Annotated in this window: 52 protein-coding genes and 1 pseudogene (2 of these 53 only partly in view); 36 read left to right on the plus strand and 17 right to left on the minus strand. The window is 59.7% G+C overall.

What is annotated here, in order from left to right; translation table 11 throughout:
* The 3 genes from HMPREF3158_RS08395 to ndk form a co-directional block, all read left to right on the plus strand.
* Window positions 1–356, plus strand: the 3' portion of a protein-coding gene (locus HMPREF3158_RS08395) for a DUF4233 domain-containing protein (protein ID WP_061924127.1). Its footprint begins 109 nt before the window's first position; the window shows 356 of its 465 coding nt (coding positions 110–465); the start codon falls outside the window, past its left edge; the stop codon is at window positions 354–356.
* A 131-nt stretch (window positions 357–487) separates the two neighbouring features.
* Entirely contained in the window at window positions 488–814 is a 327-nt protein-coding gene (locus tag HMPREF3158_RS08400) for a hypothetical protein (protein ID WP_070498047.1), read from the plus strand.
* Window positions 815–853: 39 nt separating this feature from the next.
* Complete coding sequence (gene ndk / locus HMPREF3158_RS08405; RefSeq protein ID WP_061924281.1) at window positions 854–1,264, plus strand: nucleoside-diphosphate kinase; 411 nt, start codon at window positions 854–856, stop codon at window positions 1,262–1,264.
* A 187-nt stretch (window positions 1,265–1,451) separates the two neighbouring features.
* On the opposite strand, the gene HMPREF3158_RS08410 is transcribed toward ndk, so the two are convergent.
* Window positions 1,452–2,249, minus strand: a complete 798-nt coding sequence (locus HMPREF3158_RS08410) for a hypothetical protein (protein ID WP_070498050.1) — start codon at window positions 2,247–2,249, stop codon at window positions 1,452–1,454.
* A 224-nt stretch (window positions 2,250–2,473) separates the two neighbouring features.
* Here HMPREF3158_RS08410 and HMPREF3158_RS08415 point away from each other — a divergent pair, with 224 nt between their 5' ends.
* From HMPREF3158_RS08415 to HMPREF3158_RS08535, 25 genes are all read left to right on the plus strand, one after another.
* A complete protein-coding gene (locus HMPREF3158_RS08415) occupies window positions 2,474–5,629 on the plus strand; it encodes a translation initiation factor IF-2 N-terminal domain-containing protein (RefSeq protein WP_070498053.1) in 3,156 nt (1,051 codons plus the stop codon).
* 225 nt (window positions 5,630–5,854) lie between these two features.
* Window positions 5,855–6,160 carry a 50S ribosomal protein L21 gene (gene rplU, locus HMPREF3158_RS08420; protein WP_061924117.1) on the plus strand — a complete coding sequence of 102 codons (306 nt, stop codon included), beginning with the start codon at window positions 5,855–5,857 and terminating at the stop codon, window positions 6,158–6,160.
* 42 nt (window positions 6,161–6,202) lie between these two features.
* The gene (rpmA, locus tag HMPREF3158_RS08425; RefSeq protein WP_005531747.1) at window positions 6,203–6,481 is read left to right on the plus strand and encodes a 50S ribosomal protein L27; all 279 of its coding nucleotides are present in this window, start codon (window positions 6,203–6,205) and stop codon (window positions 6,479–6,481) included.
* 373 nt (window positions 6,482–6,854) lie between these two features.
* Window positions 6,855–8,372, plus strand: coding sequence for a SpaH/EbpB family LPXTG-anchored major pilin (locus HMPREF3158_RS08430; protein WP_070498054.1), 1,518 nt, complete (start codon window positions 6,855–6,857; stop codon window positions 8,370–8,372).
* A gap of 9 nt (window positions 8,373–8,381) precedes the next feature.
* The gene (locus HMPREF3158_RS08435; protein WP_246816199.1) at window positions 8,382–9,218 is read left to right on the plus strand and encodes a class C sortase; all 837 of its coding nucleotides are present in this window, start codon (window positions 8,382–8,384) and stop codon (window positions 9,216–9,218) included.
* Between the two features lie 12 nt (window positions 9,219–9,230).
* Window positions 9,231–10,571 carry an isopeptide-forming domain-containing fimbrial protein gene (locus HMPREF3158_RS08440; RefSeq protein ID WP_141741028.1) on the plus strand — a complete coding sequence of 447 codons (1,341 nt, stop codon included), beginning with the start codon at window positions 9,231–9,233 and terminating at the stop codon, window positions 10,569–10,571.
* 59 nt (window positions 10,572–10,630) lie between these two features.
* Entirely contained in the window at window positions 10,631–16,579 is a 5,949-nt protein-coding gene (locus tag HMPREF3158_RS08445; RefSeq protein WP_070498060.1) for a DUF5979 domain-containing protein, read from the plus strand.
* Window positions 16,566–17,477, plus strand: coding sequence for a class C sortase (locus HMPREF3158_RS08450; RefSeq protein ID WP_062037842.1), 912 nt, complete (start codon window positions 16,566–16,568; stop codon window positions 17,475–17,477). The genes HMPREF3158_RS08445 and HMPREF3158_RS08450 overlap by 14 nt, the downstream gene beginning before the upstream one ends.
* Window positions 17,478–17,518: 41 nt before the next feature.
* On the plus strand, window positions 17,519–19,042 hold the full coding sequence (gene obgE / locus HMPREF3158_RS08455) for a GTPase ObgE (protein ID WP_061924098.1): 1,524 nt from the start codon (window positions 17,519–17,521) through the stop codon (window positions 19,040–19,042).
* Between the two features lie 14 nt (window positions 19,043–19,056).
* Window positions 19,057–20,277 (plus strand): glutamate 5-kinase, encoded by a 1,221-nt coding sequence (gene proB, locus HMPREF3158_RS08460; protein WP_062037845.1) that lies wholly within the window; start codon window positions 19,057–19,059, stop codon window positions 20,275–20,277.
* 34 nt (window positions 20,278–20,311) lie between these two features.
* The gene (locus tag HMPREF3158_RS08465; protein ID WP_062037848.1) at window positions 20,312–21,217 is read left to right on the plus strand and encodes a D-isomer specific 2-hydroxyacid dehydrogenase family protein; all 906 of its coding nucleotides are present in this window, start codon (window positions 20,312–20,314) and stop codon (window positions 21,215–21,217) included.
* A gap of 11 nt (window positions 21,218–21,228) precedes the next feature.
* Window positions 21,229–21,735 (plus strand): DUF1707 SHOCT-like domain-containing protein, encoded by a 507-nt coding sequence (locus HMPREF3158_RS08470; protein WP_062037851.1) that lies wholly within the window; start codon window positions 21,229–21,231, stop codon window positions 21,733–21,735.
* 248 nt (window positions 21,736–21,983) lie between these two features.
* Window positions 21,984–23,195, plus strand: coding sequence for an ABC transporter substrate-binding protein (locus HMPREF3158_RS08475; protein ID WP_062037854.1), 1,212 nt, complete (start codon window positions 21,984–21,986; stop codon window positions 23,193–23,195).
* 3 nt (window positions 23,196–23,198) lie between these two features.
* Window positions 23,199–24,299, plus strand: a complete 1,101-nt coding sequence (locus HMPREF3158_RS08480; protein ID WP_082787681.1) for a FecCD family ABC transporter permease — start codon at window positions 23,199–23,201, stop codon at window positions 24,297–24,299.
* Window positions 24,293–25,045, plus strand: coding sequence for an ABC transporter ATP-binding protein (locus HMPREF3158_RS08485; RefSeq protein ID WP_070433010.1), 753 nt, complete (start codon window positions 24,293–24,295; stop codon window positions 25,043–25,045). The genes HMPREF3158_RS08480 and HMPREF3158_RS08485 overlap by 7 nt, the downstream gene beginning before the upstream one ends.
* A complete protein-coding gene (locus HMPREF3158_RS08490) occupies window positions 25,023–26,303 on the plus strand; it encodes a glutamate-5-semialdehyde dehydrogenase (protein WP_070498062.1) in 1,281 nt (426 codons plus the stop codon). Before HMPREF3158_RS08485 ends, HMPREF3158_RS08490 begins: the two co-directional genes overlap by 23 nt.
* An 81-nt stretch (window positions 26,304–26,384) precedes the next feature.
* Window positions 26,385–27,002: a nicotinate-nucleotide adenylyltransferase gene (nadD, locus tag HMPREF3158_RS08495; RefSeq protein WP_061924075.1), complete on the plus strand. Its 618-nt coding sequence runs from the start codon at window positions 26,385–26,387 to the stop codon at window positions 27,000–27,002.
* A gap of 109 nt (window positions 27,003–27,111) precedes the next feature.
* Window positions 27,112–27,582 carry a ribosome silencing factor gene (gene rsfS, locus HMPREF3158_RS08500; protein ID WP_061924072.1) on the plus strand — a complete coding sequence of 157 codons (471 nt, stop codon included), beginning with the start codon at window positions 27,112–27,114 and terminating at the stop codon, window positions 27,580–27,582.
* Between the two features lie 3 nt (window positions 27,583–27,585).
* Window positions 27,586–28,260, plus strand: a complete 675-nt coding sequence (locus HMPREF3158_RS08505) for a histidine phosphatase family protein (RefSeq protein WP_061924068.1) — start codon at window positions 27,586–27,588, stop codon at window positions 28,258–28,260.
* Window positions 28,260–29,111, plus strand: coding sequence for a DegV family protein (locus HMPREF3158_RS08510; protein WP_061924065.1), 852 nt, complete (start codon window positions 28,260–28,262; stop codon window positions 29,109–29,111). The genes HMPREF3158_RS08505 and HMPREF3158_RS08510 overlap by 1 nt, the downstream gene beginning before the upstream one ends.
* Window positions 29,112–29,137: 26 nt before the next feature.
* Window positions 29,138–29,770, plus strand: coding sequence for a ComEA family DNA-binding protein (locus tag HMPREF3158_RS08515; RefSeq protein WP_070498064.1), 633 nt, complete (start codon window positions 29,138–29,140; stop codon window positions 29,768–29,770).
* Window positions 29,767–31,218 (plus strand): ComEC/Rec2 family competence protein, encoded by a 1,452-nt coding sequence (locus HMPREF3158_RS08520; protein ID WP_070498066.1) that lies wholly within the window; start codon window positions 29,767–29,769, stop codon window positions 31,216–31,218. The genes HMPREF3158_RS08515 and HMPREF3158_RS08520 overlap by 4 nt, the downstream gene beginning before the upstream one ends.
* 10 nt (window positions 31,219–31,228) lie before the next feature.
* The gene (gene holA / locus HMPREF3158_RS08525; RefSeq protein WP_179294328.1) at window positions 31,229–32,176 is read left to right on the plus strand and encodes a DNA polymerase III subunit delta; all 948 of its coding nucleotides are present in this window, start codon (window positions 31,229–31,231) and stop codon (window positions 32,174–32,176) included.
* Window positions 32,177–32,186: 10 nt separating this feature from the next.
* Window positions 32,187–32,555 carry an ankyrin repeat domain-containing protein gene (locus HMPREF3158_RS08530; RefSeq protein ID WP_061924057.1) on the plus strand — a complete coding sequence of 123 codons (369 nt, stop codon included), beginning with the start codon at window positions 32,187–32,189 and terminating at the stop codon, window positions 32,553–32,555.
* The gene (locus tag HMPREF3158_RS08535; protein WP_070498067.1) at window positions 32,552–33,190 is read left to right on the plus strand and encodes a LysE family translocator; all 639 of its coding nucleotides are present in this window, start codon (window positions 32,552–32,554) and stop codon (window positions 33,188–33,190) included. Before HMPREF3158_RS08530 ends, HMPREF3158_RS08535 begins: the two co-directional genes overlap by 4 nt.
* Here HMPREF3158_RS08535 and HMPREF3158_RS08540 read toward each other — a convergent pair.
* The 4 genes from HMPREF3158_RS08540 to HMPREF3158_RS08555 all read right to left on the minus strand — a co-directional run bounded on the left by HMPREF3158_RS08540 (window position 33,177) and on the right by HMPREF3158_RS08555 (window position 36,356).
* Complete coding sequence (locus HMPREF3158_RS08540; protein WP_070498069.1) at window positions 33,177–34,415, minus strand: type II restriction enzyme; 1,239 nt, start codon at window positions 34,413–34,415, stop codon at window positions 33,177–33,179. The genes HMPREF3158_RS08535 and HMPREF3158_RS08540 overlap by 14 nt on opposite strands.
* Window positions 34,402–35,244, minus strand: coding sequence for a DNA adenine methylase (locus HMPREF3158_RS08545; RefSeq protein WP_210386639.1), 843 nt, complete (start codon window positions 35,242–35,244; stop codon window positions 34,402–34,404). The genes HMPREF3158_RS08540 and HMPREF3158_RS08545 overlap by 14 nt, the downstream gene beginning before the upstream one ends.
* 123 nt (window positions 35,245–35,367) lie before the next feature.
* Window positions 35,368–35,631 carry a 30S ribosomal protein S20 gene (gene rpsT, locus HMPREF3158_RS08550; protein ID WP_062037875.1) on the minus strand — a complete coding sequence of 88 codons (264 nt, stop codon included), beginning with the start codon at window positions 35,629–35,631 and terminating at the stop codon, window positions 35,368–35,370.
* A gap of 185 nt (window positions 35,632–35,816) precedes the next feature.
* A complete protein-coding gene (locus HMPREF3158_RS08555) occupies window positions 35,817–36,356 on the minus strand; it encodes a type II toxin-antitoxin system PemK/MazF family toxin (RefSeq protein ID WP_062037877.1) in 540 nt (179 codons plus the stop codon).
* A gap of 18 nt (window positions 36,357–36,374) precedes the next feature.
* Here HMPREF3158_RS08555 and lepA point away from each other — a divergent pair, with 18 nt between their 5' ends.
* From lepA to HMPREF3158_RS08570, 3 genes are all read left to right on the plus strand, one after another.
* On the plus strand, window positions 36,375–38,225 hold the full coding sequence (lepA, locus tag HMPREF3158_RS08560) for a translation elongation factor 4 (protein ID WP_070433020.1): 1,851 nt from the start codon (window positions 36,375–36,377) through the stop codon (window positions 38,223–38,225).
* 161 nt (window positions 38,226–38,386) lie between these two features.
* On the plus strand, window positions 38,387–39,502 hold the full coding sequence (locus HMPREF3158_RS08565; protein ID WP_070498072.1) for an HNH endonuclease: 1,116 nt from the start codon (window positions 38,387–38,389) through the stop codon (window positions 39,500–39,502).
* A 53-nt stretch (window positions 39,503–39,555) separates the two neighbouring features.
* The gene (locus HMPREF3158_RS08570; protein WP_061924032.1) at window positions 39,556–40,902 is read left to right on the plus strand and encodes a M20 metallopeptidase family protein; all 1,347 of its coding nucleotides are present in this window, start codon (window positions 39,556–39,558) and stop codon (window positions 40,900–40,902) included.
* A 122-nt stretch (window positions 40,903–41,024) separates the two neighbouring features.
* Here HMPREF3158_RS08570 and HMPREF3158_RS13400 read toward each other — a convergent pair.
* Window positions 41,025–41,630: pseudogene (locus HMPREF3158_RS13400) on the minus strand (lysostaphin resistance A-like protein); the annotation flags it as partial.
* A gap of 65 nt (window positions 41,631–41,695) precedes the next feature.
* Between HMPREF3158_RS13400 and HMPREF3158_RS08575 the strand changes: the two are divergent.
* Both HMPREF3158_RS08575 and HMPREF3158_RS12575 read left to right on the plus strand, forming a co-directional pair.
* Window positions 41,696–42,799, plus strand: a complete 1,104-nt coding sequence (locus HMPREF3158_RS08575) for a sensor histidine kinase (RefSeq protein WP_070498075.1) — start codon at window positions 41,696–41,698, stop codon at window positions 42,797–42,799.
* Complete coding sequence (locus HMPREF3158_RS12575) at window positions 42,769–43,401, plus strand: response regulator (protein ID WP_083291062.1); 633 nt, start codon at window positions 42,769–42,771, stop codon at window positions 43,399–43,401. The genes HMPREF3158_RS08575 and HMPREF3158_RS12575 overlap by 31 nt, the downstream gene beginning before the upstream one ends.
* Here HMPREF3158_RS12575 and HMPREF3158_RS08580 read toward each other — a convergent pair.
* Both HMPREF3158_RS08580 and HMPREF3158_RS08585 read right to left on the minus strand, forming a co-directional pair.
* Window positions 43,298–44,104, minus strand: coding sequence for a PrsW family glutamic-type intramembrane protease (locus tag HMPREF3158_RS08580; protein ID WP_070498077.1), 807 nt, complete (start codon window positions 44,102–44,104; stop codon window positions 43,298–43,300). The two genes, HMPREF3158_RS12575 and HMPREF3158_RS08580, sit on opposite strands and share 104 nt — an antisense overlap.
* Entirely contained in the window at window positions 44,104–44,547 is a 444-nt protein-coding gene (locus HMPREF3158_RS08585) for a hypothetical protein (RefSeq protein ID WP_070498080.1), read from the minus strand. The genes HMPREF3158_RS08580 and HMPREF3158_RS08585 overlap by 1 nt, the downstream gene beginning before the upstream one ends.
* A 54-nt stretch (window positions 44,548–44,601) precedes the next feature.
* Between HMPREF3158_RS08585 and HMPREF3158_RS08590 the strand changes: the two genes are divergently transcribed.
* From HMPREF3158_RS08590 to HMPREF3158_RS13285, 3 genes are read left to right on the plus strand one after another with little or no spacing between them, the layout of a single operon-like run.
* Window positions 44,602–45,888 (plus strand): sensor histidine kinase, encoded by a 1,287-nt coding sequence (locus HMPREF3158_RS08590; RefSeq protein WP_246816200.1) that lies wholly within the window; start codon window positions 44,602–44,604, stop codon window positions 45,886–45,888.
* Window positions 45,885–46,511, plus strand: coding sequence for a response regulator (locus HMPREF3158_RS08595; protein ID WP_061924020.1), 627 nt, complete (start codon window positions 45,885–45,887; stop codon window positions 46,509–46,511). Before HMPREF3158_RS08590 ends, HMPREF3158_RS08595 begins: the two co-directional genes overlap by 4 nt.
* A 53-nt stretch (window positions 46,512–46,564) precedes the next feature.
* Window positions 46,565–46,699 (plus strand): hypothetical protein, encoded by a 135-nt coding sequence (locus HMPREF3158_RS13285; protein ID WP_256366449.1) that lies wholly within the window; start codon window positions 46,565–46,567, stop codon window positions 46,697–46,699.
* Here HMPREF3158_RS13285 and HMPREF3158_RS08600 read toward each other — a convergent pair.
* From HMPREF3158_RS08600 to HMPREF3158_RS08640, 9 genes are all read right to left on the minus strand, one after another.
* Window positions 46,673–48,355, minus strand: coding sequence for an FUSC family protein (locus tag HMPREF3158_RS08600; RefSeq protein WP_070498082.1), 1,683 nt, complete (start codon window positions 48,353–48,355; stop codon window positions 46,673–46,675). The genes HMPREF3158_RS13285 and HMPREF3158_RS08600 overlap by 27 nt on opposite strands.
* A gap of 13 nt (window positions 48,356–48,368) precedes the next feature.
* Window positions 48,369–49,781 (minus strand): ATP-binding cassette domain-containing protein, encoded by a 1,413-nt coding sequence (locus HMPREF3158_RS08605; protein ID WP_083291063.1) that lies wholly within the window; start codon window positions 49,779–49,781, stop codon window positions 48,369–48,371.
* A complete protein-coding gene (locus HMPREF3158_RS08610; protein WP_070498085.1) occupies window positions 49,778–50,581 on the minus strand; it encodes an ABC transporter permease in 804 nt (267 codons plus the stop codon). Before HMPREF3158_RS08610 ends, HMPREF3158_RS08605 begins: the two co-directional genes overlap by 4 nt.
* Window positions 50,578–51,507 (minus strand): ABC transporter permease, encoded by a 930-nt coding sequence (locus tag HMPREF3158_RS08615; RefSeq protein ID WP_083323804.1) that lies wholly within the window; start codon window positions 51,505–51,507, stop codon window positions 50,578–50,580. The genes HMPREF3158_RS08610 and HMPREF3158_RS08615 overlap by 4 nt, the downstream gene beginning before the upstream one ends.
* Window positions 51,504–52,988, minus strand: coding sequence for an ABC transporter substrate-binding protein (locus HMPREF3158_RS08620; RefSeq protein ID WP_070498088.1), 1,485 nt, complete (start codon window positions 52,986–52,988; stop codon window positions 51,504–51,506). Before HMPREF3158_RS08620 ends, HMPREF3158_RS08615 begins: the two co-directional genes overlap by 4 nt.
* Window positions 52,989–53,042: 54 nt before the next feature.
* Window positions 53,043–53,795, minus strand: coding sequence for a GntR family transcriptional regulator (locus HMPREF3158_RS08625; protein ID WP_070498091.1), 753 nt, complete (start codon window positions 53,793–53,795; stop codon window positions 53,043–53,045).
* A gap of 130 nt (window positions 53,796–53,925) precedes the next feature.
* On the minus strand, window positions 53,926–54,918 hold the full coding sequence (locus tag HMPREF3158_RS08630; RefSeq protein WP_070498094.1) for an LLM class flavin-dependent oxidoreductase: 993 nt from the start codon (window positions 54,916–54,918) through the stop codon (window positions 53,926–53,928).
* Between the two features lie 57 nt (window positions 54,919–54,975).
* Complete coding sequence (gene brnQ / locus HMPREF3158_RS08635; protein WP_070498097.1) at window positions 54,976–56,325, minus strand: branched-chain amino acid transport system II carrier protein; 1,350 nt, start codon at window positions 56,323–56,325, stop codon at window positions 54,976–54,978.
* An 88-nt stretch (window positions 56,326–56,413) separates the two neighbouring features.
* Window positions 56,414–56,561, minus strand: partial view of a MalY/PatB family protein gene (locus HMPREF3158_RS08640; protein ID WP_070498100.1) — the 3' end only. It continues 968 nt past the right edge of the window; only the last 148 of its 1,116 coding nucleotides appear in the window; the start codon falls outside the window, past its right edge — the gene reads right to left on this strand; it ends in the stop codon at window positions 56,414–56,416.

Raw genomic sequence — 56,561 nt, forward strand, 5'->3', positions numbered from 1 at the left:
TGGTGGTGGCCAGCTCTCTGACCATGGAGCTGCTCACCCTCGTGCTGGCGCTGCCACTTTTGTACAAGCTTTACGACGGCACGCTGTGGACCCCGTTTAACTACTCCGTAGTGATTGGCCTGGCTGTGTTGCTGCTCGTTAGCTTCGCGTTCATGAACAAGCCGTGGATTGTCAACGCCATGATTGCGCTGCACGTGCTCGCTATCATCTTGGGCTTTATGATCCACTGGTCCATCGCGGCCATCTTCATCATCTTTGGCCTGCTGTGGCTTATGGCTTCTTACATGCGCGGCATCATCGTCGAGCGCATGAAGCGCGGATACCTCACCACCCAGCACCTAAACGCCTCGAAGTAGCCCAATGAAGCTGTCGTTCCTCGACCGTTTTCTGATTTTGTGGATTCTGCTCGCAATGCAGCCAGGAACTCGGCGGTTTCGTCGGGCCGACGCCTCGCTGCCGCGCTAAAAGCCACGTAGACTTTGCAGGCATGCGCTATCTCTACTTTTTCCTCGCGGCACTGGGCTGCATTGCGGCGTTGCTGCTGCGCGCAATGACCGGGCAGCCTTGGATGCCGCTGGTTGCGCTGCTTGCTGCCGCCGCGTTCCTGGTGCTCGGCCTGTGGCAATCGGCGCGCCCCGCCACGCCCGTTAGCGAAACAGATCTTTCAGAAGATCAGCGAGCCGAACTTAACCGACTGTTGGAAAACGGCCAGTTCGGCACCGCCGTAAAACAGGCGCAGCTGTGGTTTAAGGGGACCGATTACAACCACGCGGAGAAAATCGTGCGCGGGCTGAACCAAACATCTCACCCCTAGCGCGAGACGCGGCGGAATAGCTTTAGTACTATGGCAGCCATGACTGAACGTACACTCATTCTCATCAAGCCAGACGGCGTTAAGAACGGCCACGTCGGTGAAATCATCACCCGCATTGAGCGCAAGGGCCTGAAGCTGGTTGCTATGGATCTGCGCGTTGCAGACGAGGCTACCGCTAAGAAGCACTACGCAGAGCACGAGGACAAGCCATTCTTCGGTGACCTCGTTGAGTTCATCACCTCCGCACCGCTGGTTGCTGGCGTTGTTGAGGGCGAGCGCGCTATCGAGGCATGGCGCCAGCTGGCCGGCGGCACCGACCCAGTTTCCAAGGCCACCCCGGGCACCATCCGCGGCGACTTCGCTCTGACCGTCGGCGAGAACGTTGTTCACGGCTCTGACTCCCCAGAGTCCGCTGAGCGCGAGATCTCCATCTGGTTCCCGAACCTGTAAAAGCATCTAGCTTTTAGCCCGCATTCGCTTGGCGAGTGCGGGCTTTCTTCGTGCTTGGCGCCCTTTCTCCTTCGCTGGCGTCGTATCTGCACCGCGCCTGCGCAATTTGCCAAATATGCCGCCAAAACCACCCCGTTTCAGCGCACTATTTGGCAAAATGTGCGGCCCAAGCCCCAGCAGCCCTCAGCTAACGCCTCCGCGCCTCATGCATGCTCCGCACACCCAACTCGGTCAGCGTGACATCCCAGGTGCGAGTGTTATCGGAATGGCGCACACCGCGCAGCTTCACCACGCCGGTCTTTTCCAGCTCCAGCACGCGTTTTTCGAGGCCTTCCTCCTGCCCGGTGATGTAACCCAACTGCTTGACGCTCACGATATTGCCTTCCACAGCACCGGCTGCCACCAGCGCGGAGACAATATCGGCGTAGTCGGTTACAGCCTGCAAGGTCGTCTCGGTGATTCCCTCGATCGAAGAATGCTCCAGCGTCTTACGAATGCGCCGCCGCCCAGTGCGGTATGGGCCAGTAAACGAGGCCCAACCGCCAAGCGTGAACGCCGGCACCATGTAGATAGCCTTGCAGACAGTCAGCACGATGGGCGAGATAGTGACACCTGGGACGAGGCCGAAGTCATCGGCTAGCCACAGAATTGGCGCACCCACCACCGGCAGGAAGGGGCCGATATAGGCCAAGGAGGAGTAGTCGCCCGACTTATGCTCCTCGCGCACGGCCTGAATCATCTTAGGCTTTTTGCGCAGAATGTTGATGCCCGCCAGCACACTAAGCACGATACAAATGCCCACCAACACGGACTGGCCTGAATAGTGCCCCAGGTCTGGACTGGATAAAGCAAACGCGAGGGAAAGCGGAATCGAGCCGATAAAAATATCGCGCATCGAAATCTCATTACGGGCCCGAGCCTGCGCCACCGTGCGCGGTGCGTGCTCAGGAATTGAGAGTTCTTCTTTCTCTTCATGTGCTTCCATGTCCCACAGCTTGCCACAGGTGGCCTACATCTCGTGGGGCTTTGTTTGGCTAAAGCACAGCTTGCCGACGTCCTGTGCCACAATGGGAAACAGAAAATTTAATACCGCACCATACATTCCGGCCCCTCGTGTGGCTGCAGAAAGCGTGTGTCAGCCAAATCTGCTGATTATGTTGCCTGCGCCCGGGGATAGTGCCGCTGATTTTGTCAGGAGAAGGTCACCAGATGGCGACTAAGAAGACTACGAAGACTGCAAAGAAGACGAAAACTGAAAACTCATATGCTGCTGCAGCAGCTTTCGCCTCCAAGATTGACCGCGAAGCTTTTGCAGAAAAGACCCGCCTGTATGCGGTGGCAAAGCAGCTGGGGCTTAGCTCCAAAGAGCTCGTTGCTGAATACGCCGAGCTGGGCCTGAAAAAGGCCGCGCAATCCTCCCTCACGCGGGAAGAGGTAGGCCAAGTCCTCGATGCCATCATCGCCAAGGCGGGCGATGGCGAGGCCCAAGAAAACAAGCAAGAAAACAAGAAGGCTAAAAAGAAGAAGGCTGCCGCCGAGCCTGCTGAGGTCAAAGACGAGCAGGACGATGCCAAGCTGCGCGACCGCGTGCGCAAGAACGTCGCCAACGAGATTTCCCAGATTGAGGAAAAGATCGAGGCCGAGCTCGCCGAAACCGCTGAGGCCGTGGAAGACACCGCGCAGCCTGAAGAAGCTGAGCATGCGGACACGGGCACCGTCGACGTCGAGAAGCTGCATGAGGCGCTAGTTGAAGCCGGCGATGAATTCGACGAAGACGAGTATGCGCCCGTCGTTACGCCGATGCCGCAGGACGAGCCAGAGGTCTACGACTTCGCTCCTATCTTCATGGCACCGAAGTTGGAAAAGCCGCAGCCGCGTGAGACGGAGGAGATCTCCGAGGAAGCTCGCAGCGGTGGTCGCCGACGCGGTAGCCGTGGTACGTCCCGTGGCCGTGGGGCACAGGAGCATGAGCACGCGACCGAGACGATCGAGGAGCCCAAAGCAATCAAGGGTTCCACTCGCATCGAAGCGCAGCGCCGTCGTCGTGCCGAGCTGCGTGAAAAGGGCCGAGAGCGTCAGCACATCGTCTCCCAGGCGGAGTTCCTGGCGCGTCGGGAATCCGTCGAGCGCACCATGGTCGTGCGCGACAAGGAGCGCGCCGATGGCGCTGGCATCATCACGCAGGTTGGCGTCCTCGAAGACGATCTCCTTGTAGAGCACTTCGTCACCACTGAGGCCCAGGCCTCGCTCATCGGCAATATCTACTTGGGCCGCGTGCAAAACGTCCTGCCTTCGATGGAGGCTGCCTTCATCGACATCGGACAGGGCCGCAATGGCGTGCTTTATGCCGGTGAAGTGGATTGGCGTTCTGCTGGTCTGGGCGGCCGCGGACGCAAGATTGAAAATGCGCTCAAGTCTGGTGACCAGATTTTGGTCCAGGTGGCTAAGGACCCAATCGGTCACAAGGGCGCGCGTCTGACCACCCAGATTTCCCTGGCCGGCCGTTACCTGGTCTATGTCCCAGGTGGCCGCAGCGCGGGTATTTCCCGCAAGCTGCCTGTTCCGGAGCGCAAGCGCTTGAAATCCATTTTGGAGCGCGTTGTGCCTGGCGACGGCGGCGCAATCATCCGCACCGCAGCCGAGAACGTCTCCGAAGAGGCCATTTCCACCGACGTCAACCGCCTCCATGACCTGTGGGAGGACATCACTCGCCGCGCTGAGCACGAGAAGTCCACCAAGGGTGCCAAGCCGGTGACCATGTATGAAGAGCCGGATCTTCTGGTTAAGGTCGTCCGAGACCTTTTCAACGAGGACTTCACCAAGCTCATCGTTGACGGCAAGCGTTCCTTCAACACCGTCAGCGCCTATGTCGAGTCCATGGCGCCCGATCTCGCTGACCGCGTGGAGAAGTACGACGCACGCAGCAACGGCGGGGAAGACGCCTTTGTCACCTACCGCATCGATGAGCAGCTGCATAAGGCGCTCAGCCGTAAGGTATGGCTGCCTTCTGGCGGCACCTTGGTCATTGACCGCACCGAGGCCATGACCGTGATTGACGTCAACACCGGCAAGTTCACCGGTTCCGGCGGCAACCTGGAGGAGACGGTCACCCGTAACAATCTTGAGGCTGCCGAGGAAATCGTGCGCCAGATGCGTCTGCGTGATTTGGGCGGCATGATTGTCGTGGACTTCATCGACATGGTTCTGCCGGAGAACCAGGAGCTGGTTCTGCGCCGCCTCAAGGAGGCCTTGGGTCGTGACCGCACGCGCCACCAGGTTTCTGAGGTCACGTCGTTGGGTCTGGTACAGATGACCCGTAAGCGCCTGGGCACCGGCTTGGTGGAGACTTTCTCCACCGAGTGCGAGACCTGCCATGGCCGCGGCATCATCATCCACGAGTACCCAGTGGAAGAAGAGCAGGATACTCACGGCAGTCACGAGCACAAGGGACGCCGCCAGCGTCGCGAACGCCGTCACCCCGAACATGATCCGCAGCAGCATCCGGCTGCCGTTGCCATGCACCGCCACGAGGATGAGCAGGACCAAGAGCAACAGGGGGAAAAGAAGACCTCCATCGAGGAACTCGTAGCTGGCATCGTCGTGGGCGAGGAGGAGCAGGACGAGCAGAAGGGCAATAAGAAGCGCCGTAACCGTCGTAGTCGCCGCGTCCAGCGTGAGGAAAGGAAGCCTCAGGACGCTGGTACTTCTGCAGAAGACATCGCAAGCATCGGTTACGCTGCTGCCGATAACGCCGCAGAGCTTGACGACGTCGCGGAGTTCAGCTCGTACGTTGCCGACGAAGAAGAGCAGTCACGCGATGATAAGCGCAAGAGCGGACGCGGCCGTCGTCGTAGCGTGCGTTCGAATGCTCCGAAGCAGCAGACCTACGAGGAAGCCGTTGCAGAGTTCGAAGCTTCGCCGCGTCGCAAGCGCCGCACTCGTGGCAACTCGCGTTCCGACCACCGCCCGCAGCCACAGGACTTCCTAGCGCCGGCTGAAAAGGAAGCGCCCGCCGAGAAAACGGTGGAGAGCAAGCCGAAGGCTGAGCTAAAGCGAGTGCGTGGTCGTCGCCGCGTTGTTCGCCAGAGTGCTGCCAAACCAAAGAATAACCCCGTGGTAGAGCCCGAGGCAGAAGAAGCAGCAGAGCCTGCAGCTACCAAAACCAAGGTCATTCGCCGTGGCCGCAAGCGGGCGGTTCGCAAGGCGGTGGCTCGTAAGTCCGTGCAGCCAGCAGCAGAAAACACTCAGGAAAATCCGGCTAAGCAGAGCGAAAATCGCCAGGCTGAGCGGGAAAAGGGGAGTGCTTCTGGCAAGGGCAGCAGTGGGCGCGGACGGCGTCGCGTAGCACGGCGCAGCGCAAAGTAAGCCTTCGCCACGCGGGAGAGAAAATACGCAGTTTGTATTTTCTGCCCGTGACGGGGTAGTCTTTGACAGTCGCTGTTTAGACCACGAATGCGCTGCATCGGCCGAGTCGTTGTTTTGCGCGGGCGCCACACTTAGCGCCAGGGATAAACGCAATAAGTAATTGTCCATTCAGAAGTGGCTCACCCTGCCGCTTCTGAGCCGAGTTTAGATAAGGGGTAACCCTCTATGTACGCGATCGTCAAGACCGGCGGAAAGCAGTACAAGGTTGCTGAAGGTGACCTCGTCAAGGTCGAGAAGATCGAGGGTGAGCCGGGTACGTCCGTAGCTCTCACCCCGGTTCTGCTCGTCGATGGCGCAACCGTTAAGGCTAAGGCTGCTGACCTGGAGAAGGTCTCCGTCTCTGCTGAGATCGTCGAGCAGGGCAAGGGCCCGAAGATCGACATCTTGAAATACAAGAACAAGACTGGCTACAAGAAGCGTCAGGGCCACCGTCAGCCGCTGACCGTTCTGAAGGTAACCGGTATCAAGTAAGCCTTAACCGGCTCGAGAAATCCCTGAAGGAGGGAAAACCACATGGCACACAAGAAGGGTGCTTCCAGCTCCAGCAACGGTCGCGACTCTGAGTCCAAGCGTCTCGGCGTCAAGCGCTTCGGTGGTCAGCAGGTTAAGGCCGGCGAGATCATCGTGCGTCAGCGCGGCACCAAGTTCCACCCAGGTGAGAACGTTGGTCGCGGCGGCGACGATACCCTGTTCGCGCTCGAGGCAGGCGCTGTTGAGTTCGCTATCAAGCGTAACCGCCGCATCGTGAACATCGTTCCGGCTGAGCAGGCTGCAGTTGAGGCTTCTGCCTAGTTAATAACGTAAAAAGGTCTGATTCCGATTTTCGGAGTCAGACCTTTTTCGTTTTTGTATTTACGCCCTCTTTTTCAGGAAATTGTCTGACTTTACAAAAAAAATTAACTAAATAAGAAAAGATTCGATGTATTAATTCTCCTCGTATGTTCATCATATGGGTGGGAAAGGGTGAAAACGGGGGTAAAAGAGCTGGGTTTTGCTGCGTTATGGGTGGCGATTGTGTGGTTTTGTGGCCGAATAGTGCGGGTAAAGATGATTTCATAGTTTGTGGGGCTACGAACGATTTACTAGGATTGAACTGCTAAATATTCAGCGGGCGCTAATGTTAACGCCCTCGATGCCCCAGTTTGATGGGGGAATAGGATTCCCTATGTCTAAGTTCTCTATGCGCTTGGCAGCGGTTATTGCTGCAAGCACCGTTTCCGTCGCGGGCGCTGGATTTGCCGCTCCCGCACTTGCACAGACCACCTCCGAGGCCGGCGCTGAGGCGACCCCGGGGGCTGCGGCCGATGCCGACCTCGTTGATGCAAACCACGAAATCGAGCTCGTCATCAACAAGCGTCTGGGTGACCCTGGCTCACTCGATAACACCACCGCCCTCGGCGGCATCACTTTCAAAGTGGAGAAGGTGAACAACGTAGACCTGACCACCCAGGAAGGTTGGGCAGCCGCTGCTAATCTCACCGCTGCAACTGCCACCGATGTCACTGAAGTGGGCACCATTGAGACCAACGATCAGGGCACCGCTTCAATGACCACTGCTAATACTCCGGCATTCAAGGTCGGCCTCTACAAGATCACAGAGGTGCAGAGCGGTAACTACACCGCTGCCGCTCCGTTCCTGGTAGCGCTGCCGCACTCGGAGGATGGTAAGTGGTCTTATACCCAGACGGTGAGCCCGAAGAACCAGCAGGTTAACCCTTCCAAGCAGGTCGATGACACCAACGCCACCATCGGTTCTGATCTGCACTACACCATCAATGCCCCGGTTCCGGCTGGTGAGTTGAACCGCTTCAACATCGTTGACCCGCTGAATCAAAACCTCTCGCTCAAGGCTGACGGCATCACCGTCGAGGCACAGGGCGCTGCAGCTCCAACTTTGACGAAGGGCACTGATTACACGGTCAATACCGATAACAACACCCTGCGTATTGAATTTACCCAGGACGGCCGCACCAAGCTGCAGGAAGCTCGTAAGTCCGACCCAACCCTGAAGGTTGTGGCCGGCTTTAATGCCACCATCAAATCCATTCCGGCTGATACTGGCCAGATCACCAACAAGGCAACCATCGAGCTGCCGAACAACGCCACCGTTGATACCAACGGCGATGACCCGAGCACTCCGGATGTCACCGAAGATAACCCCACCTCGACCACCTTCGGTAACCTGACCATCACCAAGACCTCCACCAACGGCACTGACCCGCTAGCAGGTGCGGAGTTCGAGCTGTACCAGTGCAAGGTCTCCGACCAGGACTCCACCAAGTACGAGCTGCTGGGTGAAGCATTGACCGTTGCTACCGCCCAGGACGGTAGCCCGTCCACCAAGCTCACCACCTCCGGCGGTGACAACAAGTCCTCCAAGGCACAGGGCTACGGCGTGCCGATCAAGTCCTTCGCTGCAAACACCGGCACCACCAACAATGACTATTGCGTGCTGGAAACCAAGGCACCGGAAGGCTACGTCCGCAACCCAGAGCCGCAGCACGTGACCATCGACGTTAACGCACGCACCCTGGCAGTCAGCGTTGAGAACCAGAAGAACAACATCATCAACCAGCTGCCGGCAACCGGTGCATGGGGAATCCTGTTGGTATTCCTCGTCGGCTTGCTCCTGCTGGCTCGCGGTCTTTACACCTCTTACAAGGACAACCGCGCGCAGGCCTAAGGAGGCCATGTGAAGGGAAAGCGCAGGCGTAATCCACGCGGGGTTATCTACCTCGTCTTGGCGATGCTCGTGTTTCTCAGCCCCGTGGTGCTGACCCACTACAAAAATGTGGAGCAGCACCGCATCGCGGAGAACTATTCGCGCGGCGTCGACAAGCTGCCCGAGCGAGAGCGCGAGGCAGCTTTCGCCGAGGCGCAGGCTTATAACGCCCAGCTGCCAGAGGTGGGCGCTCCCGACCCATGGGTCAATGGAGTTGATACCTCCTCACCGGATTACCAGCGCTACCTCGACACGCTGCACCAGATTGGTGCAATGGCGCGTGTTCGCGTTCCATCAGTGGGCATCGACTTGCCCGTCTATCACGGAACGTCGACTGATGTTCTCGCGCATGGAGTGGGCCACCTCTACGGCACGGCGCTTCCCGTTGGTGGGGAAGGAAACCACGCGGTTCTTACCGGTCACACCGGCCTTGCCACCCTGACCATGTTCGACAACCTCACCCACATCAAAGTGGGGGATGTCTTCACGGTCGAGGTCATGGGTAAGACCATGGTCTACAAGGTGGACCAGATTGAGACGGTTCTTCCCGATCAAGTGGAGGCCTTACGTGCCGAAGAAGGCCGCGACTTACTGACCTTGGTGACGTGTACTCCGTACGGCATCAACAGCCATCGCTTGCTGGTCCGCGGCGAGCGTACCGAGCTACCCGCTGAGCTTGACCAGAGCTACCACTCGCCGTGGCAGCCATGGATGATCGCAGCCATTGTCATTGCGGCATTGGTACTGCTCTACCTGCTGTGGTGGTTCCTAACGGGCCGCAAACGGAAGAAAAAGAAGAAGAATTAGAGGAATCCTAACGTGACTACCAGAGGGCGATGTGAGGCATTGATGCGCTTGGCCGTTGGCCTGTTCTTTGCGTGCGCCTTGATCGTCGCTGTCTCGCCGGCGCCAGCGCATTCGGCAAGCACTGGTAGTTTGTCAGTTCACAAGAGCGCTGACCCCAAAGGCATCAACTCCAACGTTGGTGCTGTCTTCGTCGTCCGTCAGCTTCTTGGGCTGCCCTTGGCAAGCCCAGAAGAACTCGGGCAGATGGTTCAGGATAATCCTGCCTTGTTGACTTCGAAGCCTGGCATGGAGCTCGGGCCTGAAATTGTTGCAACTACTGATGAGACCGGTACTGCAACGTTTACAGGCTTGTCAGAAGGCGTGTACCAGGTGACCGAGCGACCCCAACGCACCGACAATTCCTACGAGGATGTGGCAAGCCCTTTCCTCGTCCCCGTAAAGAATGACGTGCAGGCTGAAATCAGTGCCAAAGCGCAGCCGGTGATTGTCGATAAAACAGTGGACGCTCGATCAGTCGAGGTTGGAGCTGTGTTGGACTATCGCATCAGGACGTCGCTGCCGCCTTGCGACGCCCAAGGAAAGCTCCACCAGTTTGTCGTGCTCGATGAGCTGGATCCGCGTCTTGCGTTTCGGCGTCTAAAGTCCATTACCGTGAGCAACCTCAATGGCTCGCGAACTTTGGAGGACGGGCGTGATTTTCGCACAACCCTTGACGGTAACTCAGTTGAGATCGTGATGGAACAGTCTGGTCTAGACATTCTGGCGAAGGCACGGCTTGGCAACCCGGAGACCCGTGTAGACATTCACTTGGAAGCAGAAGTGCGCTCTTCTGCAGCTGTTGGCGATGTCATCACCAACATTGCGCGCTTTAGCCCCGACGGCTACTGCCTACCACACCTAAGTCCTAGTGTTTCGACCTTGGCGTATTCCGATGCTAACGGCCGTCGAGTAACTGAGCGCGTTGTTCTTGCTGCGGCTGAACAGTGCCGTGGCGATCAGCCTGCCACTATCCAGTCCACTCCAGCGGAAGTCGTCGTTTTAGGCAAAGATCATCCGGTTGATGACAACGATGACGATAGCGATGGAAAAATCCGGCCGGGTTCCGAGTCTCATGGGCATCCCGATTCTCCGAGCAGCGGGGTAGTCGACGATGCTGGCAATGACAGCAAGGGCAACGGCGTCGGCGAGCAAGCAAAGCGTATTGCCGGCAAGATTGCCGACAACCTCGCAAGCACCGGCGCCAGCGTGATCGGCATCGTGCTCGCTGCGATTACCGCATTGGTGCTGGGCTTTATTCTCGTTCGCAGGCGCGACGAGGATGACGATGACAATGAAGGAGATGGTCGCGTATGAGGGTACGCCCGGCCAACCTATTTCATTCCTCACACACAATCTTTTCCGCAGGAGCATTTATGACGGTTAACACCAAGACTCGGCGCCTTTTCGCCGCATTATTGGTGGCGTTCGTGACGCTAATGCTAGTCGTCGCGCCCTCTTCGCCGCTGAATAACTTGGTGACGCCCGAAGCCGAGGCACAGACCAGCAAGGGCTGGGCCACGAACGAGGCGACGTACAAGCAGTGCGGTTTCCGCAGTGGCACCGGTGAGGCCGCCAACTATGCGGACCAGCTGTGCTGGATCGACATGTCGGATCTCAATAACTCGGTCACCACCTACCCGAAGCCCGTGAAGAAGGATCTCGGCCGCTACGAGCTGACTTTCGACGTCATGTACGAGACAAAAGACGACCGCGGCTACGACACGAACACTGATCCTTCCAAGGTGCAGACTTATTCTGGTCCGGTGGGTGACGGCGTCTTTGGCCGCAATGTAAACGACACCGACTACTTTGTCCCGCGTTCTGGTCAGGAGGCCATCCAGCCGAGCGTGGTGTGGGGTATAGGCACCGGAATTACGGCCGCATCGCAGCAGGCCACCCTGCGCTTTCGCAACATCAAGGTCAAGGATAAGTTCACCGGCCAATACGTGAGCAATTACCGCACCTCAATTGTTGATGCACAGGACACTCGTGGTTGGTCATTATTTACGGAAAACTTGACCATCGATGCCCCCGAGACGGGGCAGACCATTTTTCCGTACAAGCGTTTCACTCCGGGCGGTTATCGCTCCGCGTGCGATGCCAATAACAATTCCAGCAACGTCTTCGGCCCCGGCATCGAGGATTACTACGGTCGCGGCGATAACACGCCGAAAGACTTCGTGTGCAAGGAATTCTCCATCAACACCGGCAAGGCCGGCTCCTACATTGTGGGCGGCGATGGCCTGACGAGCCTCGACGTCGGCTTCTTTACTCGCAACAACTTCCAAGGCGTTGCACTAGCCCTCAACATGGGCCGCATGACCGGTGACGTCGTCCAGCCGGATACCATGATGGAAAAGACCATCACGGGTCAAGAGACCAAGTTCGATTTCTCCATGGCCACCCGCTATGGCAGCACCGACACCAAGGTTCCGTGGCAAGGCGCGAACACCTACACCCAGGCGCTGCGCCGCATGTCCCCCGATGTGAACGGCAACGTTGCCGCCGATTCCATGGTGTTCAAGTCTGCTGCCACCGGCACGGAAAAGAGCAAGGCGCTGGCCCGCTATACGCCGACGTGGCGTTGCACCCTCGGTACCACGGATTACACCATCAAGGAAGGCTCCGTGCCTCCGGGATTCCGGCTCAACAACGATGCCGCGGCAGGTACCTCCGAGGTGGTCTATCAAAACAAGTACTCGGTTCCCATGTCCTGTACTGTCACGTGGACGTCAAAGTACCAATTCTCCGCGCTGACCCTACGCAAGACGGTCACCGGTACCGCGGCCGGCTTCGACGAGGTGCAGTCGCGCAAGTTCAACTTGGGCTACCGCTGCGCCGCCCCGACCGGCTACTCCGATGCTTACCCCACGATGAAGCTGGAGGATTCCCGTGATCTCGCCGCTGGTGATGATTACACCGTTGAAGGTCTGCCAGCCGGCGCGACTTGTACCTTGACGGAGAAGTTTGCTGATGGTGCTCCGCCTGCCCGTCCAGGTAAGGAACTGACCCTGACCTGGAAGGGCAACGGCACCTCCCAGAACACCGACGCCGTGCCCGTTGGTACTGTCACCCTGAAATCCGGTGTCAACGCCGCCGATCACTCGAACGACATCGAGGCAAACAACAACTATGACTACCGTCCCGGCACCGTCAACATCTCAAAGACCATCACCGGCGAACCCGTCAACGAGCTCGGCAGCCCGCGCGATTATTCTTTCTCGCTACGTTGTTTGACCACCAATTACAGTCAGCAATCCACGATCCAGGCCACGGGCACTGGGGATGAAATCGCCGGCGATACGAGCTTTAACAATGTCCCAGTCGAGCGCGATTGCGTGCTCAAGCCACTGTCTGGCCTTTCCGATTCCGAGGCCAAGCGCATTAGCTTCGACGGCCGCGATGTCTGGGTTGATGGCCAGCAAATTCAAGCCAACTCCGATGGCACCTACACCATCCGCCTGAAGGATTATCCGCAAGGTGGAACCCCGACTGTGTCCGATATTCGTATCGAGGCGCACTACTCTTACAAGACCCGCGACGTCCGTGTGATCAAACAGTTGCGTGGACCAGGCAGCAGCTTGTTGGACGCGGGTACCACCTTCCCGGTGCACTATCGCTGCACCGACCCAAACGATGCCGCCTACAACCTCGAAGGCGACATGAACATCACCACTGACACCGCCAATCCGGTCAAGATCGAGGGCGTGCGCGTCGGTGCAGACTGCTACGTCTACGAATCCGGTAGCCCCTCGCAGCAGAACGTCACGCTTGACCGCACCACGGTCTCCGCGTCCGATTCTTCTGACGTGGTGACCACCCTCAACAATGAGGAAGCAAAGACCACCCCGGTTTTGACCGTGAACAAATCCACGGATACCAACCAGAACCGCGTTTCTGTGTCGAACCACTACCTCAATAAAACGGGCACGGTCGATTTGACCAAGCTCGTTAACAATTCCGTCAACGGCGCTAACCTGCCTGCTGACTACGAGCTTTCCTTCCGCTGTGGTACCCGCACGGTAGAGACGACGAGCGATAACTATGTTCCTGTCGACCTCACTGGTACTGTCCGTTTAGCCGATGGGCAGACCGAACGTCTCGTCGCCGAGGTCTCCGATCCCACGATTGCGGGGCTGGTTAATGACCGCGACGGTGCGATGGGCGTGCCCTATGGCAATGAATGTACGTTCTCTGAAACCACTCCTTCGACTGGCAACGGCGTTCTGTGGTCAACCGACGCCAAGGAGCAGACTTTTACAGTCGATTCTGACTCTGAGTCCGTTAGCCTGACCAATACCTTCGAACCCGCCGGTAAGGGCATCACCATTACCCAGTCTGAGGCAGGCGTCGACGAGTTCTTCCGCGACGTCGACTACGAATTGACCTGTACCGCCGACGACGGCAGCCCCTTGGACCTAGGCCAGTACGCCACTATCACCCTGGGGCCCGATAACCCGAAGGAGACCGTGCCAGCCACCGTCGTGACGTCGGGAAGCACGTGCCAATTGGTCGAATCCGACAGCAACCGTGAAGACGGCAAACGCAATGGCTACGCCATCGACCGTGATTCCAACATTTCAGTCGATGGCGAGTCTCAGACCTTCAACGACGAAGCTCGCATCGTTTCTGGTGAGTTCATCGTCGGCGATTCCACCATTGCACAGGTAACCCACACCTACGACTACCAAGATGTCACCGTGGCTGTGACCAAGCAGGTCGACTTTGCCAATGAGGCTTACTTCTCCCAGGCCCGCAAGGACGTCAAGTACAACCGTCAATTCGATTTCACGATGAAGTGCACGCCACCCGGTGGCGGCAGCGTCATCACTGTCTCCGGTAAGGTCAGCTCCCCGCAATCTGATGATGCGGCTAGCCAGTCCTTGAGCTTTGATAACATTCCGGACGGTTCCGAGTGCGTTGCGGCAGAAGGTGAGACCACTGCTGCCGAGGGCATCACTTTCACCCAGGAAGTAAAAGTCGGGGACGCTACAGGCGATCGCTCCCTGAACTTCGACGTCAGAGGCAACCAAGACGTGAAGTTGGTCAATACCTATACCCGTCAGCTGGCAGAGGTGAACCTGGACAAGGTTGCTAACACGCCAGTCGACGTCCAGGCAGCTTATGGCTCAAACTGGAAAGACCAGTTCTATACCCACAACTTTGCATTGGTCTGTCGTGACCCAGAAGGGCCTATCGATGGTTCGGGCAACCTTGGAACCTTCCCGGTCAACAGCACCATTCAGGGACCTGGCTCTACCAGTTTTGCTGATATCCCGGTCGGCGCGGAATGCGAACTGACCGGTGACAAGTTTGGTCAGCTCAACTTGACCCAGACCGCGCCGGACGGCATGGAACTGGAAACGCACATGCGTCCAAGCAAGGTGCAGTGGCGTCTGCAGCGCGACGAGGGCATGACCTACACGGATACCGATCTCGCAGATGGTGAGACCACCTCGCAGAAGTTCATGATTGAGGACGACATCTCCGATGGAGGCCTGGGCAACAAGGTCGAACTGGTCAACTTCTATGAATTCGTGAAGTCGCCCATCAAGATGAGTAAGAAGATCGTCGCCAATGCGGACGACCTTCAGGTGCTGCGCGAGGCCAACCCAGAGTTCCGCTTCGACTACCAGTGCCAGGGCGTGGGCTATTCCATCTCTAACGTGGGGCTGCCTACCAGTTTGAATGCGGGCGATACCACTGCCTTCCCGGATGGCACGTTGACCTTCACCTCGGACGAGGTTGAGGTTCCTTCCGGTGCGTGGTGTACCTTCACGGAGCTCGCTCCTTCTGCCACACCAGAAGCTTTGGAGTGGAAGCAGGACCCACGTGAGGTCGACAAGCGCGTCGGTGAAGAGGGCCAACCGGCGGTTTCCTATGACTTCACCAACACCTACACGCGCCGCACCGTCCCCGTGTCCTTCGCGGCGCTGCAGGATGGCTACCTCGGTGGTCTGAGCAACAATAGCTATGACTATAAGGTCAGCTGTACTGCTCCGGGCTTTGATAGCCAAACGTTGAGCTTCGACGTCAATAGAGCTAACTCGAGTGCGACGGTGGCTGACGCCAGTGCACCTTCGGGTGGCAAGGTTGTAAACCTGCCGGTGGGCTATGACTGCACCTTGGATGCAAGTGGTTCCTCGGCCCTGCGCGAGCGCGTGCAGTTAGAAGTGACCGCGGGCACGCGTTCTCCGTACATGACTTTCGCGACGTGGACGAAGGAGGGCGCCGCAGCCGATAACCCGGATGTAAAGCCTGCAGATATTCCACTCGACAAAGTCACCAGTGACTTGAAGAAATACACCTACGATTTTAGGCTGGATAGCGCGCTGCGCTCTGAGACGGGTGCTCCGGTGTTGACCATCGCCGGTGAGGCGATGCATCCGCGCGATAGCGTTGAGGTCACCTTCACTAAGCAATCTGTTGGCGCGGCAGGAGAGGGGCGGACCTTCGAGTTCTCCTCGAGCTGTGGTGAGACATTCACTTTGAAGTCTGGCCAGTCGCATACGTTGAGTGACATCGAAGTTGATCAGAACTGCACCATCGGCGAGGTCATGAATCAAGATTCTGCGTCTCCGGTTGTCTCCGTGGGTGAGACCGGACCGCGCCTGGGTAATGTGAAGGCGAATAACTCCATCGATCCGACTACCCACACGGTGACTTCTGGCCAGTGGTCCTTCGATGTCCTGCCGGTAGCGAAGGCCAGCGATATGTCCACTTCGGGCAGCAAGTGGGAACTGACCGGTATCAATACCTTCCCTGGGGTCAACATCACCAAGAAGATTGATGGTGCACCTATCAGTGCGGTCAGCGGAACGGTGGCCGATACCGCGGTGCTTCCCGACGACGCGACCACCATGCGTTTCAACTACACGGTAGAAAACAACGGCGCCTTGCCGCTGACTGACCTCAAGCTCACCGAGCCGGAGTTGGCTGGCCGCACTGTGGTAGCCGCTGATGGATCCGAGTACGTGGTGCCGGAAGGTGGTGCGATTCCCACTGAGGTTTGTGCCCCAGGCGATCTCGCTGAAGGGGCATCCACCACCTGCAGCTTCGACGTGAAGATCACGGAGTCGACGGAGGATAACTTCTACTACCGCGGCAAGGTTACTGTGACGGCGCTGGGCAATAACATCCTCGTCTCCGACGACGATAGCTACGGTGCTCTGCGTCTGAAGGAAGGCCTCGGCTTCCTGCTGCCGGATACCGGCCGCCAGACCCTGGTGTGGGCGCTGCTCATCGGCCTCATTCTGCTGGCAATCGGTATGGCTTTGTACCTGCGTAATCGCAACGACGAAGAAACCGATGGCGAAGACTAAGACGAAGAAGAACCAGTCACGCAAGAAGAAAAGCTCGCTGTGGCTGGTTATCCTCGGCATCTTGGTGCTGCTGTATCCGATTGTTGCCACGCAGTACAACGATTGGCAGCTGCAGCGCCAGGCGGAGAACTACCGGCGCGCCATTGAGCGCATCGACCCGCCTGCCCAGCGAGAGGCCTACGTGCAGCAGGCACATGAGTACAACGATTGGTTGGCGGAGCAAGGTCATCATGCTTTCCCACCGAATCCTTCTTCACCGGGCTTTGAGCGTTACATGAAAACGCTCAATGCCCCAGAGGCCGGGGGCGCGATTGCGCGACTTCGCATTCCCGCAATTAACGTCGATCTTCCCGTGCGGCATACGACTGCCCCTGCTGTGCTTTACGACGGCGCGGGACACATGTTTGGTTCCTCACTGCCGGTGGGAGGTAAGGGAACCAATGCCGTTATTTCTGCACACACCGGCATGGTGGACGCGTCGATGTTTGATAACTTGCCGCGACTCAAGGACGGCGAAATCGTCACCATCGAGGTGATGGGCGAGTTGCTGCATTACAAGGTCGTGGGCCGCGAGGTGGTCAAACCTGATAAGTACGATGCGGTGACTTATGAGCCTGACAAGGATCAGATCACGCTGATCACCTGCACCCCGTACGGCATCAACACGGATCGTCTGCTCGTGCATGCAGAACGCGTCTACATTGCGGGCGGAGATGAGGATTCGGGCTGGCATCCAAAGCTGTCGTGGTGGATGATTGCCGCGCTTAGCATCATCGCCATCTCTTTGCTTATCATCATCTATCTGGAATGGCGTCGCCGCCGACGTAAGCAAGCCCGCGAGGAACGTCAGGCTAGGAAGCAGGCGGCCGCCGATGGTAGTATGAGCAGCTCAGAGTAAGAAAAACAGCTACTTAGCGTTAGTGCGAGGAAACCAACTTCATGGCACGTTTTATTGACCGCGTCGTTCTTCACCTGCAGGCCGGCGACGGAGGCCACGGATGCTCTTCGGTGCACCGTGAAAAGTTTAAGCCGCTGGGCGGTCCAGACGGCGGCAATGGCGGCCACGGAGGAGACATCCTGCTAGAGGTTTCCACCCAGGTGCATACCTTGATGGACTTCCACTACCGTCCGCACCTGAAGTCCGGCCGAGGTAACAACGGTGCTGGTGACTGGCGCAATGGCGCCCGCGGCGAGGATCTCATCCTCGAGGTCCCGGCCGGCACCGTGGTCTACTCCGAAGACGGCGAGATGCTGGCGGATCTCACGATTCCTGGCACCCGTTTTGTAGCCGCTGAAGGCGGCTTTGGCGGCCTTGGTAATGCTGCGCTAGCTTCTGCTGCCCGCAAGGCACCAGGCTTTGCGCTTCAAGGCGAGCCGGGCGAGGCCCGTGATCTGGTGTTGGAGCTTAAATCCATGGCGGATGTCGGCCTCGTCGGTTTCCCATCGGCCGGCAAGTCTTCCCTAATTTCCGTGCTTTCTGCGGCCAAGCCAAAGATTGGTGATTATCCGTTTACCACCCTGCAGCCGAATCTCGGCGTGGTGGACATGGGCTTTGAATCTTTCACCATGGCCGACGTTCCGGGCCTTATCCCGGGCGCTGCTGACGGCAAGGGCCTCGGATTGGACTTCCTGCGCCACATCGAACGCACTGCGGTGCTCGCTCACGTCGTTGACGTTGCCTCCTTGGAGCCGGGCCGCGACCCGCTTTCCGATATTGAGGCGCTCGAGGAGGAGCTCGCAAAGTACCAAGAACTGCTGGACCAGGACACCGGCTTGGGCGATCTGCGGCAGCGCCCACGCATCATTATCTTGAACAAGGCGGATATTCGGGAGGCGGAAGAACTGGCCGAGTTCGTCAAACCCGAGCTGGAGGAGAAGTACGGTTGGCCCGTCTTCATTATTTCTGCGGTGGCACGCAAGGGCCTCGATCCGCTCAAGTACAAGCTGCTTGAGATGGTCAAGGAGCACCGTCGCACACAGCCGAAGGTCAAGGCGGATAAGAACCACACCATCATCCGCCCACGTGGCGAGCGTAAGTCCGGCTCCCACGCTGACTTCACCGTGCGCCCTGATCCCGAGCTTGCCGGTGCCTTCGTGGTGGAGGGCGACAAGATCGAGCGCTGGATTGTGCAAACCGACTTCGAAAATGATGAAGCCATCGGCTACCTCGCTGACCGCTTGGCCAAGGCCGGTGTGGAAGATGAGCTGTTCAAGCAGGGCGCTGTTGAGGGCTGTCCGGTGACCATCGGCGGCATCACCTTCGAGTGGGAGCCGATGACTGGCGGCCGTGCCACGGATGCCGGCCGCGGCTTCGACGGTCGCCTCGGCGGCACCGAGCGTGTTTCCGCCGCTGAGCGTAAGCGCGCTTCGCAGGCTCGCCGTGGCCTCATCGACGAGTATGACTTTGGCGATGACGAGAAGGTCACCCGCGAGCAGGCGAACCGGGACCGCTGGCAGGGCTAGTACAATGGGCGGCCATGTCTTCGCAACAAGATTTTCCGCTAACCCAAAAACCTTATTCCGGGCCCACGGTTGACACCCCCTTTCCGGACCCGTTGCATGAAAATCCCACGGCGTCCGGCTTTGATTCGCCGCTGCGCCAGCGCATCGCGCACGCCAAGCGCGTAGTCATCAAGATTGGTTCTTCGTCGCTGACGGATGAGGACTTCCTGGTCTCCCAGGAGCGCATCGACCACATTGTGGACGCGGTGCACGCCCGCATGGGCATCTCCGATGTCATCCTGGTCTCCTCCGGTGCGGTGGCCGCTGGCATGGGCCCGCTGGGGCTTAATCGCCGGCCGACTGATCTGGCCACCAAGCAGGCCGCGGCGTCTGTGGGCCAGGTGCATCTGGCGTACGAGTGGGGCCGGTCTTTCGCCCGCTATGACCGCACGGTGGGCCAGGTGCTGCTCACCGCCTCGGATACGGGGCACCGGGACCGCGCCCGCAACGCGCAGCGCACCATCGACCGGCTGCGCCAGCTGCGCACCATTCCCATCGTCAATGAGAATGACACGGTGGCGACCTCGGAGATGCACTTCGGGGATAATGACCGGCTCTCCGCCTTGGTGGCCAACCTGATGGGCGCGGACGCGCTGTTCCTGTTCTCTGATGTCGATGGCCTCTATGACAAAAACCCGGCGGAGCCGGACGCCCGCTTCATCGATGAGGTGCGCACGGGCAAAGACCTGAAAGGGGTCGAGGCCGGTGAGTCCGGCAACGTCGGCACCGGTGGTATGGCCACGAAGGTCTCGGCCGCGCGCCTGGCCACCCGCGGCGGAATCCCGGTGCTGCTGACGTCGACGGATAACATTGGCCCTGCTCTTGCCGATGCCTCCGTGGGCACCGTCTTCCACACCCGCGAGGAGCGCAAGTTGTCTGCCTGGAAGTTCTGGGCGCTCTACTGCGCCGATACCGGTGGGGCGGTGCGCCTGGACGCTGGCGCCATGCAGGCGGTCACCAAGGGAGGCAATTCGCTCCTGGCGGTTGGCATCACGGAGGCCATCGGTGAATTCTCCCGTGGGGAAATCATCGACATCATGGGCCCGGAAGGTGAGGTCATCGGCCGCGGCGAAGTACGTTTTGATTCCGCGGAGCTGCGGGGCATCCTGGGCAAGCAGATGGAGGAGCTGCCGGAATACCAGCGCCGCAGCGTTGTCCACGCCGACTACCTGTCGAACTACGCCTCCCGAATCTAGACACTAGAGGCCAGAGAAACCCCAGGAAAAGACCATGAAATACGCCATGTTGCCGGAACAATGGGAAGAATCCATCGAGACCTTGCGGGGAGCTGGCCATGAGCTCGCGGAGCTTTCCGATGCCGACTTCCTCATCTACAACGGCGACGGCTCGGACTTCCCGTTGCCACTGCCGGAGAACATCAAGTTCGTGCAGATTCCGTCTGCAGGCGTAGACCATCTGCTCGACGTCATGAAGGAGACCGACGTAATCTGGTCCAACGCCGCTGGCGTATTCGATAACACCGTGGCGGAATCTACCATCGCGCTGCTGCTTGCGCAGCTGCATGCCCATCGCTATGTCAACGACACCTTCTCCAACTACGAGGAGGTGCAGGATCACAAGTCCTACCTACACGAGGACAAGACTGTGGCGATCATCGGCGCCGGCGGCATCGGCAAGCGGCTCATCACGATGCTCTCTGGCTTTGGCCCGCGCATCATCGCCGTAAACCGGTCCGGCAACGCGGTTCCAGGCGCGGATGAGACCTATCCCATCTCCGAGGTGGACAAGGTCTGGTCTGAGGCCGACTACTTTGTGCTCATCGCGCCGCTTACCCCGCAGACCCACCACATGGTCAACAAAGACGTGTTTGCCCAAATGCCGAATCATGCGGTGGTGGTCAATGTGGGCCGTGGCCCACTCATCAGTACCGAGGATCTTTTGGCAGCGCTGGACTCTGGCGAGATTGCCGGCGCAGCGCTCGACGTCACTGATCCGGAGCCGCTCCCGGATGATCACCCGCTGTGGAAGGACCAACGTGTGGTCATTACACCGCACATTGCTAATACCCGTAACTCGGTGCGCCGCCACTTGGGAGCACACACCGCAAAGGTGGCCGCAGCCTTTGAGGCTGGCGAGGAAATTCCTACCCGTGTGGATCCGAACGCTGGATATTAAAGTGTAAAAGCATGAACAAAGACATTCGCGTGGGAGACGCGGAACGCCACAATGCGCTAGACCTCCTCAGCACCCACTTCGCTAACGGTCTCATCGACATCAACGAGTTCGAAGACCGCACAGGAAAGGCGGCTGTTGCGCGTACCCGCGGCGAGATCGCTTCCCTCTTTGAGGACCTTCCTGACAATCCAATTGCAGAGGTCGTCCCGTTCAAGGAATCGGAAGCGCAGGCCGAGCTCGACCGGCTGCAGCGCCGCGGAGGGTTAGTCCACCGAATCGATGCCGTCATTTGGTCAGCGACGATGATCCTCTTCTTCCTGGGGCTTTTCGTCTTCGACTGGGACTATTTCTGGCTTGTCTTCCCGATTGCAGGTATCGCCTCGTGGGGTGTCAGGGAGGCGGTCAAGCTCTCCGACGACGACGAAAAACTTTATGAGGAATTGAAAAAGAAGGATGACAAAGACCGGGCCGAGCGCCTACGTCTGGCAGCCGAGCGCCGCAAGGAGCTGGGGCAGTAGTCCGCGGGGTCTGCGGGGGGGAGTGGCTGCGCGCTTGAGCTATACCCACGCGTGACATCCAGCGCGGATAACCATGCTGTTGGGGGGTGAGTTTCTTTAAGAGGATGTTATTCAGCTTTAAAGTGACCTAAATAAAACCCGGGGGGATCACTTTCGCGGGCACGTTCCGGATTGTAAGCTCATCCTAGTTCGATTTAGTCAAGCCTAAGTTAACTTGGCTATTGTTCGTGAGCAAAGGACTTTCTTTCATGACCCATTTCAACGTGCCCAAGTACTCCGTCCGCATTGCGGCAGCCACCCTGGCCATGCTCGCATCCGCGACTGCGTTGAGCGCGTGCAGCAGCAACGAAGACACCTCCGCGTCCACCGGCTCTACCGGCGCCGCGGGGGACACTGCTGTGACCATCACTGACGTCGCCGGCCGCGAGGTCACCTTCGACAAGCAGCCTGAGCGTATCCTTCTGGGCGAGGGCCGCGGGCTCTTCGCCACCTCGATTCTCAACCGCGAGGATCCGCTCGAGCACGTCGTGGCTCTGGGCAAGGACCTGCATGAGGCGGCTCCGAGCTTCGAGTCCAAGTTCGCCGAAACCAATGCGGCGTACAAGGATCTGCCGACCATCGGCAACATCGCCAAGGGCGACGTCACCGTGGAAAACCTGCTCGCGCAAAAGCCAGACGTCGTGGTCATGACGCTGGACCACAAGGAGGGTGCGGAAAAGACCGGCTTCCTGGACAAGATGGACCAGGCCGGCCTGAAGTACGTCTTCACCGACTTCCGCCAGAAGCCGCTAGAAAACACCCCGAAGTCCATGGAGGTCTTCGGCCAGCTCTTCGGTCACGAGGACAAGGCCGCAGAGTTCAATAAGTTCTATACCAGCAAGGTTGATGACATTAAGTCCCGCGCGGAAAAGGCCGGGGACAAGCCGCGCACCCTGGTCTGGCGCGCGGCGGGCCTGAAGGATTGCTGCTCCACGGTCAAGGACTCTAACCTAGGTGACCTGGTTAATGCCGCCGGCGGCGAGAACTTGGGCGATAGCCTGCTGGACACAGAGTCTGGAGACCTTACCGCAGAAAAGGTGCTTGCTGAGCAGCCGGAGCACATCATCGCCACTGGCGGCGCATGGGCCAAGGACCCGGAAAAGCCGGAGGTCCTGCCGCACGTGGAGATGGGTTACGCGGCCAAGGAAGAAAAGGCGCAGGAGACCCTCGAAGGCCTGCTAAAGACCCCGGGCTTCGAGCAGCTTGAGGCCCCAAAGGAAGGCAACTTCCACGCTGTCTACCACCAGTTCTACGATTCGCCTTTTAACATCTTCGCCTTGGAGCAGTTTGCTGTGTGGATGCACCCAGAAACCTTCAAGGACTTAGACCCAGAAAAGGACTTCGCCGAATTCCACAACAAGTGGCTGCCCATCGACTACAGCGGCGTTTTCTTCACTACCAAGAACACACACAAGCACTAAAAAATGGCACTTTTGACCTCTTCTGAGAGTTTGCAGACTGACCAGAAAGCCGAAACCAAAACCGACACCCACCAGGTAATTGCCGAGTACCGCAGCAATAACTTCCGCAAGGTACTCATCATCGGTGCACTGGTGCTGGCTGCCTTCGTAGCCTTCGTCATTGCCACGGTGGTCGGCCCGATTCACCTTTCCCCGATGGAGATGCTGCGTGGCATTTTCTCACCGGGCCAGGTGGATGAGACCACCCGGACGGTCCTGTGGAACCTGCGCCTGCCGGCGTCGGTTATGGCCGTGCTCATCGGCGCCGCACTGGCGCTATCCGGCGCGCATATGCAGACCATTCTGGATAACCCTTTGGCCGAGCCTTTCACCTTGGGTATTTCCGCCGCCGCGGCTTTTGGCGGCGCGGCCTCCATCGTGCTGGGCTGGACCGTGCTGGGAAATCCGCAGTTCAATCTCGCGGCCGTCGCTTGGCTGTCGGCTCTTGTGGCCGTGGCCATCGTCGCGGGTGCGGCGGTGTGGCGCGGCGCTAGTGCGGAGTCAATGATTCTGCTGGGTATCGCCCTCGTTTTCTTGTTCCAGGCACTGCTTTCGCTGATGCAATACAGCGCCTCGACTGAAGCCCTGCAGCAGATTGTCTTTTGGACCATGGGCTCCCTGCAGCGTGCGAATTGGGTGTCCAACCTGATCATCGCGGCCACCTTGCTGGTTGCCATTCCTTTCACCATGCTCAACGCGTGGAAGCTCACGGCGCTGCGCCTTGGCGACGAGCGTGCGGCGGCCCTTGGCATCAACGTGCAAAAACTGCGCGTTCTAACCCTCGTCGTGGCCTCCTTGCTGGCCGCTAGCGCCGTGGCCTTCGCCGGCATCATCGGCTTCATTGGCTTGGTTGGCCCACACGTGGCGCGCCTATTGGTGGGCGAGGATCAGCGTTTCTTCGCTCCAGCCTCCATGGCGGCGGGCGCGATGCTGCTGGCGGGAGCACACGCGGTATCCATCACCATCATCCCCGGCGTTGCCGTACCCATCGGCATCATCACGGCGCTCGTTGGTGTTCCTTTCTTCGTGCTGCTCATCTTCACCAAGAGGAGGATCAAGTGCTGAAAGTAGAACAGGCATGCGTGAACTTTGGCAAGCGGGAGGTGCTCAAAGGAGTTGACTTGCCCGAGCCTGAACCCGGCACCATCGTCGGACTCATCGGCCCCAACGCGGCGGGCAAGTCCACCTTGGTCAAGGCCATCGCCGGCATTCAGAAGCTAACTTCGGGCACCTGCGATACTGGTGGCGCCAACGTGGGTTACGTGCCGCAGGATCTTTTGACCAGCGCCTCGCTGACCGCCTTTGAATCGGTGGTCATCTCCGCTAAGCGTGGCTCAGTTAATGCCTTGGAATCGGCGGTGCAGGCACTCGAAAAGCTCGGCATCGTGCATCTCGCACACCGCTACGTCCACCAGCTTTCCGGCGGCCAGCGCCAGCTCGTCGCCGTGGCGCAGATGCTGGCCCGCGAACCGGATCTCATGCTGCTGGATGAGCCAACCTCCGCGCTCGACCTGCGCCACCAGGTGCATCTGCTGGATACCTTGCGCAAGGAGGTCTCCCGCGGGGCGGTGGCGTTGGTGGCTATCCACGATCTCAACCTGGCCGCGCGCTATTGCGATGAGCTCGTGGTTCTTCACGGCGGCCGTGTGCGTGCCCATGGAACGCCCGCAGAGGTGCTGAACACCGAGCTGCTGGGTGAGGTCTATGGCATCCGCGCTCGAGTCATCGACGACGAGGGCGTGCCCATGGTCTGTCCTGTCGAGGCTAGCTTCGGTAAGCTTGAGCCTCATGAGCCAACTCACTCGAGATGAAGAACGAGACCAAGTACTAAAACTGGCGCGTCAGGCGAAGAAAGTTGCGCCGCAGTTCGCGCAGCTTTCCACCCCACGCAAGAACGAGATTCTTCTGCGCGCTGCTGAAAACCTGGTGGCCCGCACCCCTGAGATCCTCGAGGCCAATGAGCGCGACGTCGCCGCTGGCCGCGCGGCCGGGATGAATGATTCTTTAATCGATAGGCTCTCGCTCGACGCCGCGCGCGTCGAAGGTATCGCCGGCGGCCTGCGCCAGGTCGCCGCCCTGCAGGACCCAGTAGGGGAGGTACTGCGGGGCCACACCATGGACAACGGCATCCAGATGAAGCAGGTGCGCGTGCCGCTCGGCGTCATGGGCATGGTTTATGAGGCCCGCCCGAATGTCACGGTGGATGCCTTTGGCCTTGCGCTCAAGTCTGGCAACGTTCCGCTGCTGCGCGGATCTAAGTCCGCACGCAACTCCAACGAGCAGCTCGTGGAGATCCTCCAGGACACCCTGGCGCACTTCGACCTTCCGCGCGAGGGCGTGCAGCTCCTGCCGTGCGAGAGCCACGATTCGGTGCAGGATCTCATCACGGCGCGCGGGCTTGTCGACGTCGTGATTCCCCGCGGTTCTGCTCGCCTCATCAATGCGGTGGTGGAGGGCGCTCCCGTCCCCGCCATTGAGACCGGCACCGGCAACTGCCACTTCTACATCGATGCCAGCGCCGACCTCGACAAGGCCATCGCCATGGTTATAAACGGCAAGACCCGCCGCCCTTCGGTTTGTAACTCCACCGAGTGCGTGCTGCTGGACGCCGCGCTTGCCGACGCCGCGAAACTCCGCGTCATCACCTCCCTTCAGGAGGCGGGCGTGGTCATCCATGGCGAGGTCGCTGAGCTCGAGCAATTCGGCGTGGCCAATGCCGTGGAAGCAACCGACGAGGAATGGCGCGAGGAGTTCCTGAGCAACGACATCTGCGCCAAGGTAGTTGACGGCGTCGCTGGCGCCATCGCGCATATCGCCGAGTACACCACCGGCCACACTGAGGGCATCGCCGCTCAGGACGCCGATGTTCTGCTTAAGTTCGCCAACGAGGTCGATGCCGCCGCCGTCATGCTCAATGCCTCCACCGCCTTTACCGACGGCGAGGTTTATGGCATGGGCGCGGAGATCGGTATCTCTACCCAGAAGCTGCATGCCCGCGGCCCGATGGCTTTGCCGGAGCTGACCTCCACAAAGTGGATCCTGCAGGGCAGCGGTCAAACTCGACCTTAAAATATGCCTCTATCTTTATCTCTTTTCACCCAGGCGCCCACGCCCGCGGATGGGCAGAAGGTGCACGTATAATCTCCACTCATGACTAGTCCACAGCGCATTGGAATCATGGGCGGCACTTTCGACCCCATCCACAATGGCCACCTCGTGGCCGCCAGTGAGGTGGCCTACCGCTTCCAACTGGACCAAGTGGTCTTCGTGCCCACCGGCCAGCCGTGGCAGAAGGCGGGGCGCGACGTCACCGCAGCCGAGCATCGCTACCTGATGACCATGGTGGCAACCGCCTCGAATCCGCGCTTTACCGTCTCCCGCGTCGACATCGACCGCGAGGGCCCCACCTACACCATCGATACCCTGCGTGACCTGCGCGAGCTTTTCCCCGATGCCGAGCTCTACTTCATCACCGGCGCCGATTCCCTGGCTTCGATCATGAGCTGGCACGATTGGGAGGTCATGCTAGAGATGGCCAACTTCGTCGGCGTCACCCGCCCCGGCTACGAACTCAGCAAGGATATGCTGCCGCTGGAATCCCAAACCGGGATCGAACTCATCGAAATTCCCGCCATGGCCATTTCTTCCACCGATTGCCGCAAGCGCGCCGGGGAAGGCGAGCCGGTGTGGTATCTCGTGCCGGATGGGGTTGTCCAATACATCGCTAAGAACAATCTTTATGGGCCTAATCCTGATAAGCCTTTATAGAATTTGGGAAAAAGAATTCACGGAAATAGCCAAACGCACCTCTTACGTGCGAAACTGGCAGAACTAAAAAGTATTCGAAGATATTTGGAAGATATTTGAAGGAAAGCACATGTCCGTTACTGATGTAGCCCGCAAGATGGCTGAAACCGCGGCGCACGCTGCTGACGAGAAGCTGGCCACGAACATCGTGGCTATCGACGTCTCTGACGTGCTTGCTATCACCGAGATCTTCGTGCTGGCATCCGCCGAGACCGAGCGCCAGGTGGCCTCCATCGTGGAGGAAATCGAAGACGAGCTGACCAAGCTTGGCCACGAGCCAAAGCGCCGCGAAGGCAACCGCGAAAACCGCTGGGTACTGCTGGATTACGGTCACATCGTTATCCACGTCCAGCGCAACGATCAGCGCGAGTTCTATGGCCTCGACCGCCTCTACCACGATTGCCCGATCCTGGAGATCGAGGGCATCGAGACCCCGGAGCGTCCGGGCGAGTGGTCCGACGAGGTTAACCTGCGCGAAGTTGAGTCCATCGATGAGATCCCACTGGCTCAGCCGGAGCCGGAAGAGGACGAGGAGTACTAAACCTTGTCGCGCCGCCTGCTTCTGATCCGCCACGGTCAGACCACTTATAACGCCACTGGCCGCATGCAGGGCCACCTGGACACGGAGCTGTCCGAGCTGGGACTTGCACAGGCCAAGCAGGCGGCAGGCCTGCTTGCGGAGCAAGGGATTTCCGCGATCGTGTGCTCGGATCTTTCCCGTGCCCGCGCCACCGCCGGCGTCATTGGTGAGCGTTTGGGCCTGGAGCCTACTGTCGACGCCCGCCTGCGCGAGACGCACCTGGGCAAGTGGCAGGGGATGTCCTCGGCGGAAGTAGATCGCGATTACCCCGGCGCCCGCGCCATCTGGCGTCACGATCCCACCTGGGCGCCGCCGGAGGGCGAGTCGCGGGTGGACGTCGCCAAGCGTGCGCGTCCCGTCATTGACGAGCTGATGCGTGACCCGGAACCGTGGGCCGAGGGCACCGTGTTGGTGGTGGGGCACGGCGGTGCGATTGCAGCGCTGACCTGCCACCTTTTGGGCCTGCGCCACGAGCAGTACTCCATCCTTTCGGGCCTGAAGAACACCCACTGGTCCCAGCTGACCGCCCGCCCGGACTTTGACCCAGCGAATCCGCAGGCCTCCCTCGAGTTCACTGCGGATAACGTGGAGGGCGCCAAGTGGTACTTCGACGGCTGGAACATGGGAGCAGGTAACTAGTGGCCGTCCGCATCGTCACTGATTCCGCCGCGGGGCTGCCGCCAGACATCGTGAAAAACCTGCAGATTCGAGTAATCGATTTGCACGTCATGGACGCAGCCGGCGAGCAATCTACCTCGGGTCTTACTGCGCTGGAGCTGGCGGCCGCATATGGTCGCGAAATGGAACGCTCCACCGACGACGGCATTGTGGCCATCCATCTGTCTAAGGAACTTTCTTCCACTTGGTCTGCCGCGGTGACGGCTTCGGGCGTGTTTCCCGATACCGTCAAGGTGGTCGAGTCCGGCTCGGCGGGCATGGTGATTGGTGCCGCGGCGATGTCTGCGGCGACCTTGGCACGCGATGGCGCCTCGCTTGAGGAGTGCTACGAGGCGGCGCTGGATACGATCAAGCGCGGCCGCACCTGGGTTTACCTCAACTCCACGGAGGAACTGCGCCGCTCCGGCCGTCTTTCTACCACCACCGCGATGCTCTCCACTGCACTTCTGGCCACCAAGCCCATCATGTCCATCGTGAGCGGCAAGCTGGAGCTCGTGGGCAAGACCCGTACCCAGACTAAGGCTTTTACCAAGCTGGTCGATCTCATCGCCTCCCGCGCCGATGGCGAGCCCGTCTTCGTGGCATTGCAGCACAACGACGCCGAGGAGTCCGCCGAGCGCCTGCTCGAACTGCTCGAGAAGGCCCTGCCGAAGGGCTCTTCCTTCATGGTCGAAGAACTCACCGAGGTGCTCGCCGTGCATGCCGGCCCAGGCGCCATCGGCGTATCGGTGGTCTTTAGCAAGGAACCTCCTGAATCGTTGACACGTACAACAAGTTATCCACAGGTTTTTAAATTGCCTCTAGCGCATTAACTGCGCCGCCTTTTAGCGTCGAGGGCATGCCGCATATTAGCGATCGTCTTCGGGAACTAACCCGCCCCACCGGGGAAGAAGACCTGCTCAACGTCACCTATCCGCGCCCGCGTGTGCGTATTCCGCCGTGGCTTGCCTGCACCATCGCGGTGTTGGTTGCTGCGGGTGTCTTGACGTGGCTGGGTATTACGAGCCGGAACGATCCTTATGCGGTTTCCGCTTCCGAGGCTACGAGCAGCGCCGCTGCACCGAGCTCCCTGGTGGTCTCCGTGGTGGGGGAGGTCGAAAACCCCGGCCTTGTCACGGTGGCGCCGGACGCCCGCATTGCCGACGCCCTCGATCACGCCTGCCCGCGCCCCGGCGTGGACCTCCTCAACCTCAACCTGGCCAAACGGCTTAACGACGGCGAGCAAATCGTCGTCGGCCTGCCCGCACCCGCCCCAGCACCGGGCGAGCCGCAGGAAGGCGGTCTGCTCAGCCTGAACTCAGCCACCAAGGAGCAGCTTATGGAGTTGAAAGGAGTAGGAGAGGTCACGGCGGAGTCTATTTTGAGCTTTCGCGAGGAATCCGGCGGTTTTACTTCCGTAGAGCAGCTGATGGAGATAAGCGGCATTGGGCCTGCAAAGTTCGAAGCGCTCAAAGACCAGGTGCAATTATGAGGCAGCTGCGCCTGCTGCCGGCCGCGTGTGCGGTGTGGCTGGCCACGCTCTTAAGCTTTAACGGCGCGTGGTGCTCCTTAGTGCCGCTAGTCTGTCTAGTCCTGTGGTTCTGGCAGCGCGGCCAGGCGGTGCTCACCACGGGCCTTAGCGCCTTGGCCATCGCCGTGACTAAGGTGCGCATTTCCCGCGCGGGCCCGCTTGGCGACGTCCTGACCGGCACCGTCATAACTGAGCCCACCGAGGTGCGCTTTGGCTGGCTGCTGCGCCTGCGCGTGCCTGGCTATCCCTTTCAGGTACCTGTGTTTAGCGACGAACCCGCTCCAGCCGGGGCCCAAGTGACCGTGGACCATGGCACCATCACTTCGCTTACCCCGCCGGATTCTTTGGCCGCGCACGTGGCAGAGAACTTCCGCGAGCTGGTCAGCATAAGCGTTGGCCCTTCCTCACAAGGCCTGCTGCCGGGCATGGTGCTGGGGGATACCACCTTGCAGACGGCGGCAGAAAAGCAGCTTTATATCGACACCGGGTTGTCGCATTTGAGCGCGGTATCCGGCTCGAACGTGGCCATCGTGTGCAGCGCTGCCGCCTTGTTGGTGAAAGGGCCACGGCTGCGGGTCGCGGCGTCGCTTAGCGCATTGTGCATCTTCGTGGCTTTGGTGGGGTTTGAGCCTTCCGTCCAGCGCGCGGCCGTGATGGGCCTGGTGGGACTACTCGCGGTTTTAAACTCCGCGCGCATGGAGCCGATGCATGGGCTCAGCCTGGCTATCATCGTGCTGCTTTTTATCGACAGCGAGTTGGCCAAGAACTTCGGGTTTGCGTTGTCGGTGGCGGCGACCGCCGGAATCGTGGCGCTCTCGCCGTTGCTTTATCGCCACCTGGCGGTGATTGGATGGCCGGATATCTTCGTCCGCGCGCTCGCCGTGGCAATTGCGGCCGACCTCGTGACGATGCCGATCATCGCTCTGATGTCCGGCAAGGTATCGGTGGTCTCGGTACTTGCAAACGTGCTGGTTGCTCCCGCGACTGCTCCCGTGACCATCTTGGGATTGCTGGCAGCCCTCTTCGCGCAGCTGGGCCCGCTTTCCGTGTTGGGCGCCGGGGTGCTGCGCCTAGCCGAGCCTTTTACCTGGTGGATCAACACCATCGCCCGCGGCTGCGCGGCCTTGCCGGTCAGCACCGTTGACGCTAGCCCTTTCCTGGTGTTGCTGGGCTACGGCTGGATAGTGGCGGGCATCCTCTACAAACGCCCATTGCTCACACTTGCCTGCGTGGTTGCATTCCTGTGGCCGAGGCACTTTGATACCCCGCAGGAACCGATACATGTGGTGGCCACCGAGGAAGACATCGAGCCCATTCCGCCGGGCACACGCAGCATCATTGTTACGCAAGATTCGCCGCCCGATTACCCCACGCGCACAGCAGATGGAATCGCAGTTTTCTACCGCTAGAATTGCTCCTATGAATCAGGTCCATCTCATCCTTGGCGACGACGAATTCCTCACCGAACGTGCCCGCCTTTCCATCCAGAAGGCGGCCGGGGAGGGAGTCGAGGTGGTCCGCCTCAAGGCTTCTGAGGTCTCGGAGGGGGAAATCGCCATGGCGACCAGCCCTTCCCTGTTTGGTGATAACCGCGTCATCGTCATCAGCGACGTCGAAAAGGTGGGCAAGGAACTCACCCAAATCCTCCTTAAGGCCGTCGCCGATCCAGGCCCCGGCATGACCTTGGTGCTCATCTACAGCGTGACGGCCAAAACTCTCAAAGGCAAGAAGAGGCCACCAGAGCTCGTTGCCAAGCTGCGCAAAGTAGGCGAGGTGCACGAGGTGTTCTCGCTCTATCCCAACGAGCTGGGTACCTGGGCCACCCGCGAGTTCGCCTCGCACGGGGTACGGCCAACCCCCGACGTCGTCCAGGCCGTGCTCGATGGCGTGGGCTCCGATCTGCGTGAGCTGGCCTCGGCGATTTCCCAGCTGGTCTTCGATACCAACGGCAACGTCACCCGCGAGGCCGTGCACAACTACTACGTCGGCGTGGCTGAGGTGGCGAATTGGGACATCGCCGACGCCGCCGTAGCCGGGCGCGTGGAAGCCGCCGTCTCCACGTGCCGGCGCGCTCTCCAATTAGGTGCCTCGCCCGTTGCCATCTCGGCGGCGCTGGCGAATAAGGTAGGCGCAATCGCCAGGCTCTATTCCGCCCGCGGCGACCAATACTCTTTGGCCAAGGCAACCGGCCTTGCTCCTTACGTGGTGAAGCTGACTCACCCGGTGGCGCGCCGCTGGTCGGAGGATTCCGTGAACAAGGCAGTGGTGCTCATGGCCGAGCTCGATGCCGCAGTCAAAGGCCAAGGCGGCGACGAAGAGTTTGCGGTAGAGGCCGCTGTGCGTAGAGTAGCCGAGCTTGCGCGATAAACTATTTCGCATGGAAGACATCCAAGAGTTTGCCTCGAAGCTTTTTGATTTCGCACGCAATGGCGACGGCACGTTGCTGGAGTACATCGCCCAAGGCGTGAACCCGAACATGGTCAACCAGGACGGCCAGTCCTTCGTCATGTTGGCGGCATACAACGGCCATGCGGAGCTCGTGACCAAGTTAGCTGCCGCAGGCGGAAACGTGAACCTGCTCAATGACCGCAATCAATCCCCGCTGGCAGGCGCAATTTTTAAGAAGGAAGATGCGGTGATCGAAGCCCTCTTAGCAGCCGGTGCCGATCCGCAGGCCGGCCAGCCTAATGCCTTGGATTCTGCCCGCATGTTCGGCCGCGAAGATTTGATCGAGCGCCTTTCATGAGCTGGTCCGCGTTTGCGTTCCTCATCGCCATGAACATGGTGGGCGCCCTCGCGCCGGGACCAGACATCGTACTGGTGACCCGTTACGCCACCCGCTCGCGCAAGCATGCGGTTGCGGCCGTCACGGGCACTCAGGTCGGCGTGCTTTTCTGGTGCACGCTCACGGTGTTCGGCGCGGCGGCGTTGCTGACCGCATTCCCGGGGCTGCTCCGCTTCATTCAGGGCATCGGCGGCTGCTTCCTCATCTGGATGGGCCTGCAGAATGTTTGCACGGGCCTGGCGCAGCGCAAACAGCCGGCGTTGAACTTAGACGAGGCGGTATCGCGGTTGGGTAGTGTCAAGCAAGTCTTCCGCACAGGGCTTTTCACCAACCTTTCGAACCCGAAAATCGTGCTCTACTTGGCGGCGATGATCGCGCCTTTGCTGCCGCCGCACCCGCCGCTGTGGCTGGCCGCGGGGCTCGTGCTGAGCATGGGCATTTCCAGCTACTTGGTCTTCGTGACCGTTGCAACGGTGATTTCCACCAACGCTATCCGACGCCGCCTTCTTGCCGCCGGACCCATCATCGACATCGCTTCGGGTTGTTTCTTCGCCGTGGCCGGTGTGGGCCTAATTATTGCCGCTATAACAGGCTAAGTTGCTGCGGCGCGAAAAGCTCTGCCACCCACTGCGACCACGCCACCACGGTTTGGGCGCGGCGGGGAAGCGTAGAACCAGAGATATTTAGGTCGGCCGCCTCCATGATGGCCACGGCTTCTTCCTTGCTCAGCATGCGCTGCTTCTCAGCCACGGCGGCCACCATCTCGTGGAAGACAGGCCGGCTAGCTAGCGCCTCGATGAGCTGTAGGTTGCGCCCGTCGCGGGTATCGGCCAGCTCGATTCCCTCGACCAGCTCATCCTCAATGCGCATTAGGCCCAAGTAACGGCCAGCATTCAAGTAATAGTCAGCCTGGCGGTGGCTAAACCCAAAGCGCTCGGGAATCTCCGCCTTGGGCAGTGGCAGCATCTCCCAGAGGCTGACCACGCGCGCAAAGGAATCGGCCTGGGGAAAGGGAATGTCCGCCTCGCGTGGGCTGCTACGCCGTAGGACTGCCTTGACGGATTCGGTGTTGAGCTCGGATTCGCCGAGCATATAACGTGCGGCGGCCTCGAGCTGGATGCTGCGGAAATCCTCCGCATCGCTGAAACGATAGCGATACAGGTGGAAGATGCCGTTGGAATAGACCAGGTATACCGGCACAACTTCCTTTCCCAGCTGTTGGCTAAAACGCCGGAAAGGCAGATAAAGCTGGCGAATGTTGAAATCGGGCGAGATGTGATTCTTGCACTCGATGAGCACCAGGCACTCGGGCGCCTCAAACCCGCCGTCTATTTCCATCTGCGCACGGTCCACCACGAGCTCCTCGCCGCGCAGGCGCATGCTGACGGTGCCGGTGGACATGCGCCCAGCCACGGTGGCATGCAGCTTATCGACGCCCAGGAAATCCTGCAGCACTCCCGCAATCACCGCGGCATTGAGCACGAGGGTCTCGGAGCTTAAGTTGTCGAAGTCAAGCGATTCAACCCCTTGCGGAACGGGCAGCGTCTTAAGCGGCGTCACGGTCTCCGGAAAAGGCTCGTAGACGTCGAAGTTGCCCACGACGTATCCATCGCGCCGGATGGGGAAGATGCTTAAGTTGTGCTCCTGGAAAATCTCCGGGCGGGAAGCAGAAAAGTCATGTTTGGCCAGAAGGCGCGGCTCTCGGCCACCCTTTTCTTTGAGCTGTTTGGCGCTAAATTCCACGAAACCTTCGCGTTCGATGCGTGCCAAGGTCTCGGCGTCGAGGATGCGCTGCCACGCGACGTCGTTAAGCCGTGCCATAGTTACGCACCAATACTTCGTCGACTTTGCCGCGCTTGGATGCCACGGAATTGATGGCGCGGGTGGCCCCTACGATGTCTATCTCGTAGGCGGAATAGATCTCCTGGATGAAATCCGTGGCGGAGTTCGATAGCAGGAACTTCACGCCGGCTGCGTCGAGTTTGTCGCAGACTTCCTTAAGGCGGAGCTGATCCTCGCGGCCGAAGCCACCGGACTGATACCCGGTGAAGTTGCTTGTGGGATTGACTGGGTCATAGGGAGGATCGAGGTAGACAAAGTCCCCCTCTTTGGCGTCTTGCAAGATGGCGGCATAGTCACCGGTGTGGAAGGAAACCTCGTTGTCATTGAGGTACCCCGATACCCCGCGCAGGGTCTCTTCGTCACAGATGGCGGGGTTGGCGTAGCGGCCGAAGGGGGAGTTGAACTGCCCGGCATTATTGACGCGGTAGAGGCCGTTGTAGCAGGTCTTGTTCAGGTAGATGGTGCGCGCGGCGCGCTCGGTGCGCGTCATGTGTGCGAAGGAGGAATCGCGGTCTTTGCCGCGCATCTCGTAGAAGAAGTCTTCCTCGTTGGGATAGGTGCTTAGCAATGAGATGAGTCCGTCAACATCGTCGCGCACGGTCTCGTAGACGTTGATGAGCTCAGAGTTTAGATCGTTGACCGTGGCCTTTTCCGGGGTCAAAGAAAACAACACCGCGCCGCCGCCCAAGAAGGGCTCGTAGTAATGGTTAACCTCCGGCAGGGCAGCGTGGATTGCGGGCAGGAGTTGGCGCTTTCCGCCGACCCACTTGAGGAGCGGCTTGATGGTGTGCTGCTTGGCAAGACTCATAGCTCAAAATCCTAGCGTGCCCGCCGGACACGTTCGAAAATCAGTGCGGATCTTTCGGAGTGGAGATTAAAAAATGCCCTCCCTCTTGCGAGGAAAGGCATTAACAGTCAGGCTTTAAAAAGCTTAGGCCATCTTGTTGAAGGCGTTAGCCATACCGGACTTCTTGTTGGCAGCCGTGTTGCGGTGGAAGACACCCTTGGACACGGACTTGTCCAGTGCGCGGGAAGCAACGCGGAGCTGCTTCTCCGCACCTTCCTTGTCGCCTGCGGTGACAAGCTCGCGGAACTTGCGGATCTCGGTGCGGACTGCGGAACGAACAGCCTTGTTGCGCTGACGTGCCTTCTCGTTGGTGAGAATGCGCTTCTTCTTGGACTTGATGTTTGCCATTTGAATTACCTCTTGGAATCGAAAGTGATTGAACTGCAACCAACCTGCCGGACATGTCCTGCATCTGAATTAATGCGCGGCGTTGATGTTCGATGAGCGGACCCAAGGTCCTGACCGCCCCGACCAACGCGCCCGGAAAGTAAGTAACCTAGAAGAAGTTAGCAGGAGCTGGGGTAAAACCCAAATCACGCCCAGTGATAGCGGGAACGCAAACGGTTGGCGATGCGCTCAAAGCGGCGCTCCGGGAAAAGAGTGCCTTGGCGGCGGCATTCTTCCTCAGAGATTTCGAGGATGCGATCAAGGCGTACCCAGCACTGCCTGCCGCTTTCGTCCCACTCGCCAGTGCCGATGTCGAGCCATTCTTCCTCGTGCGCGTGGTTTGGATTTGGGGAGATCAAAAGCCCCAAAACAGTGGTGCGCGTGCGGGAGATGATGAGCACGGCGCGTTCGTGCGGCGGTGATTGCTTGCCGTCGGAAGGCGCCCAGACCCACACCACCTCGCCGGAATCGGCCTGGCCATCCATGTCGGGGGAGAAGCAAACGGTGCGCGGATGCGAGGAGGTGGTTTCGATGCGAATCTTTGCTGCTTTGCGGGGTTCACGGTGCTCAGCAGCATTATTCATGCCTAGCCTGTTGGATATGTGAGCAAGGCCGACGTCGACTGGCTCGCGTTCTGCGATGCCAAGCGCCTGCCTTAAGCGGGTAAGTGGGTTGCCGCTAGTCATGTCGACTATTGTAGACGTATGTCTAAAAACTTTGCGGCCACTACGTTTACGGATCTTTCCCAGATTCGAAACTTCTGCATTATCGCCCACATCGACCATGGCAAGTCGACGCTGGCTGACCGCATCCTGCAGTTCTCGCAGGTCGTTGACGCGCGCGACATGCGTGATCAGTACCTCGACAACATGGATATCGAGCGCGAGCGCGGCATTACCATTAAGGCGCAGAACGTGCGTCTGCCCTGGGTTCCGCGCACCGGTGAGCATGCGGGCGAGGAGTTCGTCATGCAGATGATTGATACGCCGGGCCACGTGGACTTTACTTACGAGGTCTCCCGCGCGCTCGAGGCATGTGAGGGCGCTATTTTGCTTGTCGACGCCGCCCAAGGCATCGAGGCGCAAACCCTCGCCAACCTTTATCTGGCGATGGAAAATGATCTGGAGATCATCCCGGTCCTCAACAAGATTGACCTCCCCGCTGCGGATCCAGAGAAGTATGCCCTCGAGATCGCCAACATCATTGGCTGCGAGCCGGAGGACGTCCTGCGCGTGTCCGGCAAGACGGGCGAGGGCGTCGAGGAGCTGCTCGATAAGCTCGTGGATTTGGTGCCAGCGCCAACCACGGATGCGCCTGCCGACGCCCCCGCGCGCGCCATGATTTTCGACTCCGTCTATGACACCTACCGCGGCGTCGTCACGTATATCCGCATGATGGACGGCAAGCTGACCCCGCGTCAGAAGGTCACCATGATGTCTACGGGCGCAAACCATGAGCTGCTGGAGGTGGGCATCGTCTCGCCGACCATGCGCAAGTGCGAGGGCTTGGGTCCGGGCGAGGTTGGTTACCTGATTACGGGCGTGAAGAATGTGCGTGAGACCAAGGTCGGTGACACCGTTACCTGGGCAACCAACGGCGCTGAAGAGCCGCTGAAGGGCTATGCGGACCCGAACCCGATGGTCTATTCGGGCCTTTTCCCAATCTCCCAGGCGGACTTCCCAGACCTACGCGATGCGCTGGAAAAGCTGCAGCTAAACGACGCTTCCTTGACCTTCGAGCCAGAGACCTCTGTTGCTCTGGGCTTTGGCTTCCGCTGTGGCTTCTTGGGCCTTTTGCACATGGAAATCACGCGCGACCGCTTGGAGCGCGAGTTTGGCTTGGACCTGATTTCCACCGCGCCTTCTGTTACCTACCGCGTGGTTGCAGAAGACGGCGCTGAGTCCCTCGTGCACAACCCTTCGGATTGGCCGAGCGGCAAGTTGCGCGAGGTCTACGAGCCAATCGTGAAGATGACCATCATTGTGCCGGAGCAGTTCGTGGGCCCAACCATGGAGCTGTGCCAGTCCAAGCGCGGCCAGATGGGCGGCATGGACTACCTCTCTGAAGACCGCGTAGAGCTGCGCTACACCATGCCTTTGGGTGAGATTATCTTCGACTTCTTCGACATGCTGAAGTCTCGCACCAAGGGTTATGCTTCGCTGAACTATGAAGAGGCTGGGGAACAGCTGTCTGATCTGGTCAAGGTGGATATCCTGCTCAACGGTGATCCGGTCGACGCCTTCTCTGCCATCGTTCACCGCGATTCGGCGCAGTGGTACGGCAACAAGATGACGAAGAAGCTTAAAGAGCTCATTCCGCGCCAGCAGTTCGAGGTTCCGGTCCAGGCCGCCATTGGCTCCAAGATCATTGCGCGTGAGAATATCCGCGCTATGCGCAAGGACGTCCTGGCGAAGTGCTACGGCGGCGATATTTCTCGTAAGCGTAAGCTGCTGGAGAAGCAGAAGGCTGGTAAGAAGCGCATGAAGTCCATCGGTTCGGTATCTGTTCCGCAGGAAGCGTTCGTGGCGGCGCTTTCTACCGACGGTGAGGGCTAATACTGCGCTTATCGACGTCCCCGGGGCTGGGGCAGCCGGGGGACTAATTTTTCGAACACTCTTGCGGATGTCCGGGGTGTATTATATCTTGGGTTTGTACAGCTTGGAGGGGAAGCTGACCGGCATCGCCGGATAATGGAAAATAAACCTAGGAGACTTCGATGGACGGACCTTACTTCGCTCCACTGAATCCAAAGAACCAGGCCGGGCAGGCTTTTACGGAAAGCAATCGCCTCAACTGGCTCGCACTGCAATCGATCATTCCACAACCTGGCGACGACGCTGACCTAGCCTTCAACGACGTCTCACGCAGCCTCGGCATCACTTCCTATAAAGCCGAACATCTTTACTACGGCATCCGCAAACTTTCTTTTCTACCGAAACTTACTCGTCTCAATAAGCTCGATTGGTTCCTTGATTTTGACCGAATCCTCGCCGTCGGCAGGGCTCTGCAAGGCGTCGAGGAGCGTGTCCTGCCTCATATCGACGACGCCTTGGAGGAATTGTTTACGCCCAGCCGCGCAAACCAGCGCCTGCCGGAGGCTTCGCGCATCCGCAGCGTAATTTCTGATGTCCTCTCTTTGCACAATTGTTTGAAGGGCGAAGACGAAGAAGAACGTGACCGCTATAAACTCGAGCGTCATGCAGGCCGCGGGGAGTTTACAGCCAACCTTGACGCCGTGACCGCCGAAAAAATCGACCGCGTCGTCCGCAAACGCGCCGAGGACGAAGGAATTTCCTTCGCTCGCGCACTTGCTTCCTGCGTGCTCGAGCCAGTTGAACAAAAGGTCGTGATTAACCTTTTCCAGCAGGCAGAAACCACCCTCGCGTTCGCTCCGGGCTATGGCTACGTCACCCCGCCTGCAGATGCCTCCTATCGCAACATCGCGCCAGCACAGACCGAGACTTATCGTCCCACCGCCGGCATTCGCGCCTTCGTGGAGGCCCGCGATGGAACCTGCCGCGGCCCGGGATGCAGTAAGCCAGCCCACCGCAACCAGCTCGATCACCGCGTTCCCTATGGCGAAAATGGCCCAACTTCCACCGATAACTTGGTCAGCCTCTGCCAGCACTGCCACAACATCAAGACTGATGGCCGGGCTTTCTACATCATGGACCCAATTACCGGGGAGATATATTGGCTCTTCGAAGACGGCCGCTGGGAATCCAATTCCCCAGAGGGCGTGCTCGTGCCAGACACCGCGAACTGGCGCCAAACCGTTGCCCAAAGGATGGAAGCCTGGGAAGCGAGAGGAGGGGTACTCTCCTTTGCTTGATACGGGGTAGGTCCCATGTAGGCTCGATGGTCAAACCCGGGAAGGATTGATTCATGGAACCCATCAAGAAGAAGGCACCTCGCCACGGCCAGCAGCTTCCACCGCTGCCAGTTACCGCTGCCAAGATTGGTGAGCGCATTGCCAGTGAGGTGTTCTTGGAGGAAGGCCAAAAGCTCTTACCGCAGCTGCAGGAATTCCGGCGGGATATGCACCAGAACCCAGAAATCGGGCTCGAGCTTCCGCGGACGCAAAAGAAGGTCCTCGAGGCGCTCAAAGGCCTGCCGTTGGAGATTCAGGTCGGCCAGGATTTAAGCTCCGTGGTCGCGGTCCTTCGCGGCGGCAAGCGCGGCCCACGGCCGGTTTCGGTGCTGCTGCGCGCAGACATGGACGCCTTGCCGGTCCGTGAGCAGACGGGCGATCCTTTCGCTTCCACCAACGGCATGATGCACGCGTGCGGCCACGACCTTCACACCGCCGGGCTCATCGGAGCGGTGAAGTTGCTGTGCGCGCAGAAGGAGCACTTGCTTGGCGACGTCACTTTCATGTTCCAGCCCGGCGAAGAAGGCCCCGGTGGTGCGCTCCCGATGATCGAAGAGGGCGTCCTCGATGCGGCGGGGCGCCGTCCGATTGCTGCTTATGGCCTGCATGTCGGCCCGCAGGATCGCGGCACTTTCCACCATATTTCCGGGCCCATGATGGCATCATCGTCGAATCTGAAGATCACTGTCTATGGCAAGGGCGGCCACGGTTCGCGGCCGCATGACGCCATCGATCCCGTCGCAGCGCTGGGGGAAATTCAGATGGCCTTGCAGGTTGCACTGACTCGCCGCTTCGACGCCAACGAGCCGATCGTCATCACGGTGACTAATCTGCGCGCTGGCGACGGCGCCATCAACGTCATCCCTGATCACGCCATGCTCGGCGCCACAGTGCGTGTGCTGCGCGATGAAAAGATTGAGCAAGTGCGCCAGATGGTTGTGGAAGTGGCCAGTTCTGTCGCGGCGTCGCATAGATGCACCGCGAAGGTGGATTTCGAGGTTCTGTATTCCGCAACCAAAACCAACCCGCGCGAGAATCAATTTGCCGCGACGCTGTGGGGTGGCATGTTCGGAGCAGAAAATGTCATTCCGATGGAAACACCCATGATGGCTTCGGAGGACTTCGGCGGCGTACTAGCGCAGGTACCTGGCACCTTCATGTGGTTCGGCACCGTCAATCCGGATACCCCGGAGCACCTGCGCGAGTGGAATCATTCGCCGCTGGCAAGGTTCGATGATTCGGTGCTCGGTGACCAAGCCGCAGCACTCGCCGCCGTAGCCTTTGAGCGCTTGGCTGCCGAAGACGCGCATCCTTCGCCGGCAACAAGAGTGATGCGCTCTGCGGTGGAGGGCGTTGAGTAGTACAAGATTGCCGAGATAACAATGCAGGTCAATGCGCTGAGCAGGGTTTGGCCCCACCCCACATTCTCAGCGTTAACGTCCACATAGCCCAAGATGCCAGCAGTAAAGAAGACGAAGTTATTGCACGCATGAATCACGCATCCGTACTCGATTCCGTTCGTTATCACTGTGAGTACGCTTAGACAGACGGCGAATACAAAGATGTCAACAAGTCCGATCCAGTTATAAGTATGGCCTGCCACAAATAGCGGAATCGAGGGCAAATAGGCCAACCACGGCGAGCGCAGCCACCGGCCGAATACCTGGGGAAGCAGACTGCGAAAGATAACTTCCTCCGTCACTGACTGCAGCGGCACCAAGATGACCGCCAGCCCCAGCATCAATAGAGCGTTTGGAGCAGGGGAGAATCCATTTCGGAGAATCGGAAGAAAGCTCAACAGCGTAACGGGCAACGACACGAGAAGGGCGCGCCGGGCATAATGCCACCGAAACCGACCATCGCCTGACCACACCTTACCGGGCCGGCGTCGGCAAAAGGCGCCTGGGAGGAACACAATGATGGAGAGCATCATGATGCAAAAAGGTAGCGGCGCGTTCATGTCGTCGAGATTTGAGTCTGGCGCGAAAATTGCGTAACCGATCATGAGCGCGACGAAGAGCACGGCGCTCAGCACCGCCCAAAAGAAGAAGTAAAGGATCGGGCGTTTTAAACAGCGATGAAAAGTCATGACTAAACAGTCGCTGGTAATTAATCATCCCTAAGAATGAGTTTGCGGCCTTTAAGGTATGAATCATGACTAGGAACCGTTGGCAGGTAGCTTTCATCGTCGTGCTCTGCGTCCTAGGCGGGTGCTGCTTTGGGCTGATCGGTATCGGCATCGACTTAGAAGACATGGGGGTGCCCAACATCGATCCGCAAACCGATAGAGCCTATGCCGGCTTCGTTTGCTTGAGTTTCATCGCTGGGGTGGTTTCGTGCGGTTTGCTGCCATGGGCCATTTCTCATGATCCGCGGGAGCTGGAGAAATCTGACTTCCCAGGAACGCGGAAGACCTTCGTCTGCGGGGTTGTCGTGATTGCTTGCGGCTTTTCTTATTTTGCCGTGCTATCTCAGCTGGTGGCCATGGTGTCCATGACATCACGGAGGTCCGTGAAGTGGTCGGTGGCGGCAGTAGTGGCGTCGCTTAGCTATCTCGCTGTCTATCCTCTCAACCCTGCGAGTGAGTTCGAAGGCTGGTTGGAATTTGGCATCGTTCCAGTACTCGTAATCGTGCTTCTGATCGGCATGCAGCGCGGCAAGAACCGCGAGAAGCAACAGAATCTACAGCGCGAAATTCGGGAAGAGATAGCGCGTGACATGCACGATTCACTGTCGCATCGGTTGTCGCTGATTGCCGTGCATGCAGGGGCATTGTCTTTTCAGAATGAGCAGGTTCCCAAGGAGTATTCCGCGGCGGCGGAGACGATTCGCCAAGAAGCGAATGCTGCAGTGCAGGATCTGCGCGCTGTGCTTTATGCTCTGCGGCAGGAGGCAACAGAAGATCCACGAGCAAGCATCGAAACGCTCATTCGAGATGACAACGTTAAGCTGCGCTATTCCACTGATCCAGGCATAGTAGAAAGGCTCGATACCTTAGGCCAGCACACGTTGTATCGAGCGGTCCAGGAGGCAGCCACCAATGCTCGCAAGTACGCGCGGGGAAAGCCGGTGCTTTTCGACGTCGCCAAGCGCGGCCCTAATCTCGTGCTCACCGTATCCAACCCGCATACGGGTCCAGTGGGGCGTGGCTTTGGGCTGCGGGGTCTGGCTGAGCGCGCGGAACTTATCGGAGGAGAATTTCGGATGCTGGAGGGAGATGAATTCGGATGGGAATTGCAGCTGCCGACGAAGCGCTAAAGGTGGTGCTGGTCGATGACGAGGCGCTATTGCGCAGTGGCCTGCGGCTCATGCTGGCCAATGCCGGTATCGAGGTGGTGGGGGAGGCCTCTAATGGCAAGGATGCGATAGCAGTGGTGTTGGACGCGCTTCCCGACGTCGTGCTCATGGACATTCGCATGCCCGTCATGGATGGTATCGAGGCGCTGGGGAAGTTGCCGGCGTCGATTCCTGTGGTGATGTTAACCGCTTTCGATACCGACGAATTTATTGTCGATGCGCTCCAAGCCGGTGCCGTTGGATTCCTATTGAAATCGACGCCACCGGAAGCGCTTGTTGCTTCCATTCGCGCGGCTGCGGCAGGCCAACCGATGCTCAGCCGCGAGGTACTTGAACGCCTGCTCTCCCCGCGGCCAAAGCGGAAGAACAGGCGGCTGGCGCACCTTAGCGACCGCGAGATGGAGATTGCGGAGCTGGTGGCAGATGGGTTAAGCAATCAACAGATTGCAGAGCAGCTTTTTATTTCGCTACCGACAGTAAAGACTCACGTGCAGAAGATTTTGAAGAAACTCGGCGGGACGAGCCGCGTTCACGTCGCGATTGCCGTATTTGGCGGACGATAAACCAGAGCGCTGCGATCCAGATTGCCCCCACTACCACTAAAGTTGCAATGGGCAGCCAGAGGCTCTCCGGGAAGGTGGCATCCAGCGAGGGAAAGAGGTTCGTGAAGAAGTGAACCGTGACGCCGCCCATCCAACCGGCGAGTGCGCGGCCACGGGCCAAGCCATATGCCGCGATGCCGGTAAAGAGGGAGTGTGCGAAGGTGCAACTCATAAACCTCATGAGCACCCCAGTAGTGGCGCCCATGAGATCTGAGTCGAGGTCTTTCAGCGTTAGGTGTGCGATGAAGGTGCAATCCTCCACGATCGCAAAGCCCATGCCTACGGCGATACCGACGTAGACGAAGTCGCGAGTGCGTTGGGGCTTAATGAAGTAAGTACAGATGAGCAGAACACCAATGAACTTCAGAGTCTCTTCAGTAATTGGCGCGAAGCCAGCGGCATCTAGCCACTGCAACTGTAGTTTTTCCAAGATGGTGGTGAAGTGCGAGTTGAAGAAGACAGCCGGGCCGGTGCACGCCGCGCCCCAGAGCATGCCTAGGGCCGTGCCGCGGTGGCCTCGGAACGCGAGCCAGGAGGCACAAGTCCAGATCGCCACATGGATGAGTGCAGCGATGAGGCTGGCGGTGACGTAAGACTGGTTAAACTCGAAGTGCACGGAGTAGGCGAGACCCGCGGTAGCGAGCACATAAAATAGGTATTTCATTATTTGACCTCCATTTTGTCTGCATAGCGGGCGGCGTCAGGCCCCTCGAGATGGAAGAACAGCTTCTTATCGTCGGAGTCGTACAGGATAGTTACCTTGTCGCCTTCGTCGAGGCGATAGAGATTTTTCTGAGGCTGACGTACCGGGGCATCCGAGAGGAAAGGGGTATCGAGAATATAGCGGTGCTTTCGTAGTAACGCAGTCTCAGGTTTCCCGAAGGTCTGGCCGGGGTCAGCGCCGATGGTGGTATCCCCGCATTCCCATCGGGGGGAGTCGTTAAGATATGTCGGGCTTTGCGCGCATTCCAGATCGGTGATGGCGACATCGTGGAAGGCGACGGCGCTTGTCGGGGTAGTGGGCTCAGGCAGCAGTGCGCTTGCCGCCGGCACTGCCACGAAATACGCAGTAGCTGCGGCTAGGGCTGTTAATACTTTCTTGTCCATGTCTCCGACGCTACGGAGAACGGCTATGCGTTAAATCCACCCCAGGGTGGATTTGTGGCTCTAGGCCTCCTACTACTGTGGGTGGAGATGAGTACGGCACAGTCGAAGATTAAGAACTGGATTGAAAAGCAGCGGCATGCCACCTATCTCAACACGTTAAACGGGGTAACGCGGTGGCGGCGTGCCGCCATCGTCGCCGTGTGTGTGTTGGCTGATATAGCCACGATGGGTGCGATGCTCCTGCGCTTCGACGAGCGCTCTGGCAATTCGTGGGATGATCGCATCCTTACTGAGGCCGTTATTGGGACGTCGGTGAGCATCCTCACCTGGGTCTTGCTGGCCTTTGCGCTGCGGCACGTGCCGCGGGAGTTTAGCATTTACGAACGCTATCCTGGTCCGGTCTCCGCGCTGGTCAGCGCGGTGATCATTTGCGCTTCGGCGGGACTGCATCAGTTATCACTGACGGTCTTCGTTGCCTATGTTTCTCTGGTCTCGCGTGGAAGCAAGCGCTGGACATTGGTAGCAACGGCGGTGCTCACCTTAAGTTATGGCGTCAAGGTTTATAAGCCGGACTCTTTCGAAACCGTGCCTATGGCGTTGTTCGGGTATGCCTTAGTCTGGGCCGTGTTGGTTCTATCAGGGCTGTTGATAGGCGTCGCGCGCCATAGTCGCCGGCAACGTCAGGCCACGCTGGTGGCGCGCGCGGAGCTGAATAAACAGACCCTGGAAGCAGAAAACGAAAAAGTTCGCCAGGATGAGCGCAACCGCATCGCCCGCGATATGCACGATTCGCTCTCACATCGGCTAAGCCTTATCTCTGTATATGCCGGTGGACTGGCGTACCGGAAGGATTTGCCGCCGGAGCAGGTGGCGGAATCCGCTACGACTATCCAAAAAGAGGCCGAGCAGGCGGTGACCGATCTGCGGCAGGTCATTCGCTCTTTGCGTATCGATGATCGAATTGACCCGCGCACCAGCATCGACGAACACGTAGTGCGGGCGCACGCCGCCGGTGCCAAGGTCACGCTTGAGTACCGCGATGATTGCTTAGATAAGATTTCGACTATGGGTGTACATACGTTGAGCCGTGCCGTGCAAGAAGGCCTGACGAATGCGCGCAAGCATGCGCCAGGGCAAAAGATTGCGATCGAGGTAGCCCAAGATGGTGCTTTGGCTCGGGTGACGATGCGCAACCGGAAGGTAGAAGGGGCGTCGGCAAGCGGCGGCGAGAATGGGCTTATCGGAATGCGCGAACGCGCACGCTTGGTGGGCGGGCGCCTAGACGTAGAAGATGGCGAAGAGTTTAGCTGGAGCCTGTATTTGCCAATGGAGGAACGATGATTTCTGCAGTGCTTGTCGACGACGAGGAGCTGCTGCGCCGCGGCATCCGTCTGATTCTAGAGGGCGCAGGCGACATCGAAGTGGTGGGCGAGGCCAGCAATGGGCGCGATGGCGTGCAGCTGATTACGCAACAACGCCCGGATATTGTGCTGATGGATATCCGTATGCCGGTCATGGACGGGATTGAGGCGGTGGCGCAGCTGAAGACGGCAGTGCCCGACATTCCTGTGGTGATGCTGACGGCCTTCGACACCGACGAATTCATCGTCGATTCCTTGCACGCGGGAGCGATGGGGTTTCTGCTGAAGGCCACGGGGCCTGAGGCATTAGTCGCCTCAGTGCGGGCGGCCGCGCAGGGCCAGCAGCTGCTTAGCCCAAAAGCGCTGCAGAACCTGCTGGCGATTCCGCATGCTCAGCCGCAAGAGCCGCTCGTCCTGGCGGATTTGAGTGCGCGCGAAAACGAGGTGGCGCAGCTGGTTGCGAAGGGGCTGGACAATAATGAAATCGCGGAGCAGCTTTATGTCTCTGTGGCCACGGTTAAGACGCACATCAAGCACATCTTGGAAAAGATTGGCGGCACGAACCGCGTGCATATCGCGATTGCGGTGCTGGAGCAGCGCTAGCTTATCCGCTAGTATCGGGGAATCAGAGTTTCTAATGGATTGGATTGCCACGAATGCAACTGCCAAATTTTGATGATTCTTCGTACGATGTCGCAGACGCCGAGTTGCTATCGGCTTTTGAGGTCTTTGAGCGCATCGAAGAGCATGTGCTCGATAAATCTCTACTTTTCGAAGTCTATTCGCGCTAGGGATACCAGTGCGTTGATGTCACCCGGAACCTCGTCCGGGTGAATTGAGCAATAATCCAAGATGAAATAGCCCGCATGCTGCAGGGCAAGGTGGCGCTGCCAGAAATCACCCACGTGTTGCGGGTGGTTGACTGCAATGGACTGGATGGAGCGGCGCTCAGAAAGCAGCTCGTACTGCAGGTCGCGGCGAGCGGCCAGGGACTCGTCGGGGGTCGAGAAAAGTAGTGCGCCCAGCAGGCTGGTGATTGCTTCCTGGCAGCGGACCTGCAGACGGTAATGGTTGGTCAGCTGGGCACGCGGCTTCCATAGCCAGAGCACCAGCAAGGAAAAGACCACCGACAGCGCGATCTCACAGATGCGGGAGAAGGCCGTGAACGCCAAGTGATCGGCCGTATGGCCCATGAGCAGCGCCAGCGGCGTGGAGAAGATGACGCAGATGGCGTAGTTCTTGACCACGAAGATCTCCGCGCAGAATTGGCAGGCAGCGAGCGCGAGCAGCAGCGTCCAGCTTGCTAATCCGAAGGACGCAATGAGGTAGAACACGCACACACCGAGCAGCGAGCCCACCATTCGCTGCAATCCGCGGATGGTGCCGGGCACGTGGTCCGGGCCCCACTGCAGAAGAAGCAGCACGGAAACTGCGCCCCAGTCCGGGCGGTCTAGGCCCAGTGCAAGGCCCACGAGCGTGGTGGCGATGGCCGCAAGCAGAATCTTTTCTACCGTTACCACCGCATGCGAGTTGCCCACCGACGCGCGGTAGATGCGGTAGCGCATCGTCGGCTTGGTGTGCGGGATGGCGGTGCGGGTTGGGTCGACGTAGGTCGGGGAGTCTGAAAGCTCATCCGAGTTGGCAGAGAGTTCCAGCGACTGGTTGTGCTGCACGATGCGGTTCTGCGCGGCAAGGGCACGCTCCACGAGGTGGCCTTGTGATGTTTGGATGACGCGGCCGCCGCGGACGATACCGGCGTCGGAAAGCGCTTGCCACGTATTCGCCAGCGCCGTCTGTGCCTGATGGTGGCGTGCCAAGACGTCGGTTGTGGAGTTCTCAAAGGCGTCAGTTGCCTTCTCTAGGGTCGCGACAGTGCGGGCCTCCGGACCGTGCGGGGAGTGGAAGCGAGGCAGCATGCCCAGGCAGTACGCAGCGATGACACCCGCAATGGACCACGCAGCGACCGCAAAGGGGGTGATGTCGGTGCGCGCGAGCATGGTGGAGCCGCCGCCGACCATCACCACGAAGAAGGAACCCGGCGGCGGCAGGCGTAGCGCATTCTGCAGGAAGGCGCCGAGCGCGCCAATGAAAATAGCAAAGGCCGCAGACAGCAAAAGCCACCAGTGTCCGTGGCCCGGGGCGAAGACGAGCTCACCCACCAGCGAACCAACGGTAGCGGCCAAGGTAAGGAGCACGCCCGCAGTGAGAATCACCCAACGGCGGGGGCGATAGGGGTGCCCCTCGCCGTAAATGACGGACATCGCGCCTGCGGTGACCAACAGCACGGCGTCGGGGTGGCCGGTGAGGATGGCGAGCGCGCCGGGAATGGCGATGGCGAGAGCAGCACGCATCGCGCCCGGCCAGCGAGTCACCGAAGAGTTGTAGGCGGTGAAAAGCTGTAGCGGGCGCGGGCGTTGCGGTAGGGGATGCTCAATCAATTCGCTCATATCGCGGCATACGTTACTCCTGCGCAGCCTTAAGAAGCGACTTGGTATACGGGTGCTGTGGGGCGGACCATACTCCGCGTTCGACCAGCTCACCATGGTGGATGACAGTCAGACTGGAACACACTTGCTTGACCACACCCAGATCATGCGAGATGAACACCAGCGTCAGGCCGTAGCTTTCAACGAGCTTCTCAAGCAGCTCGAGGACCTGGGCGCGCACGGACACGTCGAGGGCGGAGACCGCTTCGTCGGCGAGGAGGATGTCCGGGTTGCCGATGACCGCGCGGGCAATCGAGATGCGCTGGCGCTGGCCGCCGGAGAACTCGTGGGGGAAGCGGTCCAAGGCATTCTCGTCGATGCCGACCTCCGCCAAGACTTTCGTAATCTCGGCACGCGTGACCGGTGTGGGCGAGCCCTCAGCCACGATCTTCCAGATCGGCATGCGTGGATTGAGGGAACCTTGCGGGTCCTGGAATACCATCTGCACGCGGCCTTCCACCTTCACGGACCCGGAGGTCGGCTGCTCAAGGCCGGTGATGAGCTTGAGCAACGTCGTCTTACCGGAGCCGGAGCTGCCGACGACGCCGATGCGCTCGCCCTTGCGTACTTCGAGGGAGACGTCGGAAAGCGCAGTAGTGGAGCCGTAAGCCTTGGTGACGTGGTCGAGGGAAATGACAACCTCGCCGAGCTTCGGCTCAGTGGCGGCTGGCTTGGACTGGGAGGCCGCGATGAGGTGCTTGGTGTACGGGTGCTGGGGGTTGTCCAGCGCCGCGCCGGATTCGACGATCTGGCCGTCCTGCATGACCAACGTCTCAGGGCACATGCGGCGGATGACGCGTAGGTCATGGCTGATGAACAGCAGCGCGGTGTTGTGGCGCTGGGTCAGTTCCATGATGAGATCCAGGATGTCGTCTTGCGTGGTGGCATCGAGGGCCGTGGTGGGCTCGTCGCAGATGAGCAGCTTGGGGTTGCGGGCCATGGCCATGGCAATCATTACGCGCTGGCGCTGGCCACCAGACAGCTCGTGCGGGAAGCGCGCGGCAAGGGTCGGATCGAGGCCCACCTCGTTGAGCGCCTCAGCAGACGCGCCAGCGTAGCGCAGCTGCTTACCAACGCGCATGAGCGGATCAAGCGCGCTCATCGGCTCCTGGAAGACCATCGCCATGTTGGCGCCGCGTAGCTTGCGCACCTGGCGGTCGCGTAGGCCCACGAGCTCGCGTCCGCCAAACTCGATGGAACCCTCAGCGTGGAGGTTCTTTGGCAGTAAGCCCATGATGGACAGCGCGGTCAGGGACTTGCCGGAGCCGGACTCACCGATGATGCCCAGGCGTTGGCCGGGCTCAATGCTAAAGCTGAGCGGGCCAACGATGGTCTCCTTGCCGGTGCGGATACGCAGGTCTTGTACGGAAAGCATGGGACGGTTCATCGCTGGCCTCCTTTCAGGCGGGGATCGAGGATGTCGCGCAGGGCGTCGCCAAGCAGGTTAAAGCCCAGCACCGTGGCGGCGATGGCAAGGCCCGGCCAGAAGGCCTGCATGGGATGGCTGGCCAGCAGGGACTGGGAATCTTGCAGCATGCGGCCCCACGACGCGGTGGGCGGGGTGGTGCCGAGGCCCAGGTAGGAAAGGCCGGCTTCGGCGAGGATCGCGAGTGCGAAGTAGACGGAGGACTGCACGATGATAAGCGGGGCGATGTTAGGCAGGATATGGCGCACCGCGATGGTGGGCGCTGGAACCTTGGACACGCGCGCCGAGGCGATGAAGTCCTGCGTGACCACCTGCAGGGTGCCAGAGCGCGCCACGCGGGCGAAGGAAGGGATTCCCGCGATGCCGATGGCGATCATGGCCGAAATCGTCGACGGACCCCATACCGCGCCGGCGATGATGGCCAGTAGCAAGGCAGGGAAAGCCAGCAGCAGATCGGAGCCGCGCATGATGAGGGAGTCGAGGATGCTATTGCGGCGCATGCCCGCCACCACACCGAGCGGAACGCCGATGAGCGCGGCAATGCCGACGGCGATGACGCCCACGAAGAGCGTGATGCGTGCGCCGACCATCAGGCGTGAGGCGATGTCGCGACCAAAGCGATCAGTGCCGAGGAGATGCTCAGCGGAGCTGCCCGCCAGCAAATCGGGCGAGGCGATGTTCGGCGCATAAGGCGTCCAGAAAAGGGAGACCGCCGCGAGGAGGACGGTGATACCGACGAGAACGAAACCCAATTTCTTCATCGCTTCTCCTTCAATCGCGGATCGATTACGCGGTAGGCCAAGTCGGTGGCCAAGTTGATTGCCAACGTGAAAAAGACCAACAGCATAACCAGGGTCTGCACGGTGGTGAGATCGCGGTTGGACACGGCGTCGAGAAGCATGCTGCCCAGGCCAGGAATGACGAAGACGGACTCGATGACCACCGCACCCACAATCAGCGTGGTCAGCTGCAGGCCCGTGACCGTGAGCACCGGCAGGGCCGCATTGCGCAGGCCGTGGCGGCGCAGCGCCTCCGCGTGGGATAGACCCAGCGCGCGGGCGGTGCGGATGTAATCCTGGTCCATCACATCCACGATGGAGGAGCGCACGTAGCGGGTGAGCATCGCACCCTGCACCAAGGCCAGGGAGATCACTGGCATGATGAGGCGGGCGATAAAGCCACCGAAGTCCTGGTCCGGCGGAATCCAGCCATTGGCCGGCAGCCAACCCAGCCGCACCGCGAAGAAGGCCACCATGATGATGCCCACGAGGAAGCTTGGGATCGCGATGCCAATCTGGGTCAGTGCCGAGACGAACGTGTTGCCCGTGCGCGCCAGCCACATGCCAATCGGCACGGCGCCGGCGAGGGCCAAGAGGATCGCCAGCCCCACCAAGATCAGCGAGACCTGCGCGCGGTCAACCACCAGCGGAGTGATGTCCTGTTGGGAGGCCAGGGAGGTGCCGAAGTTGCCGCTGAGCAGGCCGCCGACCCAATCGAAGTACTGCGTCAAAAGCGGGCGGTCGAGGCCCAAGGCGGTGGTCAGCTCGGCGACGGCGTCGTCAGTGGCGTTAACGCCCAGTGCCACGCGCGCCGGGTTGCCCGGGACTGCGCGCATGAGCAGGAAGATGGCGATGGAGGCGGCGAACAAGGTCACCACGAACTTGGCGAGAGCCTTGAGATAGGTCACGGTGCCTCCTTGAGATCTGCCAGCTCGATGGCGTCGGTTACCTGGTTCGGGTTCAGGCCCTCGATGCCATCGCGGTAGAGGACGATGTTGGGCATGTTCATCAGCGTCAGCGCACCGGCATCGGCCATGATTTGGTCCACGGCCTTTTCCATGCCCGCGGCGTATTTGCTCTCCGGGGCGGAATCCGCAGCGGAAAGCAGGTCGCGGGTCTTCTGCGAGTCATAGCCCAGGTAATAGTCCGGGTTGCCGAAGAGCGTCGGAATATCGCGCGGCTCCACGTGGGAGACCAGGGACATTTGGTAATCCTTCGCGCCCATGACTTGGCCCAGCCAGACTGCGGGGAACTCGGCGGATTCGAGAGTGACGTCGAAGCCGACCTCAGTTAGCTGCGAGTATAAAAGCTCAGAGACGCGCTGGGCATAGGGCAGGGTCGGCGCGGTAATCGTGATGTGCGCGCCCTCGGCGCCGGCTTCTTGCAAAAGCTCCTTCGCGCGCTGCGGGGAGTAAGGGTAATAGTCCTTCTCGTTGAACCATGGGTCGGTAGGAGGTACGGGCGCGCCGCCGGTGTCCTTGGCCAGGCCGTCCCACAGAATCTGATTCGCGGCCTTGCGGTCGACGGCATAGGCCACTGCGCGGCGCACGCGTGGGTCGTCGAAAGGCGCGGCGTTGTTGTTCATGGAAAGCAGTACCTCGCCGTTGGTGGTGCCTACGGCGGTGCGGATTCCCTCGCCCAAGTTATCGAGCAGCTCTGGGTTCTGCATCGCCCAAACCACGTCGACGCCGCCGGACTTTAGGGAATTGACCGAAGAGATTGCATCGGGGAAATACTGGATGGTCACCTGCTCTTTTGGCACCTTGCCCCAGTAATTCTGGTGCGGGCGCAGGGAGATGTATTCACCGGGCGCAAATCCGGCAAGCTCAAAGGGGCCCGTACCCACGGGCTGGGTGGCCAAATCCATGGCGTTTGGCGTCATCATCGCACCGATTGCCGTGCCCATGGACCACAGCCAGCTATTCGAGTGCTTCTTCAGCTTTACCTGCAGCGTGTATTTGTCCAGCGCCTTGGCGCTTTCTACTACCTCCATCTGCTTGGAGATGCCGTTGGTCCACTTTTCCTTCACGTTGTTGATGGAATAAGCAGCGGTCTCGGCTGTGAATTCGTCGCCGTTGCTAAATTGCACACCACGGCGCAGGTGGAAGGTATAGGTGGTGTCTTTTGCATCCCAGCTTTCGGCGAGGCCTGGCACAATCTCGTCGCCTTCGATGCGTACGAGGGTTTCGTAGACGTTGCTCATGAGTGCGGCGGGGATGGCAGCTCCACCGACGTTGGTGAAATCGAGAGAGGTAGCAGCGCCGGTTGCGGCAATGGTCAGCGAATCACTGGCGGTGGGTTTGACCGCCGTGTGTCCGGCTGAGCACGCGCTTAGCGACGCCCCGAGAACCAGCGCGCTCGCTGCACGCGCTAGGTGTACTTTCTTCATGTAAGCAGGTTAAGCGTTTCGGCTCGGTTAAGCGAATGTCCCTCGGGGGGAGGGTTAGTCAGTAAGGATGACCTCAAGTGGGGAAGTAGTGCCGCGGACGTTGGTAATGCCGACCTTCATGCGATCCGCGCGCAGGAGATTGGTGGTGTACTCCACGGGGCGGCCAGCGTGATCGGAAAGCTCGATGTGGATGCGCCACAGCGGAGTGCCAGGCTCGCAGCTAAGGGCTGCTGCGTCCTCTTCGGAGGCGCAGGTAAGAGTCAGCTCGCGGTGCGCGTTATCGAATTTGACGCCTTGGGCCATCAGATGATTGTGGATGGAGCCGGAATCGGCATCGAAGTCCAAAATGTGCTTGCCCACGTGCAGCGGGAAATACATGCGCTCGATGGCAACCGGCGCGCCGTCGATGCTGCGGATGCGGTGTACAAACACCACCTGTTCGTCCTCGCTGATGCGCAGGTAGCTTGCCGCCTCCTTGGGGGCAGGGCGGCGGGCGGTCCACAGGGTCTTTTGCCCAACGTTGTATCCGCGGCCGCTCAGCCAGTTGGTGATGGAGCAGATCGCGTCGAAGTTCTCCGCGGTGTAGCTGCCTAACACCACGGAGCGACGTCCGCGGCCGGAGCTTACTAAGCCTTCGGCGCGCAGGCTCGCAATGGCCTGGCGCACTGGGCCGCGGGAGGAGTTGAACTTCTCGCACAGTTCCGCCTCGCTGGGAAGAAAGTCACCCGCCTTGATGCTCTCGTCCTTAATGAGGCCGCGTAGATAGTCCGCGATCTTCTTGTGCTGCTGCACCCCGCGTGCTGGCATGCCTCCTCCTTATGTAGCGAAAATAGTGGAAGCCAAATAGTGGAAATACTAATCAAGTTCAATCGAGCGTCTTAATCGCTCGAGACTAGAATATGCACAAGTTTTTGGGAGGTGTTTGGCGGGGGTATTTCTAGCCGAGTTCCCATGCATCCGCGAGCAGGTTCATGTTCTGCAGGAGGTTGTCATGACCGGTGGATTGCAGCGAGATCATCAGCTCGTCAGCTTGGGCTAGCTCCTGGAAGTCTGTGAGGTAGTCGCGTACGTGGTCGGTGGTGCCCACGGCGCTGTATTTCATCATGCCGAGAATCTGGGCTCCCTGGTGGGAGTTCTTGATCTGCTCGACTTGCTGATCCGTTAGATACTTGCCGCGGCCAGCGAAGGCCTTGACGCGGTTGAAGCACACCTTTTCATACTCGGCGTCGGCATCCTCTTTGGTATCGGCGGCGGTGACATTGACGCCTGCGATGACATAGGGCTCGCTGAGCGCCTCGGAGGGCTGGAAGTTATTGCGGTAATAGGCCGTGGCCTGGCGCAGGTGCGTGGGCGCGAAGTGGGAGGCGAAGGCATAGGGCAGGCCGTACTTGGCGGCCAGCGACGCGCCGAACATGGAAGAGCCCAAGATGTACAGCGGCACGTGGGTGTTTACGCCGGGGATGGCCTGCACGCCGGGGACCAAGGACTTGCCGGAGAAGTAGCCCTGCAGCTCCTTAACGTCCTCGGGGAAGCGCTCTGCTGCGTGGGCGTCGCGGCGCAGTGCGCGACCCAGGGTGTGCATGTCTGTGCCGGGCGCGCGGCCCAGGCCGAGATCGATGCGGTTGGGGTAGAGCTCGGCCAAGGTGCCGAATTGCTCGGCCACTACGTAGGGGGCGTGGTTGGGCAGCATCACGCCGCCAGCGCCAAGACGGATGGTGTTGGTCTTGGCGCCGATGTGGGAGATGAGCACTGCGGGCGACGAGGAAGTGATCGTCGGCATGTTGTGGTGCTCGGTGTACCAGATGCGGGAGTAGCCGGCCTTCTCTGCAACTTGTGCAAGCTCGACGGAGCGGGCCATCGATTCTGCGGCGGTCTCGCCTTCGTAGATGGTGCAGAAGTCAAGAAGGGAAAGCTTTGCGCGGTTGGTCACTAATAGTCCTTAAGTCGCAGGTTGGAAAGTGCTCTTATTTCCAACGCTACGCCCGGACTATTTATTTCGCTGTGCGAAGTCGATGCCCATGCCGATGAGGGCTGCAATCGCCGTCGGCGCGAACCAGCCCAGGCCCACGGCCTGGCCCGGTGAGATGTCCAACAGTTGCTGGATGCCTGCGAGCCAGCCCTGGCCCGCCAGGACGGACAGTGCAGACCAGATGACCGAGGTCCACAGCGCGAGCAGGAACGCCCAGCGGAAGCGCACGGCATTCTTGACCATTGGCTGCAGCAGCGTCAGCGCAATCAGGGTGATGGCCGGCGGGTACAGGAAGGTGATGAATGGAACTGCGATGGCCAGGACGGTCTCCAAGCCCTGGAAAGCAAAGGCGATGGACAGCAGGGTAAAGAGCACGGCCCAGAAATGGTAGGTGGTCTTTGGAACCAGCTGCACGAAGAACTCAGAGGTGGCGACGATAAGGCCGACCGCGGTGGTCATGCACGCCAGGATGACGATGGCGGAGAAGACTGCCTGGCCGATGTCGCCCATGGTGGAATTCGCGGCGTCGGCAAGCAGGGTGGCGCCGGATTCATAGCTCTGGCCGTTCGGGATGGTCTGGCCGATCCAGCCCAGGCCGAGGTAGATGGCTGCCAGCAGGCCGCCGGCGATAACGGCGGCGGTGATGGTGCCGGAAACCACCGGCTTGCCCTCCTTGAAGCCCTTGGACTTCAGGGAGGTGACGATGACGATGGAAAAGGCCAAGCCAGCGATGGCGTCCATGGTGTTATAGCCTTCGAAGAGGCCGGTGACCATGGCGGAAGAAGTGTAGTCCTCCGAAGGGGTGGCCGGGACGCGTTCGGCGCCGAAGGAGGCCAGGGTGATCAGGACGAAGAGCAAGATGACCAGCGCAGGGGTCAGGAACTTGCCCAGGGTGTCGATGATGCTATTCGGCTTCCACGACAAGACGAGCGCCACGAGGAAGAAGATGATGTTGTAGGTGACGTTGGCGCCGAAGCCTTCCCAGCCGAACAGCGGGGTGATGGCGGTTTCCATGGAAACTGCGCCGGTGCGTGGCAGGGCGTAGAAAGCACCGATGGCCAGGTAGGCCATGGCGGAGAATACGATGCCGAAGAATTTGCCGCCGTGGTTTCCGATATCGCGCACGGACTGACCGGAGATGGACACAGCGACGACCGCCAGGACCGGCAGCAGCACGCCGGCCGCCAAAAAGCCCAGGATGGCCGGCCAGAAGTTGGTGCCGGAGGCTACGCCGACCATGGGTGGGAAGATAAGGTTGCCGGCGCCGAAGAACATCGAAAAGAGCATCAGCGAGGCCACCACGATGGTGGTGACGGAGCCGCCCTTTTTGCCGGTCGGAGTCGCAGGTGTTTGTGTTTGTGTTGTCATATCTTCCCTCTGGTTTCCCACTATTTGGGATAACTGTCTCATAACACGTTATACGGTGGAGGGAAGTCTGGCAAATTTCTAATTGCTATTAGAAAACCTTCTCCAAACGGTCGAGTGCTTCTTCCAAGATCTCGCGAGATGTCGCGAAATTCAAACGGGCATGGTGGCTGCCGCCGGTGCCAAAGGTCTCGCCCTCGTTGAGGGCCACCTTGGCGTTCTCGCGCAGCCACTTCGCG

Source organism: Corynebacterium sp. HMSC06G04 (genome assembly GCF_001807365.1).
GTDB classification, from domain to species: domain Bacteria; phylum Actinomycetota; class Actinomycetes; order Mycobacteriales; family Mycobacteriaceae; genus Corynebacterium; species Corynebacterium simulans.

Excerpts from the sequence above, each read along its gene's own strand:
- HMPREF3158_RS08400 (WP_070498047.1), top strand. The coding sequence starts at position 488 with ATGCGCTATCTCTACTTTTTCCTCGCGGCACTGGGCTGCATTGCGGCG.
- ndk (WP_061924281.1), top strand. The coding sequence starts at position 854 with ATGACTGAACGTACACTCATTCTCATCAAGCCAGACGGCGTTAAGAAC.
- HMPREF3158_RS08410 (WP_070498050.1), bottom strand. The coding sequence starts at position 2,249 with ATGGAAGCACATGAAGAGAAAGAAGAACTCTCAATTCCTGAGCACGCA.
- HMPREF3158_RS08415 (WP_070498053.1), top strand. The coding sequence starts at position 2,474 with ATGGCGACTAAGAAGACTACGAAGACTGCAAAGAAGACGAAAACTGAA.
- rplU (WP_061924117.1), top strand. The coding sequence starts at position 5,855 with ATGTACGCGATCGTCAAGACCGGCGGAAAGCAGTACAAGGTTGCTGAA.
- rpmA (WP_005531747.1), top strand. The coding sequence starts at position 6,203 with ATGGCACACAAGAAGGGTGCTTCCAGCTCCAGCAACGGTCGCGACTCT.
- HMPREF3158_RS08430 (WP_070498054.1), top strand. The coding sequence starts at position 6,855 with ATGTCTAAGTTCTCTATGCGCTTGGCAGCGGTTATTGCTGCAAGCACC.
- HMPREF3158_RS08445 (WP_070498060.1), top strand. The coding sequence starts at position 10,631 with ATGACGGTTAACACCAAGACTCGGCGCCTTTTCGCCGCATTATTGGTG.
- HMPREF3158_RS08450 (WP_062037842.1), top strand. The coding sequence starts at position 16,566 with ATGGCGAAGACTAAGACGAAGAAGAACCAGTCACGCAAGAAGAAAAGC.
- obgE (WP_061924098.1), top strand. The coding sequence starts at position 17,519 with ATGGCACGTTTTATTGACCGCGTCGTTCTTCACCTGCAGGCCGGCGAC.
- proB (WP_062037845.1), top strand. The coding sequence starts at position 19,057 with ATGTCTTCGCAACAAGATTTTCCGCTAACCCAAAAACCTTATTCCGGG.
- HMPREF3158_RS08465 (WP_062037848.1), top strand. The coding sequence starts at position 20,312 with ATGAAATACGCCATGTTGCCGGAACAATGGGAAGAATCCATCGAGACC.
- HMPREF3158_RS08470 (WP_062037851.1), top strand. The coding sequence starts at position 21,229 with ATGAACAAAGACATTCGCGTGGGAGACGCGGAACGCCACAATGCGCTA.
- HMPREF3158_RS08475 (WP_062037854.1), top strand. The coding sequence starts at position 21,984 with ATGACCCATTTCAACGTGCCCAAGTACTCCGTCCGCATTGCGGCAGCC.
- HMPREF3158_RS08480 (WP_082787681.1), top strand. The coding sequence starts at position 23,199 with ATGGCACTTTTGACCTCTTCTGAGAGTTTGCAGACTGACCAGAAAGCC.
- HMPREF3158_RS08490 (WP_070498062.1), top strand. The coding sequence starts at position 25,023 with ATGAGCCAACTCACTCGAGATGAAGAACGAGACCAAGTACTAAAACTG.
- nadD (WP_061924075.1), top strand. The coding sequence starts at position 26,385 with ATGACTAGTCCACAGCGCATTGGAATCATGGGCGGCACTTTCGACCCC.
- rsfS (WP_061924072.1), top strand. The coding sequence starts at position 27,112 with ATGTCCGTTACTGATGTAGCCCGCAAGATGGCTGAAACCGCGGCGCAC.
- HMPREF3158_RS08515 (WP_070498064.1), top strand. The coding sequence starts at position 29,138 with ATGCCGCATATTAGCGATCGTCTTCGGGAACTAACCCGCCCCACCGGG.
- HMPREF3158_RS08520 (WP_070498066.1), top strand. The coding sequence starts at position 29,767 with ATGAGGCAGCTGCGCCTGCTGCCGGCCGCGTGTGCGGTGTGGCTGGCC.
- holA (WP_179294328.1), top strand. The coding sequence starts at position 31,229 with ATGAATCAGGTCCATCTCATCCTTGGCGACGACGAATTCCTCACCGAA.
- HMPREF3158_RS08530 (WP_061924057.1), top strand. The coding sequence starts at position 32,187 with ATGGAAGACATCCAAGAGTTTGCCTCGAAGCTTTTTGATTTCGCACGC.
- HMPREF3158_RS08535 (WP_070498067.1), top strand. The coding sequence starts at position 32,552 with ATGAGCTGGTCCGCGTTTGCGTTCCTCATCGCCATGAACATGGTGGGC.
- HMPREF3158_RS08540 (WP_070498069.1), bottom strand. The coding sequence starts at position 34,415 with ATGGCACGGCTTAACGACGTCGCGTGGCAGCGCATCCTCGACGCCGAG.
- HMPREF3158_RS08545 (WP_210386639.1), bottom strand. The coding sequence starts at position 35,244 with ATGAGTCTTGCCAAGCAGCACACCATCAAGCCGCTCCTCAAGTGGGTC.
- rpsT (WP_062037875.1), bottom strand. The coding sequence starts at position 35,631 with ATGGCAAACATCAAGTCCAAGAAGAAGCGCATTCTCACCAACGAGAAG.
- HMPREF3158_RS08555 (WP_062037877.1), bottom strand. The coding sequence starts at position 36,356 with ATGACTAGCGGCAACCCACTTACCCGCTTAAGGCAGGCGCTTGGCATC.
- lepA (WP_070433020.1), top strand. The coding sequence starts at position 36,375 with ATGTCTAAAAACTTTGCGGCCACTACGTTTACGGATCTTTCCCAGATT.
- HMPREF3158_RS08565 (WP_070498072.1), top strand. The coding sequence starts at position 38,387 with ATGGACGGACCTTACTTCGCTCCACTGAATCCAAAGAACCAGGCCGGG.
- HMPREF3158_RS08570 (WP_061924032.1), top strand. The coding sequence starts at position 39,556 with ATGGAACCCATCAAGAAGAAGGCACCTCGCCACGGCCAGCAGCTTCCA.
- HMPREF3158_RS08575 (WP_070498075.1), top strand. The coding sequence starts at position 41,696 with ATGACTAGGAACCGTTGGCAGGTAGCTTTCATCGTCGTGCTCTGCGTC.
- HMPREF3158_RS12575 (WP_083291062.1), top strand. The coding sequence starts at position 42,769 with ATGGGAATTGCAGCTGCCGACGAAGCGCTAAAGGTGGTGCTGGTCGAT.
- HMPREF3158_RS08580 (WP_070498077.1), bottom strand. The coding sequence starts at position 44,104 with ATGAAATACCTATTTTATGTGCTCGCTACCGCGGGTCTCGCCTACTCC.
- HMPREF3158_RS08585 (WP_070498080.1), bottom strand. The coding sequence starts at position 44,547 with ATGGACAAGAAAGTATTAACAGCCCTAGCCGCAGCTACTGCGTATTTC.
- HMPREF3158_RS08595 (WP_061924020.1), top strand. The coding sequence starts at position 45,885 with ATGATTTCTGCAGTGCTTGTCGACGACGAGGAGCTGCTGCGCCGCGGC.
- HMPREF3158_RS13285 (WP_256366449.1), top strand. The coding sequence starts at position 46,565 with ATGCAACTGCCAAATTTTGATGATTCTTCGTACGATGTCGCAGACGCC.
- HMPREF3158_RS08600 (WP_070498082.1), bottom strand. The coding sequence starts at position 48,355 with ATGAGCGAATTGATTGAGCATCCCCTACCGCAACGCCCGCGCCCGCTA.
- HMPREF3158_RS08605 (WP_083291063.1), bottom strand. The coding sequence starts at position 49,781 with ATGAACCGTCCCATGCTTTCCGTACAAGACCTGCGTATCCGCACCGGC.
- HMPREF3158_RS08610 (WP_070498085.1), bottom strand. The coding sequence starts at position 50,581 with ATGAAGAAATTGGGTTTCGTTCTCGTCGGTATCACCGTCCTCCTCGCG.
- HMPREF3158_RS08620 (WP_070498088.1), bottom strand. The coding sequence starts at position 52,988 with ATGAAGAAAGTACACCTAGCGCGTGCAGCGAGCGCGCTGGTTCTCGGG.
- HMPREF3158_RS08625 (WP_070498091.1), bottom strand. The coding sequence starts at position 53,795 with ATGCCAGCACGCGGGGTGCAGCAGCACAAGAAGATCGCGGACTATCTA.
- brnQ (WP_070498097.1), bottom strand. The coding sequence starts at position 56,325 with ATGACAACACAAACACAAACACCTGCGACTCCGACCGGCAAAAAGGGC.